Raw genomic sequence first — 57,098 nt, 5'->3', positions numbered from 1 at the left:
CCCGACGGCGGGGTCGGCTACCTTGGACCTGGGACGCCGGTCACCCGTCCTATCCTGATGCCCACAAGCCGTCGGCTGACGAGGGGGTCCGAGGTGGCGTCGATGCTCGATGCGGTCGTGGTGGGCGCGGGACCGAACGGACTGACGGCTGCCGTAGAGCTGGCCCGCCGCGGCTTCTCCGTCGCCCTCTTCGAGGCCCGCGGAACAGTCGGCGGGGGAGCCCGCACCGAGGAGCTCACCCTGCCGGGCTTCCGGCACGACCCCTGCTCCGCGGCCCACCCGCTGGGCATCAACTCACCGGCCTTCCGCGCCCTGCCCCTCGAGCGGTACGGCCTTCAGTGGCTGCACGCCGAACTGCCCATGGCGCACCCCTTCCCCGACGGCACGGCCGCCGTGCTGTCCCGGTCGGTCGCCGAGACGGCCGCCTCCTTCGGCCCGCGGGACGCGGGGGCCTACCGCAGGCTGGTCGAGCCGTTCCTGCCCCGCTGGGACACCCTGGTCCGCGACTTCATGTCGCTGCCGCTCACCGCGCTGCCCCGTGACCCGCTCACCCTCGCCCGCTTCGGCCTGGCCGGCCTGCCCCCGTCGACGTGGCTGACCCGCCGCTTCCGCGACGAGCGGGCCAAGACCCTGTTCGCCGGTCTCGTCGCCCACGTCATGGCGCCCCTCAGCGGCTTCGCCACCGGCGGCGTCGGTCTGGTCTTCGCGCTCGCCGCGCACGCCCGCGGCTGGCCCGTGGTCCGTGGTGGCTCCCAGTCCCTCTCCGACGCCCTCGCCGCCCACTTCGCGGACCTCGGCGGCAGCATCCACACCGACTACCAGGTCAAGCGCCTGGACGACCTGCCGCCCGCCCGCGCGTACGTCTTCGACACCTCGCCCACCGCCCTGGCCCGCATCGCCGGCCTCGGCGGCTACTACGACCGCTACCGCTACGGCCCCGGCGTCTTCAAGATCGACTACGCGCTGGACGGCCCGGTGCCGTGGACCGCGAAGGAGGCCCGCCTCGCGGGCACCGTGCAGATCGGCGCGGACAGCGCGGAGATCGGCGCCGCCCTGCACGCCGCCTCCCGGGAGGGGCGGGCACCCGACCGGCCGTTCCTGATCACGGTCCAGCCCAGCGTCGTCGACCCCACCCGCGCGCCCGAGGGCAAGCACGTCTTCTGGGTCTACGGCCACGTCCCCAGCGGCTGGACCGGAGACCTCACCGACGCCGTCGAGGACCAACTGGAGCGCTTCGCCCCCGGCTTCCGCGACCGCGTCCTCGCCCGCGCGACCGCCGGCCCGCCCGAGATGGCCGCCCGCAACGCCAACTACGTCGGCGGCGACATCGCCACCGGCGCGGTGACCGGACTGCAGACCCTGCTCCGGCCGAAACTCTCCCTGTCCCCCTACACCACCCCGCACCCGGCCGTCTTCATCTGCTCGTCGGCCACCCCGCCCGGCCCCGGCGTCCACGGCATGTCCGGCCACAACGCGGCCAAGGCCGTGTGGAAGCGACTGCGGCAGACATGACCCCCACCATCACCTTCGTCCAGGGCGACATCAGCCGCGTCAGCGCCGACGCGATCGTCAACGCGGCCAATTCCTCCCTGCTCGGCGGCGGAGGCGTGGACGGCGCCATCCACCGCCACGGCGGCCCCGCGATCCTCGAGGAGTGCCGCAAACTGCGCGCCTCCAGGTACGGCAGGGGCCTGGCCACGGGCCAGGCGGTCGCCACCACCGCGGGCAACCTGGACGCCCGCTGGGTCATCCACACCGTCGGCCCCGTCCACAGCGCCACCGAGGACCGCTCCGACCTGCTGGCCTCCTGCTACCGGGAGTCCCTGCGCGTCGCCGACGAACTCGGCGCCCGCACGGTCGCCTTCCCCGCGATCTCCACCGGCGTCTACCGCTGGCCACTGCCGGACGCCGCCCGCATCGCGCTGGACACCGTACGCACCACGCCGACGGCCGTCGAAGAGGTCCGGTTCGTCCTCTTCGACGACCGGGCGTACGAGGTGTTCACCCGGCACCTCGCCTGACGGCCCACCCGGGCCTCCAAGGCGGCGATCTCCGCCTCGATCCGCCCTTCCTCGTCGACCAGGCGGCCATAGCTCATCGCCTTGTGCTTGGAGGCGCTGGCCTCCGGCTTCGTGCCGTCCAGCGCCAGGACCCATCTTGACCATGCCCAAGGTCGTGGCAAGGCGTAGCGACTGGAGGAACAGGTCGGCCAGCGCGTCCAGGTGGCGGCGGCGGAACCGGGCGATCGAGCGGAAGTCCGGGGCCTGGTCGGCGGCCAGCAACCGGAACGCGACATCGTCGACGCACTTGCGCTCGATCGCCCGCGAAGAGCGGACCCCGGTGGTGTACCTGTAGATCAGCAGCCGCACCAACAGCCGAGGGTTGAAGGAAGGGTAACCTCCGCTTCTCGGTGTAGTCCGCGAGGATCGGCCCGAGGTCGACCAGGTCGGCGAGAAACCGGGCCAGGTGGTCGTCCGGCAGCCAGTCATCCAGCGACGGCGGCAGCAGCACTTGGTGCGGATCGAACGCCCGAAACGTCTTATCCACCGCCGCCGCACGACGTGGCCGCTGTTTGCCCTCGGCCAGCCTGGCCTCGAACAGCCCCTCCTGATCGCGCATACCGGGATGCTCCCGTACAAGTGCTCACCAGCCACACGCGGGCGCCGCGGGGACGGATTCCGCTTCGTTGCTGAGCTGAGGGCTCTGGTGTGTGGCTAAGTTTCCTCAAGCGCAGCGGTCAACCGGGAGACGGCCGTCAGGTCTGGCACGCTGCGCAAGGAGGCAACGACCTGGTTGCTCGCGAACTCGCGCTGCGCGGCGGTCACGGTTGGGTCGATGGCGCACTCGGCCTGGACGTAGATGAAGTTCAGGTCCGTCGCGAAAAGCATCGAGAAACACTGCGGTCCTGTGATGGTGGCGCGGCCTCCGGCGCTCTGATAGGCCCTCATCAATCGCCGGGCTGAATCGGTATTCGCCTGGTTGCGGCCCGACCATACGTAGACGGCACGTGCGAGTTCTCGTTCCGCTGAAATGGGTCCGGTGTTGTCCCAGTCGAGGAGGACGGGCCCGTTGGGGCCGACCAGAACGTTCTGGGGCTGCAGGTCGCGATGTGACGTCACCAGATCGCCGGGGTCGGACGCGGTTACCCATTGTGCCAGTTCTGCCGCGGACGTATTGATGAACCGACCCAGCACGTCTGACCACGGCAGGCCGGCTTGATGCACCTTTTTGTGCAGGTCTTTCCAGTCAGCCTCCTGTGGGCACTGCTCGTACCAGGAGCCAGGTGTCTCGCTCGCGCCCTTTCCCGCCGTGTGGAGGAGTGCCATGGTCCGGCCGAACCAGTTCAGGATGTCCGGGTCGGATGCATCCGCCTCGGTGCCGTCGACCCAGTCGTACAGTTTCACGTACGGCCTGCCTGAAGAGGGGGTGAGCTGTGAGACGTGTTCGCCGTGGCGATTGGGGATGAGCCGTGGTGACGCGATTCCCAGGTTCTCCGCGGCGTTCCGTAATGCGGCCTCCCGGCGGACCTCTTCTTCGTCGCAGCTGAAGAGGAGTTCCTTGATGGCCCATGAGGAGCCCTTGCCGGACAGCTTCCAGATCTGACCCAATGCGCCACGGGCGACGGGTGTCATCGTCCACGGTCCGGTGCCGAGCGCGTAGGTCTCCGCTATGAAGTCGACTGTGTCGTACATTCAAGTACCTCTCCGGATGCTGATGGCCAACGGATGACTATTGCATGCTGAGCCTCGGGGAGGCGCGCGGTCACAACCATGCTGAGGCCGTTGTCGACGCGATTGAGACGCCGTTTCCGCTGGTGCGGTTGAGGCTGTAGGAGCTATGCGTCGGACCATCCGGCAGCGTTCGAGTAGGACTCGTAGGAGTAGCGGGTGCTGCGATCCCACTCCTCACCGGTGATGCGTCTGTATGCCTCGTCCGGCACGTACAGCAGACTCTCTGCCCAGATGAGATCTGCGGCGTAGGGGACGAAAAGCTGCGGATCGCGGAGCACTGCTTCGTAGGTTGCACGGCCGGCGGCCACGACGGCTGCCCGCGTGTAGAGGAAGGCGTCGCTCGACAGGTCGTGCCCGTACTCCTTGCGATCCAGTCGATAGAGCGCCCACGACAGCTGTTCGGCAAACCCGATCACCGTCGCCAGTGCCCCTGAGGCCAGACGGTTCGTCAGCGCTGCCGCCAGTTGCTCGGCGTCGGGGTCGGGCATGGACGGTGTGCAGTCGCCCAGGAGTTGCCAGAAGGAGTTCTCGTTCATGTGCAGAGCATGGCGGACAGCTGTGACAGCGGCGGGACGGCGTCTGTCACCGCCTTCCCGGCGACCGGCGGGTCGCCGGTCAGTCGTGTGTTCTGCGCAGGGGACGGCACTCGGCCAGTCACGACACCGCGCCGAGCAGTGCTTCCTCCGCCAGGCCGACGCCGAGCAGCCGCGGCCGGCCGGCCAGAGCAGAGGCGTTCCCCATGAGAGCGCCGGTCGCGGTCGTGGCGCAGACGCCGAGGGCCTCGCCGAGCGTGGTCCAGCGCCACCACGACCGCCACAGGCCCGCGTCCGCCCCGGACGACGCCGTCCCGGCACCCTCGGCGGAGCCGGGCGCGGGACGTGGACCCGGGGCCGGACCGGACAGGGTGATCAGGACCAGGGGATCCTCCGTGCCGATCCGAGCCTGGGGGTGGCGTCGCAGGTACACCCGTTCGGCCGCCGCCCGCTCCGGGTGGCCCGCCTGCGCCACCTGGCCTCGGCCGGTCAGCCGGGTGCCGTCCAGGAGCACGTCGACCGGCGTGGGCGTCCGGAACGTGCGCCACCACGTCTTGCCCACGGCGCGGCCCACGCAGACGACCACGAGATCGCCGTCGCGCGCACACTGCACCGGCAGGACGATCTCGCGGCCCGTGCGGCGTCCGCGGAACGACAGCGCGCACAGGCCGGGCAGCAGCAGGTGCCCTCGCGAGCGCAGCACCGTGAGCACCAGACGATTCACCGTGAACCGGCGAGGCGAACAACGCACCCGGCCACTCCGGCCACTCCGGTCGCCCCGGTCGGTCGCGGGAATGCTCTCTGTCCCCATGTCCTGAGCATGACCGTCAGGTCCCGTGGCCGTGCGGGGCTGTTCGTCCCGCGAAGCGGGCCGAAGGGCACGCGGACCCGCCACACCATCAGGTTCACACAGAGTCCGACAAGATAATTGATTCGATTGTGTTCGGGTTCTAGGGTGAGGTCTGGCTCGGTAGTCACACCGTCACCACCCGTCGCCACCGACCCCGCCGCCAGCCGGCCGACAGCGCACGCGTCCCCGTTCGATACCCCCACCCCAGTGAACCCTGACGCACCCTCAAGCCCGTGTCGTACACGGTCGTCCCGAGGAAGGCCACGGTCATGCCGCACCCGCACGCGTACCCCCACCCGCACGCGCCCCAGCCCGACCGTCCCCGGCGCGCGGTGGTCAGCCGCCGCCGGCTGCTGGAGTCCTCCGCCGCCGTGCTCGGCGCGCTCGCCCTGTCCCGGCCGTCGGTCGCCGCCCACGCGGCCGGCGACCCGGCGGCAGAGGGCACGCCCGAGTGGAACGGGCACGTCGGCCTGTTCGAGGTCGGCACCGAGCCCCCGCACACCACGCTGATGCCCTACGCGGACCTGGAGCAGGCGCTGGCCGCCGACCGCACCCGTTCGCCGTACCGGCTCGATCTCGACGGGACCTGGCGGTTCGCCCACGCCGACCGCCCCGAGGACCGCGACCCCGACTTCCACCGCACCGACCTGGACGACAGCGGCTGGGACACCGTCCCCGTCCCCTCGCCGTGGCAGCTGCACGGCCACGACCACCCGATCTACGTCAACATCACCTACCCGTGGTGGGGCCCCAACGGCCTCGGCGAGGAGGCGCAGCCGCCGGCCGCGCCGACCCGCTTCAACCCCGTGGGCCAGTACCGGCGCACCTTCACGCTGCCCCGCCACTGGGCCGGACGCCGCACGTTCCTGCACTTCGAGGGCGTCAAGTCGGCCCACTACGTGTGGATCAACGGCCAGCTGGCTGGCTACCACGAGGACTCGTACACACCCGCCGAGTACGACATCACCGCGTACCTCAGGCCAGGCGCCAACCAGATCGCGGTGGAGGTCTACCGCTTCTCCGACGGCGACTGGATGGAGGACCAGGACATGATCCGGCTGAGCGGCATCTTCCGCTCGGTCTACCTCTACTCCACGCCCGCCGTGCACCTGCGCGACTTCAAGCTGGAGACCCCGCTCGGCGACGGCCACACCACCGCGCGGCTGTCGGTCACCGCGAGCGTGCGCGACTACGCGGGCGACGGCCAGGGCCGGTACACCGTGGAGACCCAGCTCTACGACGCGGGCGGGCACCCCGTCTGGTCCCGCCCGCTGCAGCAGACGGCGGACCTGGACGCGGGCGCCGAGACGACCGTACAGGCGGCGAGAGCCGTGCCCGAGCCGAGGCTGTGGTCGGCCGAGGACCCGTACCTCTACACCGCGGTGCTGCGCCTGCGCGACCCGTCCGGGAAGGTCACCGAGACCCTCTCGCACCGCGTCGGCATCCGGGAGTTCGCGCTCGTGGACGGCCTGATGCGGATCAACGGCAGGCCGGTCTCGCTGCGCGGCACCAACCGGCACGAGATGCACCCCGCCCGCGGCACCGCTCTCACCCGCGCGGACATGGTCCGCGACATCGAGATCGTCAAGCGGCTGAACATCAACTCCGTGCGCACCTCGCACTATCCGAACAACCCGCAGTGGCTCGAACTCGCCGACGAGTACGGCCTGTACCTCGTCGACGAGACCAACCTCGAGACCCACGGCATCCGCGGCGAGTACCCCGGTGACCACCCCGAGTGGACCGCCGCCTGCGTGGCCCGCGCGAGGAACATGGTCCACCGCGACAAGAACCACGCCTCGGTCGTCATCTGGTCCCTCGGCAACGAGGCCGGCGGCGGCAGCACCTTCGTCGCCATGCACGACTGGATCCGCTCCTACGACACCACCCGCGTCATCCAGTACGAGGGCGACGACCGCCCGGGGATCAGCGACATCCGCTCGAAGATGTACGAGAGCCCGGCCGGCGTCGAGGCGCGCGCCCGGGACACCGCCGACACCCGGCCCTACGTGATGATCGAGTACTCCCACGCCATGGGGAACTCCAACGGCAACTTCAAGGAGTACTGGGACGTCGTCCGCCGCCACGACGTGCTGCAGGGCGGCTGGATCTGGGACTTCGTCGACCAGTCCCTGAGCCGGCCGGCCCCGCGGCGCAGGTTCCTCACCGAGACCGGACCGGCCGGTCTGCGCGGCGAACTGATGAATCCCAGCGGCGACTTCGACCGCGACAAGGGCGTGCGCGGCGGCACCGTCTTCGCCCGCGACTCCGGCCTCGACCTCACCGGCTCCCTCACGCTGGAAGCGTGGATCACCCCGCACGTGACGGGCTATCACCAGCCCATCCTCGCCAAGGGCGACACCCACTACGCACTCAAGCAGACCAACGACAGACTCGAGTTCTTCATCTACGGCGGCGGCCAGTGGATCACCGCGAGCTGGACCCTGCCCGCGAGCGGCTGGACGGGCACCGAACACCACGTCGCGGGCGTCTTCGACGCGACGGCGGGCGCGCTGACCCTGTACGTCGACGGCGTGGTCAGGGCCACCCGCGCCACCACCCGGCGGCCCGACGGCAGCACCGCGCCCCTCGGGCTCGCCGTCGACGCCGACAACCCCACCCGCGAGTTCAGCGGCACCGTCCGCCGGGCCCGCGTCCACGCCCGCGCCCTCACCGCCGCCGAACTGGCCGACGACGACCGCGGCCCCGGCGACGACGGGGTGCGCTTCTGGTTCGACGCCGCCACGGTCGAGCTCACCGAGCAACGACCCACCGAGGACACGTACTTCTCCTACGGCGGCGACTGGGGCGACAACCCCACCGACGGCAACTTCTGCGCGAACGGCATCGTCACCGCCGACCGCGGCCACACCGGCAAGGCGGCGGAGATCAAGCGGGTCTACCAGGCCGTCCAGGTGACGCCGGCCGCCGGTGGCGCTCCCGGGGAGGTGACCCTCACCAACGAGTACCTGTTCACCAACCTCCGTGAGTTCGACTGCTGCTGGGAACTCGTCGCGGACGGCCGGACCGTCCGGAGCGGGAGGCTCAGCCGCGCCCAGCTCGACGTGGAGCCGCTGGCCGGCCGCGACGTCACGGTGCCGGTGCGGCTGCCGCGAGACCCGGTGCCGGGCACCGAGTACTTCCTGGAGCTGTCGTTCACCACCAAGGAGCCCACCAAGTGGGCGCGGGCCGGCTTCGAGGTGGCCCGGCAGCAGCTCGCCCTCGACGCGGGCAGCCCCGACGTGGTGCCGGTGCCCCTGGAGAGCGTCCCGGCGCTGCGGTACGACGACCGCGACGGCACCGTCACCGTCACCGGCGACGGCTTCTCCGTCACCGTGGACAAGCGCAGCGGGCTCATCACCTCCTACGAGACCCACGGCGCCCGGCTGATCGAGTCCGGGCCGGTGCCCAACTTCTGGCGGGCCCCCACCGACAACGACCGCGGCAACGGGCAGCACGTCCGCAACCAGACCTGGCGCGACGCCGGAGCCCGCCGCACCGTGACGGACGTGACCGTGCGCGCCCTGCGGGACCGGGCCGTCGAGATCAAGGTCACCGGCACGCTGCCGACCACGGTCGAGTCGGCGTACAGCACCGTCTACACCGTCTTCGGCAACGGCGAGATCAAGGTCGACAACACCCTGCACCCCGGAGCCGCGAGCCTGCCCTACGTTCCCGAGGTCGGCACCCTGCTGTTCCTGCCGGGCCGCCTTGAGCACCTGCACTACTACGGGCGCGGCCCCGAGGAGAACCACTGGGACCGCAACACCGGCACCGACGTCGGCCTGTACTCCGGGACCGTCTCAGGCCAGTGGACGCCCTACATCCGCCCCCAGGAGAACGGCAACAAGACCGACGTGCGCTGGGCCGCCCTCACCGACGGGCGCGGCCGGGGCCTGCTGGTCTCCGCGGAACCCCTCCTGGAGGTCAACGCCTCCCACTTCACCCCGGAGGACCTGTCGGCCGGGGCCCGCCACGCCTACCAGCTCAACCCCCGCGAGCAGGTCGTCCTGCGCCTGAACCACCGGCAGATGGGCGTCGGCGGCGACAACAGCTGGGGCGCCCACACGCACGACGCGTACAAGCTCTTCGCCGACCGGGACTACGCCTACACCTACCGGCTCCGCCCGCTGACGAGCGTCCGCGCGGCGACACCGGCCTCCCGGCGGCCGACGTCGACGCGGTTCTCGGACTAGCCGGAGTCACGTCTCCGACCAGCCGGGGTCACGCGATCCGGGCCGGCGCAGGACAGGCGAGGTCGATGTCGGATTCCCGCCAGCTCCTGCCCGGCCCGTCCCCGATGCTGGAGACATGCAGATGGGGATGCACATCGACACCGAGCGCTGCGTGCGCGCCGTCCGGTCCAAGGACGCGCGCTTCGACGGCTGGTTCTTCACGGCCGTGCTGACCACCCGCATCTACTGCCGTCCCAGCTGCCCGGTGGTGCCGCCCAAGCCGGAGAACATGACCTTCTACCCGAGCGCGGCGGCCTGCCAGCAGGCCGGGTTCCGCGCCTGCAAGCGCTGCCGCCCGGACACCAGCCCCGGCTCCCCGGAGTGGAACCAGCGCGCCGACCTCGTGGCCCGCGCGATGCGGCTGATCGCCGACGGCGTCGTCGACCGCGAGGGCGTGCCCGGACTGGCCGCCCGCCTCGGCTACAGCCCGCGGCAGATCGAGCGCCAGCTGCTGGCCGAGCTCGGCGCGGGCCCCCTCGCCCTGGCCCGCGCCCAGCGCGCCCGGACCGCCCGCCTGCTGATCGAGACGACGGCGCTGCCCATGGCGCGGATCGCCTTCGCCGCGGGCTTCTCCTCCATCCGCACCTTCAACGACACCGTGCGCGAGGTGCACGCCCTGACCCCGAGTGAACTGCGCGCCCGGACATCGAGGAACGACGCCCGGACATCGAGGAACGACGCCAGGGCAGCGCGGCAGGACGCCCTGGCCACCCCGGGCGCGCTCACCCTCCGGCTGCCGTTCCGCGCCCCCCTCAACCCCGACAACCTCTTCGGCCACCTCGCGGCGACCGCAGTGCCCGGCGTCGAGGAATGGCGGGACGGCGCCTACCGCCGCACCCTCCGCCTCCCCTACGGCCACGGCATAGTCGCCCTGACCCCGCAACCCGACCACATCGCCTGCCGCCTCACCCTCGGCGACCTGCGCGACCTGCCTGTCGCGATCAGCCGCTGCCGGCGCATGCTCGACCTGGACGCCGACCCGGTCGCCGTCGACGACCAGCTGCGCGCGGACCCGCTGCTCGCCCCGTTGGTGGACAAGGCGCCCGGCCGGCGCGTGCCGCGCACCGTCGACGAGGCGGAGTTCGCCGTGCGCGCCGTCCTCGGCCAGCAGGTCTCCACCGCCGCCGCCCGCACCCACGCGGCCCGCCTGGTCACCGCCCACGGCGACCGGATCGACGACCCCGAGGGGGGCCTCACCCACCTCTTCCCCACCCCCGAGGCGCTCGCCGCCCTCGACCCCGAGTCCCTGGCGATGCCCCGCACCCGCCGCGCCACGCTCACCAGCCTCGTCCGCGGCCTGGCCGACGGCACGCTCAACCTCGGGGTGGACAGCGACTGGCCCGAGGCCCGCGCCCGCCTCCTCGCCCTCCCCGGCTTCGGCCCCTGGACGGTCGACGTCATCGCGATGCGCGCCCTCGGCGACCCCGACGCGTTCCTCGCCACCGACCTCGGCATCCGCCGGGCCGCCCGGGAACTGGGCCTGCCCTCCACCCCCGCGGCCCTGACCGCCCGCGCCGCGGCGTGGCGGCCGTGGCGGGCGTACGCGGTCCAGTACCTGTGGGCGACCGACAGCCACCCGATCAACTTCCTTCCCGTGTGAGGACGTCCATGAAGCACCACACCGTCATCGACAGCCCCTGCGGCCCGCTCACCCTGGTCGCCGAGGACGGGGTCCTGTGCGGCCTCTACATGACCGAGCAGCGCCACCGCCCGCCGGAGGAGACCTTCGGCCCGCGCGACGACACCCTCTTCCACGCCGCCGAGGAACAACTGGAGGCGTACTTCGCGGGCGAACTGAAGGAGTTCACCCTCGAACTGCGCATGAACGGCACCCCGTTCCAGCGCCGGGTCTGGGACGGGCTGCGCCGGATCCCGTACGGCGAGACCCGCTCCTACGGCGAGCTCGCCCAGGTCCTAGGCGCCCCGGGCGCCGCCCGCGCGGTCGGCCTCGCCAACGGCCGCAACCCGGTCGGCATCATCGTCCCCTGCCACCGCGTCGTCGGCGCGAACGGCAGCCTGACCGGCTACGGAGGCGGCCTGGACCGCAAGCGCCGCCTGCTGGACTTCGAACGCGGAGCCGCCCTCTTCGTCCAGTGACCGGCCCTGGCCAGGGTCCTACCGGGTCCGCACGTGCGTAGGCCCGTACCGCTCACCGCCCCCGCGGAACCCGCCCCTCGGCGTCCTCGGTGTCCTCGGCGTCCTCGTCGGCCAGTCGCCGCAGCAGCCGGGGCAGGGCGGTGCCGATCGGCTCGCGCACCACCTCGTCGGCGAGGTCGTCGTACGGCGTCGGCTCGGCGTTGACGATGATCAGCCGGGCGCCGTGGTCGGCGGCGACGCCGGCGAGCCCAGCGGCGGGCTGCACCTGCAGGCTGGTGCCCACGGCTACGAACACCTGGCACGCCTTGGTGATCGCGACGGCCTCGCCCAGCACCTGCGGGTCGAGCCGCTCGCCGAACATCACGGTGGCCGACTTCAGGATGCCGCCGCAGTCCCGGCAGGGCGGATCGTCCTCGCCGGCCGCGACCCGGGCGAGGGCGTCCTCCATCGACCCGCGTGCCCCGCACCGCGTGCAGACCACGCCGCGGGCGCTGCCGTGCAGTTCGAGCACCTTGCGGGCGGGCATCCCGGCGAGCTGGTGCAGCCCGTCCACGTTCTGCGTGATCACCCGCACCGGCACCCCGGCCCGCTCCAGCTCCGCCACGGCGCGGTGCGCGGTGTTCGGCTCGGCCCGGAGGGCGCCGTTGTCGCGCCGCATCCGCCAGGAGCGCCGCCGGATCTCCGGGTCGGCCATGTAGTGCTCGTAGGTGACGAGCTTCTCCGCCTCCGGGTCGCGCCGCCACAGCCCGTTCGGGCCGCGGTAGTCGGGGATGCCGGAATCCGTGGAGACGCCGGCGCCGCTGAGGATGGCGACGAGGGGCTTGGTCATGAGGCCGAGGGTAGGCGGGGGCCCGGTCGTGGGGCGAACGCTTATCGGCCCGCGTCGGCAGCCCCACCGGCAAGGTCGTCGCGATGCCGCGGCGAGAACCCCGCCCCTACCCCGTCCACCCGGTGCCCGTTCTCCAGCTCCGCCGTGCCCGACCCGGTGGCCAGGACGTCCAGGGCCGCCCGGACCCGGCGGCCGAGGGCGCCCGGCAGGTGGTCGGCGAGCTCCTCGGGCCGGACCAGGCGCCAGGACAGCAACTCCTCCTCCTGCAGCCGGATCGCCGCGAACTCGTCCTCGGTCAGCACCCCGCCGTCGTACAGGTACGCGACCACCGGCGGACGGCGCGAGCCCTGCGCCCAGTCCACCGCGAGGAGCCGCCCCGGCTCGCGGTCGAGCCCGGTCTCCTCGGCCGTCTCACGGCGCGCCCCCTGGCGCGGGGTCTCGCCGTCGTCGGACTCGACGGTGCCGCCCGGCAGGACCCAGCCGTCACGGTAGTTGGGCTCGAGCAGCAGCACCCGGCCCTCGGCGTCGCGGAAGAGGACGGCGGTGGCGGCGAGGACGCGGGGGAGTCCGGCTATGTACGTGGCGTAGTCCTGGGTGGTGGTCATTCCGGAAGGGTAGCCAGCGCCAGCCGGACGGTGCGTTCCGCCAGCTCGCCGATCGCCACCCCGTCGAAGCCGAACACCGCGCTGCGGACCGTGTCCCGCAGCGGGTCCTTCCACACCGCGGGGATCGCCTCCGCCCCGGCCAGCACACCGGCCACCGAGCCGGCGGTCGCGCCGTTGGAGTCGGTGTCCAGGCCGCCGCGGACGGTGAGGGCGACGGTGCGGGTGAAGTCCCCGTCGCCGTACAGCAGCCCGGCGGTGAGCACCGCCGCGTTCGGGACGACGTGGATCCAGTGCAGCCCCGCCGTCTCCTGCGACACCGTGGAGAGCGTGTCCTCCCACGTCATCCGGGTGTCGTGGAGCGAGACGACGCGGCGTACGGCGCGGGCGAGGCGGCTGCTCGCCGGGATCACCGTCAGCGCGGTGTCCAGGGCGTGGCGGACCGTGGGCGCGGTGAACGCCGCGGAGACCAGCGCCGCCGCCCACATCGCGCCGTACACGCCGTTGCCGGTGTGCGACAGCACCGCGTCCCGGCGGGCCAGCGCGGCGGCCCGGCCCGGCTCGCCGGGGCAGGTCCAGCCGTAGACGTCGGCACGGATGAGGGCGCCGATCCACTCCTGGTACGGGTTGTCGTACGTCGCCGTCAGCGGCGGCTTGAGCCCGGCCGTGAGATTGCGGTACGCGGCCCGCTCCGCGGTGAACGTCTGCAGGTAGGGCAGCCGCAGCAGCCACAGCTCGCCGATCTGCTCGGTGGTGAAGGCGAAGCCGTGGGTCTCCAGCAGGTGCAGGCCGAGAACGGAGTAGTCGACGTCGTCGTCGCGGCAGCTGCCGTCGACGCGGCCGCGCACGCACTGGCGCCATTCGGGACGCAGCGCGAGCCGGTCGCTCTCGTCGGCCGGCTCCGGCAGGTAGTCGGTCAGCGGCAGGGCGTCGGCCCGCCGCAGGTAACGGTCGATCCGGTCCCGCGTCCACACCTCGCCCTGCTCGACCGGCTTGCCGAGCATGTTGCCGGCGATCCGGCCCAGCCAGCCTCCGAGGACGCGGTCGGCGAGCTCTGGCTCAGTGCCCACAGAGGTCATGGCACCGGTGTACCCACATCGGGGCGTGCCCGCGCGCTCCGCGGCCGCCGGCACAGGGCGCCTACAGGGTGTTCCCAGGCTCTGGACGGGGCATGACGGCGAGGGCGCCCGCCGGTTAAGGTCGCAGCGGCGCGACTGGCCTTGACGTGCGCGAGGCCCGGGGAACAAGGGGAATTCGAGTGACACAGCGCGTGCTCATCGCCGCGGACAAGTTCAAGGGGTCGCTGACGGCCGTTCAGGTCGCCGAGCGCGTGACGGCCGGACTGCGCCGGGTCGCGCCGGGGACGACGGTGGAGTCGCTGCCGGTCGCCGACGGCGGCGACGGAACCGTCGACGCGGCCGTCGCGGCCGGGTTCGAGCGGCGCGAGGTGCGGGTCGCCGGGCCGCTCGGCCACGAGGTGACGGCGGCGTTCGCGCTGCGCGGCGACACGGCGGTGGTGGAGATGGCGGAGGCGAGCGGGCTGCAGCGGCTGCCGGCCGGCGTCTTCGCGCCGCTGACGGCGTCCACCTACGGCTCCGGGGAGCTGCTGCGGGCCGCGCTGGACGCGGGGGCGCGGACGATCGTGTTCGGCGTCGGCGGAAGCGCGACCACCGACGGCGGCGCCGGGATGCTGACCGCGCTCGGGGCGCGGTTCCTGGACGTGGAGGGGGAGCCGGTGACGCCGGGCGGCGGCGGCCTGGGCGACCTCGCGTCCGCCGACCTGTCGGGGCTGGACCCGCGCCTGGCCTCCGTGGACCTGGTGCTCGCCAGCGACGTCGACAACCCGCTGACCGGGCCGAAGGGCGCACCGGCCGTCTACGGGCCGCAGAAGGGCGCCTCGCCGGACGACGTGGAGACGCTGGACGCGGCCCTCGCCCACTACGCCAAGGTGCTGGAGGAGGCAGTCGGCGCCCGGGCCGCCGAGTACGCCGCCGCGCCGGGCGCCGGCGCGGCCGGCGGCATCGGCTACGGCGCCCTGCTCCTCGGCGCCCGCTTCCGCCCCGGCATCGAGGTGATGCTCGACGTGCTGGGCTTCGCCCCCGCGCTGGACCGGGCGGACCTCGTGATCACCGGTGAGGGCTCCCTCGACGAGCAGACCCTGCACGGCAAGGCCCCCGCGGGGGTCGCCGCCGCGGCACGCGCCGCCGGCAAGGAGGTGGTCGCCGTGTGCGGACGCCTCGCGCTGCCCCCGGAGGCGCTGGGCCGGGCCGGCATCCGCCGCGCCTACCCCCTGACGCAGGCCGAGCCGGACGTGGCGAAGTGCATCGCGGACGCGGGCCCGATCCTGGAACGGGTCGCGGAAACCATCGCCCACGACTTCCTGACCTGACCCCGCCCCCCGAGGGCGGTGCCGGCCGCCCGCCGCCCGTCCGCCCGGCCGCTTCGTGTCGGCCACCCCAGTGCGCCTCTTCCCGCGAGGGCGGTGCCGGCTGCTTGTCGGCCGTCGCCTGCTCGGGACGCGTCTGCCGGGCCGGTCTGTGTCGGCGGCCCTGGCGCGGGGGCTGCCCGCCAGGGCTGTGCCAGCCGCCCGTCGGCCGTCGCCTGCTCGGCGTGCGGCTGTCCCGCCGGTCTGTGCCGGCTGTTCGGCACGCGGCCGTCCGGCCGGTCCTGCGGGGTGTCCGGGTGCGTGGGAGCCGTCCGGTGCGGAGCCCTCCAGGTGTGTCGGCCTCGGGTCGTGGCGGCCGGTCGGCAACCGCTCGCTCGGCGTGCGGCTGCCCCGCCGGTTCGTGCCCGCGGCGCTCGGCCGCTCGGCCGGTTCGTGCGGGCGGCCCGGTGCTTGGCTGCCGCGGGGGCGGTGTCGGCTGCCCGCCGGGGCCGTTCCGTCCGCTCGGCGTGTGTCTGCCCGGCTGGTCTGCGTCGGCGGGGCCGGGGCCTTGGCTGCCCGCGGGGGCGGTGTCGGCTGCCTGACGGCCGTGTCGCCCGCTCGGCGTGTGGCTGTCCCGTCGGCTTCTACCGGCTGTGCGGCACGCGGCCGTCCGGCCGGTTCATGCTGGTGGCCCCAGTGCTCGGCCGGCCGCCAGGCCGGGTTGCGTCCGGCCGGTCCTGCGGCGTGTCCGGGTGGTCCTGCGGCGTGTCCCGGTGGGCGGGAGCCGTCCGGCGCCGGGGGCTCCGGGCGTCGGCACCGGGTCGTGGCCGCCGGTCGGCCCGTCGCCCGTTCGGTGTGCGGCCGTCCGGCCGGTACGGGCCGGCGCCCCCGGTGCTCCGCTGCCCGCCAGGGTCGGGCCGGGGACGTGGAAGGGCCCCGAGCCGAAACCGGCTCGGGGCCCTTCCACGTCGTACGACAGTCGCGCAGCCGCTACGGAAGCTGCGCCGCCCGCGCCTCGCGGCGGTTGCCGCGGAAGTTGTTCACCCGGCGGGCCGTGGCGAACAGCGGGATCACCGCGCCCATGACCAGCTGCAGGGCGCAGCCGGTCTGCAGGAGCAGCTGGCCGCTCGGGGCGTCGAACGCCCAGGCCGCCAGCAGGCCCATCGACAGCACGATCCAGGAGAGCATCGCCCCGGCGAGGCGGCCCCGCGGCTTGGGGTACTCGACCCGGCTCACCATCAGCCAGGCCGTGCCCAGGATCGCCAGCAGCGTCGCCACGAACGGCAGCTCCAGCAGCACGATCGAGACGACCGTCAGCGCGCCGAACGGCGACGGCATGCCCTGGAACATGCCGTCCTTCATCGTCACGCACGAGAACCGCGCGAGTCTGAGCACCACCGCCAGGAGCACCACGACCGCCCCCAGCGCCGCCACCCGCTGGTGCGCGTCGTCGGCGACCATCCCGTAGACCAGGACGAAGTACGCCGGCGCCAGGCCGAAGCTGATGAGGTCGGAGAGGTTGTCCAGCTCCGCGCCCATCGGCGAGCTGCGCAGCTTGCGCGCCACCAGGCCGTCGAACAGGTCGAAGACCGCGGCGCACAGCATCAGGATCACCGCCGTGGCCGCGCTGTGGCGGGCCATGCCGGTCTCCTGGTCGCCCGTGAGGTGCGGGATCAGGATGCCGGTGGTGGTGAAGTACACGGCCATGAAGCCGCACGTGGCGTTGCCGAGGGTGAGCGTGTCCGCTATCGAGAGGCGGAGAGAGAGCGGCATCTCCTCCTCGTCGTCCGCCTCGTCCGCCTCGGGCACCCAGCCCGCCTGCGTATCCGGATCAATCACGGTCAATGCGAGTCACCCCAGCCACGGTCTTCTGTCCGACCTCGACCGCGACATCCACGCCTTCGGGCAGGTAGATGTCGACACGCGAGCCGAAGCGGATCAGACCGATGCGGTCACCCTGCTCGACCTTGGTGCCCTGCGGCACGTAGGGGACGATGCGACGGGCCACGGCGCCGGCGATCTGGATCATCTCGATGTCGCCGAGTTCGGTGTCGAAATGCCAGACTACGCGCTCGTTGTTCTCGCTCTCCTTGTTGAACGCCGGAACGAACCCACCCGGGATGTGCTCGACCGACGTCACCGTGCCGGCCAGCGGCGCCCGGTTGACGTGGACATTGAGCGGGCTCATGAAGATGGCGACGCGGGTGCGGCCGTCCTTCCACGGCATGATGCTCTGCACCACACCGTCGGCGGGCGAGATGACCCGGCCCTGGGCGATCTCGCGCTCGGGGTCGCGGAAGAACCACAGCATGCCCGCCGCGAGCGCGGTGGTGGGCACGGCCACGGCCTTGGCGACACCGGAGCGGCGTGCCCGGATCAGGCTGAGGGCTGCGGTGGCGACGGTCGGGAGAAGCCACGGCGATGCTCCGCGCGCGAGGCGTACGCCGACCAGGCTGTCGCGTGGTGCAGAGGTTTGGCTGTGGGGCATGGATGACCTTCGTAGCGGATGATGCCGCGCTGGAACGGGGGACGGCGGCTTTCCCGGGATCGTACCGGTCGAGGGCCACAACTGGGCAAGCCAGGCAGCCGAGTCGGCGTCCGAAGAGTGCCTACGGGGTGTGATCTTCTTCTCGAAGAAAACACCCCGTCTCCGGACAATCAGCCCTGGAATCGATACTCTTCGAGCAGCCTGCGCCCGATGATCATTTTCTGGATCTCGGCGGTACCTTCACCGATGAGCAGCATCGGAGCCTCCCGGTAGAGGCGCTCGATCTCGTACTCCTTGGAGAAGCCGTAGCCGCCGTGGATCCGGAAGGCATCCTCCACGACCTCCTTGCAGTACTCGGAGGCGAGGTACTTCGCCATCCCTGCTTCGAGGTCGTTTCGTTCCCCGGAGTCCTTTTTGCGGGCCGCGTTCACCATCATCGCATGCGCGGCCTCGACCTTGGTGCCCATCTCGGCGAGTTTGAACTGGATCGCCTGGTGCTGGGCGATCGGCTTGCCGAAAGTGTGACGCTGCTGGGCGTACTGGACGCCGAGCTCGAACGCGCGCTGGGCGACGCCGCAGCCGCGCGCCGCCACATTCACGCGGCCGACCTCGACTCCGTCCATCATTTGGTAAAAACCTCGGCCGGTGGCCCCGCCGAGCACCCGATCGGCCGGTACGCGCAGGCCGTCCATGATCAGCTCGGTGGTGTCGACGCCCTTGTAGCCCATCTTGTCGATCTTGCCCGGGATGGTGAGGCCCGGACGGACCTCGCCGAAGCCGGGCTCCTTCTCCACCAGGAAGGTGGTCATCGACTTGTGGGGCGCGGTGCCCTCAGGGTGTCCCTCGTCACTCCGGACGAGGACGGCCACCAGGGACGACGTGCCGCCGTTGGTCAGCCACATCTTCTGGCCGTTCAGGACGTACTCGTCGCCGTCCTTCACCGCCTTGGAAGTGATCGCGGACACGTCCGAGCCCAGGCCGGGCTCCGACATCGAGAAGGCGCCGCGGATGTCGCCGGCCGCCATCCTCGGCAGGAAGTGCTCCTTCTGCTCCTGCGTGCCGTGCTGCTTGAGCATGTACGCCACGATGAAGTGGGTGTTGATGATGCCGGACACCGACATCCAGCCGCGGGCGATCTCCTCGACGCACAGCGCGTAGGTGAGGAGCGACTCGCCCAGGCCCCCGTACTCCTCGGGGATCATCAGACCGAACAGGCCGAGTTCCTTCAGGCCGTCCACGATCGCTTGCGGGTACTCGTCTCGGTGCTCCAGCTCGGTGGCGACCGGGATGATCTCCTTGTCCACGAAGTCGCGGACGGTGGAGAGGATCTCCTGCTGGACGTCGGTCAGACCGGCGGTCTGGGCGAGGCGCGCCATCGATCAGCCTTCCTGAAGTTCCGGGCGGCCGGGCTGCTCGCCGCCGCGCTCCTTGATGTACGTCTCCGTCGGGACCATCACCTTGCGGCGGAACACGCACACCAGCGTGCCGTCCTGCTTGTAGCCCTTGGTCTCGACGTACACGATGCCGCGGTCGTTCTTCGACTTCGACGGCCACTTGTCGAGCACGGTCGTCTGGCCGTAGATCGTGTCGCCGTGGAAGGTCGGCGCCACGTGCTTCAGCGACTCGATCTCCAGGTTGGCGATCGCCTTGCCGGAGATGTCCGGGACGGACATGCCCAGCAGCAGGGAGTAGATGTAGTTGCCCACGACGACGTTCTTGCCGAAGTCCGTCGTCTTCTCCGCATAGTTCGTGTCCATGTGGAGCGGGTGGTGGTTCATGGTGAGGAGACAGAACAGGTGGTCGTCGTACTCCGTGACCGTCTTGCCCGGCCAGTGCTTGTACGTCGCCCCGACCTCGAACTCCTCGTAGGTGCGTCCGAACTGCATGGCGCCTACGCCTCCGGGATCTCGAACTTGCTGGTGCGCTGCATGCCGGCGGCGCGTCCCTTGCCCGCGATGACCAGCGCCATCTTGCGGCTGGCCTCGTCGATCATCTCGTCGCCGAGCATCGCGGAGCCCTTCTTGCCGCCCGCCTCGGACGTGCAGTACTCGTACGCGTCCAGGATCAGCTCGGCGTGGTCGTAGTCCTCCTGCGAGGGCGAGAAGATCTCGTTGGACGCCTCGACCTGACCGGGGTGCAGCACCCACTTGCCGTCGAAGCCGAGCGCGGCGGCGCGCCGGGCCACCTCGCGGTAGCCGTCGACGTTGCGGATCTGCAGGTAGGGGCCGTCGATCGCCTGGAGGTTGTTGGCGCGGGCGGCCATCAGGATCTTCATCAGGATGTAGTGGTAGGCGTCCGCCGGGTAGCCGGGCGGCTGCTCGCCCACGACCAGCGACTTCATGTTGATCGACGCCATGAAGTCGGCCGGGCCGAAGATGATGGTCTCGACGCGCTGGGAGGCCTGGGCGATCTCGTTGACGTTGTTCAGGCCCTGCGCGTTCTCGATCTGCGCCTCGATGCCGATCTTGCCGACCTCGAAGCCCATGGTCTTCTCGATCTGCGTCAGCAGCAGGTCCAGGGCGACGACCTGCTGGGCGTTCTGCACCTTCGGCAGCATGATGCAGTCGAGGTTCGGGCCGGCCCCCTCGACGACCGTCACCACGTCCCGGTACGTCCACTCGGTCGTCCAGTCGTTGACGCGCACGACCCTGGTCTTGCCCGTCCAGTCGCCCTCGTTGAGGAACTTGACGATGGTGTGCCGCGCCTCCGGCTTGGCGAGCGGCGCGCACGCGTCCTCCAGGTCGAGGAAGACCTGGTCGGCCGGGAGGCCCTGCGCCTTCTCCAGGAAGCGGGGGTTCGAGCCCGGGACGGCCAGGCAGGAGCGCCGCGGGCGCAGTCGGTTGACCTGGGGAGCAGGGCTGGTCATGCGGGGACCTCCAGGGGGTCGAGCTTGTTCGCTTTCCGGATCTCGTCGACGATGCGGCCGATGATGCCGGTGATGTCGAAGTCCTTCGGGGTGAAGACCGCGGCCACTCCGGCGGCCCTGAGCTGTTCGGCGTCGCCACTCGGGATGATGCCACCGGCGATCACCGGTATATCTGTGGCACCGGCCACACGGAGCCGCTCCAGCACGTCCGGCACCAGCTGGGAGTGCGAGCCGGAGAGGATGGACAGGCCGACCGCGTGCACGTCCTCGGCGAGGGCCGCGTCCACGATCTGCTCCGGGGTCAGCCGGATGCCCTGGTAGACCACCTCGAACCCGGCGTCGCGGGCCCGCACGGCGATCTGCTCGGCGCCGTTGGAGTGCCCGTCCAGGCCCGGCTTGCCGACCAGGAAGCGCAGCTTGCCGACGCCCAGGTCGCGGGCGGTGGCGTCCACCTTCCGGCGGACCTCGGCGAGGGCGGTGCCGGCCTCCGCGGTCACCGCGACCGGCGCCGACGACACGCCCGTGGGCGCCCGGAACTCGCCGAACACCTCGCGCAGCGCGCCGGCCCACTCGCCGGTCGTCACCCCGGCGCGGGCGCACTCCAGGGTGGGCTCCATCAGGTTCTCGGTGCCCTTGGCGGCCTCCTTCAGCCGCTCCAGCGCCTTGCAGGGCCGGGGGTGGTTGAAGGGCGGCTGGTAGCGGGTGTCGCGCCAGTGCTGGAGCGAGGCGATCACGCGGGCCTCGACGGCCGGGTCGACCGTCTGGATGGCCGTGTCCAGGTCGGCGGTCAGCGGGTTCGGCTCGGTCGTCTCGAAGATGTTGACGCCGACGATCTTCTCCTCGCCGGACTCGATACGGGCCCGGCGGGCCGCGTGCGAGGCGACGAGCTGCGACTTGAGGTAGCCGGACTCGACGGCCGCCATCGCGCCGCCCATCTCCTGGATGCGGTCGATCTCGGCGAGCGACTGCTCGACCAGCTCGGCGACCTTGCCCTCGATCACCTTCGAGCCCTCGAAGATGTCGGCGTACTCCAGCAGGTCGCTCTCGTACGCCAGCACCTGCTGCATGCGCAGCGACCACTGCTGGTCCCACGGCCGGGGCAGGCCGAGGGCCTCGTTCCACGCGGGGAGCTGCACGGCACGCGCGCGGGCGTCCTTGGAGAGGGTCACGGCCAGCATCTCCAGGACGATCCGCTGGACGTTGTTCTCCGGCTGCGCCTCGGTCAGGCCGAGGGAGTTGACCTGGACCCCGTAGCGGAAACGCCGCTGCTTGGGGTCCTGGATGCCGTACCGCTCGCGGGTGACCTGGTCCCAGATCCGGCCGAAGGCGCGCATCTTGCACATCTCCTCGACGAACCGCACGCCGGCGTTCACGAAGAAGGAGATGCGGGCGACGACGTCGCCGAACTTCTCGGCGGGCACCTGCCCGGAGTCGCGCACGGCGTCCAGCACCGCGATGGCGGTGGACATCGCGTACGCGATCTCCTGCACCGGCGTGGCGCCCGCCTCCTGCAGGTGGTAGCTGCAGATGTTGATCGGGTTCCACTTCGGGATGTGGGAGACCGTGTACGCGATCATGTCCGTCGTCAGGCGGAGCGACGGCCCCGGCGGGAACACGTGCGTGCCCCGGGACAGGTACTCCTTGACGATGTCGTTCTGGGTCGTGCCCTGGAGCCTGGTGATGTCCGCGCCCTGCTCCTCCGCGACGACCTGGTAGAGCGCCAGCAGCCACATGGCCGTGGCGTTGATCGTCATCGAGGTGTTCATCTGCTCCAGGGGGATGTCCTGGAACAGCCGGCGCATGTCACCGAGGTGCGAGACCGGCACCCCGACCCGGCCGACCTCGCCGCGGGCGAGGACGTGGTCGGGGTCGTAGCCGGTCTGCGTCGGCAGGTCGAACGCCACCGACAGGCCGGTCTGGCCCTTGGCGAGGTTGCGCCGGTACAGCTCGTTGGACGCTTCGGCCGTGGAGTGACCGGCGTACGTGCGCATGAGCCACGGCCGGTCCCTGTCCTTGCGCGCCTGCGGCGCCTGACGCTCAGTCATGTGCGATACCTCCGCTGTCCTCAGATGTTGCGGAAGCGGTTGATGGCGTCGACGTGCTTGGCGCGCATCTCCTCGTCGTGCACGCCCAGGCCCTCCTCGGGGGCCAGGCACAGCACGCCGACCTTGCCCTGGTGGAGGTTGCGGTGCACGTCGTAGGCCGCCTGCCCGGTGTCCTCCAGGGAGTAGACCTTGGAGAGCGTCGGGTGGATCTTGCCCTTGGCGATGAGGCGGTTGGCCTCCCACGCCTCGCGGTAGTTGGCGAAGTGCGAGCCGATGATCCGCTTCAGGGACATCCACAGGTAGCGGTTGTCGTACTCGTGCATGTACCCGGAGGTCGAGGCGCAGGTGGTGATGGTGCCGCCCTTGCGGGTGACGTACACGCTGGCGCCGAAGGTCTCCCGGCCGGGGTGCTCGAAGACGATGTCGATGTCCTCGCCGCCGGTGAGCTCGCGGATGCGCTTGCCGAAGCGCTTCCACTCCTTCGGGTCCTGGGTGTGCTCGTCCTTCCAGAACCTGTAGTCCTCGGCGTTGCGGTCGATGATCGCCTCGGCGCCCATCGAGCGGCAGATGTCCGCCTTCTGCGGCGAGGAGACGACGCAGATCGGGTTGGCGCCGCCGGCCAGGGCGAACTGGGTGGCGTAGGAGCCGAGGCCGCCGGAGGCGCCCCAGATCAGCACGTTGTCGCCCTGCTTCATGCCGGCGCCGTTGCGGGAGACGAGCTGGCGGTAGGCGGTGGAGTTGACCAGGCCGGGCGCGGCGGCCTCCTCCCAGCTCAGGTGGCCGGGCTTGGGCATCAGCTGGTTCGACTTGACCAGGGCGATCTCGGCGAGGCCGCCGAAGTTGGTCTCGAAGCCCCAGATGCGCTGCTCGGGGTCGAGCATGGTGTCGTTGTGGCCGTCGCTGGACTCCAGCTCCACGCTCAGGCAGTGCGCGACGACCTCGTCGCCCGGCTTCCAGGCGTTCACGCCCGGGCCGGTGCGCAGGACCACGCCCGCGAGGTCGGAGCCGATGATGTGGTAGGGCAGGTCGTGGCGCTTGGTGAGCTCGCTGAGCTTGCCGTACCGCTCCAGGAACCCGAAGGTCGACAGCGGCTCGAAGATCGAGGTCCAGACGCTGTTGTAGTTCACCGAGGAGGCCATGACGGCCACCAGGGCCTCGCCCGGGCCCAGCTCGGGCAGCGGCACCTCGTCGAGGTGCAGCGACTTGCGCGGGTCCTTCTCGCGGGTGGTCATGCCCGCGAACATCTCCGTCTCGTCCTTGTGCACGGTGATCGCGCGGTACGACTCGGGGAGCGGCAGGGCGGCGAAGTCCGCCGACGTGGAGTCGGGCGACTGGATCGCGTCCAGGATGTCCTTCACGGTCACGGTGTTGCCTCCGGCGAATGGCGTCTTGAGGGGAGACGCTGAGGGTTACGTCGGTGCTGCTGAGGGTGTGAGGTGGGCCGTCGGTTCGGCGGGTGGTGCTTGCTGGCAGCGCTTTGTGGCGCGGAAGGGTGCCTGTGACGCAGGCGTCCGGGCGCGCAGGCCAGGGGCTTGCGGGGACAGCCGGCGTACGCGAGGTCTCTGCACGCCGGCCGCCCGGACATCTTCAACGTATGGCACGCCGTGTCACGTGACAAGGCACTGGGTGCCAGAAATTGCCCTCAGATGAAATCTTTACGTAACAAATGAGCGATGATCGATCGAACGCGGGCCGAAAGCTATCCGAAAAGCGCCTCTGACATGGCAAAACGGCCACCCCGAGGGGTGGCCGTCATCACAGCGGCGACGTGTCCGAGGGCACCTAGGCACCCCGTCGCCGGGGGCGCTCAGCGGGCCTTGAGCGCCTCCTCGATCGTCCGCATCACCTCGTCCAGCGGGGCGTCGGTGCGGGCCACGGTGACCAGGACCTCGCCGTAGGCGGAGACCGCGGCCGGCGCCGCGGACTGCGCGGCCGGGCCGCGCCCGGCCCCGATGCCCGTCCCGAACGTCTTGCGCACGATCGCGAAGGCGTGGTCCAGCTGCGCCTCCACGTCACCCTGCCCGCCGGCCCGCAGCCAGCGCCGCAGGACATGGTTGTGGGCGGTGACCACGGCGGACGCGGCGACCTCCGCCAGCAGCGGATCGTCGTTGGCGTCGTCGTCGTGGGCGTGCTCGTCGAAGTGGCCGAGGAGGTAGCGGGTGAAGAGGCGCTCGTAGCGGGCCACCGACGCGATCTCCGCCTCGCGCAGGGTGGGCACCTCGCGCGTGAGCTTGTAGCGGGCCACGGAGATCTCCGGCCGGGCCGCGTACATCTTCATGACTTCCTTGATGCCGCGGCACACCGTGTCGAGCGGGTGCTCGTGCGCCGGGGCCGCGTTCAGCACGGCCTCCGCGCGGATCAGGGTGTCGTCGTGGTCCGGGAAGATCGCCTCTTCCTTGGAGCGGAAGTGACGGAAGAAGGTGCGGCGGGCGACTCCGGCCGCGGCCGCGATCTCGTCGACGGTGGTCGCCTCGTAGCCCTTGGTAGCGAACAACTCCATCGCCGCGGCCGCCAGTTCCCGGCGCATCTTGAGCCGCTGGGCCGCGGCGCGGCTGCCCGCGGCACTCTCCGGCGCGTCGGGCGTGGCTGGGGTACGTGAGGACTTGGCGGGCTGGGACATGACCCGAACGTACTGCATGCGTGCAGCGTGCCGCGCAGGTACCGGGGTTCCCCCGCCCTGGCCGGACGGGGGACCGCCCTGGCCGGACGGGGGAGGACCGGACGGCACGGGCGGGGGAGAGCCGCGCCGGGCGGCAGGGGGGCGGCTGCCCGGGCCGAGCAGCCCGCCCCAGTCCGTCTCGCCCGCAGGCCGGTCGCCCGGGCGCTTACCGCCGGGCATATTCGCGGAAGCCGCGGCCGGTCTTGCGGCCGAGGCAGCCCGCGGCCACCAGGTGCTCCAGGAGCGGGGCCGGCGCCAGGCCCGGGTCGCGGAACTCGCGGTGCAGCACCTTCTCGATCGCCAGGGAGACGTCGAGCCCGACGACGTCCAGCAGCTCGAACGGGCCCATCGGGTAGCCGCCGCCCAGTCTCATCGCCGTGTCGATGTCGTCGAGGGAGGCGTAGTGCTCCTGGACCATCTTGACCGCGTTGTTGAGGTACGGGAACAGCAGGGCGTTCACGATGAAGCCCGCGCGGTCGCCGCAGTCCACGGCGTGCTTCCTGATCTTGGCGCAGACCTCGCGGACCGTCGCGTGGACGTCGTCCGCGGTCAGCACCGTACGGACCACCTCGACCAGCTTCATCGCCGGCGCCGGGTTGAAGAAGTGCATGCCGATCACGTCCTGCGGGCGCGAGGTGGCGCGGGCGCAGGCGACGACGGGCAGCGAGGAGGTGGTGGTGGCCAGTACCGCGCCCGGCTTGCAGACCTTGTCCAGCGCCGCGAACAGCTGCCGCTTGACCTCCAGGTCCTCGGCGACGGCCTCGACGGCCAGGTCGACGTCGGCGAAGGCGTCGTAGGAGCCGGCCGCGGTGATCCGCTCCAGCGTCTGCGCGGCCCCCTCGGCCGTCATCCGCCCCCGGTCCACGGAGCGCGCCAGCGACTTGCCGATACGGGCCTTCGCGGCCTGCGCCTTCTCCTCGCTGCGAGCGGCCAGCACGACCTCGTAGCCGCCCTTGGCGAACACCTCGGCGATGCCGGACGCCATGGTGCCGGAGCCAGCCACGCCGACGGAGCGGACCGGACGGCCCGGGGTGAGGTCCGCGCCCTCCAGCGGCGTCAGCGCGTCCCGCACGACGGTGGCGCTGCCGGGAGCCTCGTAGGTGTAGAAGCCGCGGCCCGACTTGCGGCCGGACAGGCCCGCCTCGCTGAGCTGCTTGAGGATCGGGGCGGGGGCGTGCAGCCGGTCGCGGGACTCGGCGTACATGGCGTCCAGGACCGTGCGGGCGGTGTCTATGCCGATCAGGTCGAGCAGGGCGAGGGGGCCCATGGGCAGACCGCAGCCCAGCCGCATCGCGGCGTCGATGTCCTCGCGGGAGGCGTACTTGGCCTCGTACATCGCGGCGGCCTGGTTGAGGTAGCCGAACAGCAGCCCGTCCGCGACGAAACCGGGCCGGTCGCCGACCGCGACCGGCTCCTTGCCCAGTTCCAGGGCGAGGTCGGTGACCGCGGCGACGGCCTGGGGCGCGGTCAGCACCGAGGAGACGACCTCGACCAGCTTCATCGCCGGGGCCGGGTTGAAGAAGTGCAGGCCCAGCACGCGCTCCGGGCGGGCCGAGTCGGCGGCCAGCCGGGTCACCGACAGCGCGTTGGTGCCGGTCGCCAGCACCGTCTCCGGGCGCACGATCGCGTCCAGCTCACGGAAGACCTGGTGCTTGATCTCGTACGACTCCGGGACCACCTCGATGACCAGGTCGGCGTCGGCGGCGGCGCTCAGGTCGGTGGAGGTGCGGAAGCGGGCGAGGACGTCGGCGCGCTCCTGCTCGGTCAGCCGGCCCCGCTCCACGGCGCGGGCGGTGGCGGCCTCCAGCGCGGCGACGGACTGGGCGGCCGCGGCCTCGCTGACGTCGATGCCGACGACCTCGCGGCCGGCCTTGGCGAGGACCTCGGTGATGCCGGTGCCCATGGTGCCGAGGCCGACGACGGCGACGGTCTTGATGGGGGACAGAGGGGTGTCGGACAGGGGAGTGGCCATCGCGGGACTCCAGAAGATGAGGGTGACGACTGGGAGCGCGCCCGGCGCGCCGCGGAAGGGCGCACCGGGTGCGGGAGATATGCGGGTGTGGCCGGGCTGCGAGCGCACACGCCCGGTGCCGTCGATGCGGGGCGCGCACACGCCCGTGGAGCGACGGCCGATCCGACCGGCCCTGTCCCGGAGCCGCGTCGTACTGAGGTACGCGATGTACCGAACCGACTTCCCCCACTGCCCCGAGGGCGTGGGAGGTGCCTGTCCCGACGGCTGCGTCACCAGGCCGTCGCGAGCAGGTGTGCGAGTGGGTAACTCGCTCGTCTGAGCCTAACCGGTGGGTAACGAGCGCGCCAGCCCCCGGAATGTGGCGTACGCCTCGCCCCCGACCGCGCCCCCCGGCGACCGGCCGACCCGGTCAGCCGCCGCGCAGCAGCGTGCCGATCTCCCGCTTGAGGAAGGCGTCCTGGCAGAACTCGAAGTGGTCCACCCGGCGCATGTCGAAGACCTGCCGGATGCCGCGCTGCCGGGCGCGGGCCACGACGTCGTTGAAACGCTGTTCGAAGTGCAGGGAGAAGAACACCCGGGTCCTGTCGCTGATCGCCCTGATCCGTTCGAGACGCCTGAAGAACAGCTCGTACTGGCCGTCCGGCTGCCAGTAGTCCCACAGGTCGGCCGCGTAGCGCTGGACCTGGGCGAGATCCTTGCCGCTGATCTTGTGCAGGTACTCGCAGAAGTTCTGGAACTCCACGAGCGCCTCCGGGACCTGCGCGATGCGCTTCAGCTCCGCGAGGGGCCGCTCGGGATCGAGGTGGGCGACCTTCCCCGAGATGACCATGGTGGAGTGGTTGATGTTCGGGTCGAGCAGCAGCACGGCACGTATCTTCGGCTGCCGCTCCGGATGGTCCCGCCACAGTTCGGCCAGCCGGAACAGCATGTCGCAGCCGACGGAGAACCCGACGAGCGTCAACCGCTTGTACGGGTACTGCCGTTGCAGGTTGTTGATGGCTCCGCTGATGAGGTCGGCGTGCACCGCCATGCCGATGGGGCGGTAGCGGCCGTCCCGCGCCTCCTCGGCGTTGTGCCCGAACAGGGTGATGGCGGCGGTGTGCTGCCGGGCGACGTTCATGAACGGCCGGAAGTCGTCCGCGTCCAGTCCCAGGCCGTGCAGCAGGACGACGAGATCGGGCGACTCGGTGGCGCGTTCCAGGTACCACAGCTGCCGTCCGATGACGGCGTTGTCCGACGGCAGATCCTCCTCGAAGTCGTCGGCGTGGATGTCGAAGAAGTTCCGGACCACCTCGCGCCGCAGCTCACGGCGTTGCTCTGCGAGGCCGCGCGCCCACCAGGCCAGCGAGAAGACCGCCGTGACGGCGAGGATCACCAGCGTGCCGCCGGCGACGACGTGGCTCCAGCTCCAGGCGATCACCGCCCGGGCCTCGTCGCTGTAGATGCCGATGGCGGCGCCCGTCACGCCTCCCACCACCGCCACGGCCGGCCTGTGCCGGCCGACGAACGCGGCCGCTCGCTCGATGAGCAACGACAAGCGGATCATCGAATTCCCCCGAGGATTTCCATCATGGCTCTGTCAGGACGGCCAGCTCCGGGCGCACGGTGACTTCCCCGATGAAGTGCGCGTCGGACACGTCGGCGATGTGCAGTGGCTCGGTGCTGCCGTCCCGGTAGGCGTGCACGGTGCACCCCTTGCGGGTGAGCGCGTGGCTGAGCTCCATGACCAGCAGCAGACTCGGGGCGCCCAGCGCGCTCGTCACCCTCCGGACGAGCGTCCGCCTCACGTCCTCGCCGTACTGGTAGAGCACGAAGTTGCAGGTGACCACGTTGAAGGAGAAGGACTTCAGGAAGCCTTCCAGCCGCGGCGAGTCCAGCAGGTCGAGCGGCCGCAGCAGCACTTCGTGCTTCGTCCGCGCGGCCTGTTCCAGCGACCACAGCACTTCCTCGAACCGCTGCTCGTAGTAGTCGGACGGCCCGTGGCAGGTGCGCACCCACTCGACGGTGGGCAGCGGGGCGCGATCCACTCCGCAGGCCAACTCCAGGGGGATGGGCCGGAAGGCGGGCGCCGCCGGGTTCCAGCGCAGGTCCCCCGCGAAACGCCGGAAGATCACCTCGTTGTTCAGCTGCCTCGGGAGCAGTCCGATGCTGGTGCCCAGGTCGAGCAGGCGGACGCGGTGGATGCCGCGTGCCTCCGCGAAGGCGCCGATGACGAGCTGCGGGAGCAGGAAACGCCGCGCGCCCGTGTACGAGTTGGAGTGGCTCTCCATGAGACGGGCGATGGTGTCTCCCCGCTCCTGGAACAGCCGGGCGAGCGAGGTGACCCGGCGGGCGAGCGGAAGCTCGGGGTCGAACACCTCCGCCGGCCCGTCGTCGCGCAGCAGCAGGTGCCGCACCGCGATGCCGAGCAGGGTGATGGCGTGGGTGTCGCTGATGTACGGCCGGCCGCGCCACAACGCCGCCAGCACATCGTCGAGCGACGCGGAGTCGCGGGACGCGGCCACCTCCGCGAGACACTCGTGGAACGCGGACCATCCGTGATTGCCCTGCTGGTGGTGGCTCATGTCGGCCAGGGCCTCACGCAACGACGCCTTGCGGGTGAGGAACACGGACCGGTCACTCCTTCACGGACAGGGGGTCACGCGACCGCCGTGCGGTGCGGCCACCGCAGGTGCGCGGGCGCGAGGCCCCGAAACGTGTGGTTCTCTGCGAAACGCTCGACCGCGCCGGTCACGGCGGCGGACGTGCCCAGTCGGCGCAGGCCGGACAGCGCCAGCTCCATCACCGTCCTGGCGAGGCCGGCCACGGCCGGATCCGTCATGCCGTGCAGCGCCGCGTCGAGCCAGTCCTGGCGGGTGGGGGCCAGGGAAGCGGACGCGATGAGGGACGCGGCGGCGTCGGAGGTGGCCGCGTCGTCCATGAGGGCCGCGACCACGGCCACGGGTACCACCCAGTCGTCGGCGCCCTGCGCGTCGATCATGCGCAGCTCCAGGTGCCCGCACGCGCGGACCGGGGCGACCAGGGACTTCAGATGGTGGAAGACGTCGTCCCGGTGCACCGGTCGCGGGCCGCTGCCCCGCAGCCACCGCCTCAGGGACAGCCCGGCGGGCGCCGGTCCCCACACCGCCGCCTGGTCCACGCCGCTGCCCGCCTGACCTGGACAGCAGAACGGCGAGGCCGGGGCGGGCCGGGAGCCGGCGTCCGGCGCCGACCGGATGGCCGTGACCGACGTGTTCAGCGCGTACCGGGTCCATGTCCCGCGCGGATCACCGCCGCAGGGCAGCGGGCCGCTGCGGAACGGGTCCACCTGGAGGCGCAGCATCTGCCGCCCCGAGAGCACGGGCCCCTCGGGTCGGCCCGGAACCCGGGCCACCGGCGAATTGGCGAACATCGCCATCAGCACCGGCCCCAGGCAGTTGGCGATCGACCACCTCCGGGACCTGCCGCGCCATCCGTCGGAGTCGTCCCCCGCTTCCACGTTCACCTGCACGGAGGCGGTGTTGCACAGGAGGGTGTCGCCGTTGCTGAAGTGCGCGTAGTAGCGGCGCAGCGCCCGGTAGCGGGGCAGGGCGACGGTGAAGAGCGGCGGCCGGGTGTCGAGCCCCGCGCCGAGCAGCCGCATCCCCGCCGCGGACGCCCGTTTCCGCAGGACGGCGAGGTCGCCGGTGACGGCCTCGACGCAGTCCCGCAGCGAGTCGTGCGGCGCACTGCTCAGCTCCACCTGCCCGCCGGGTTCCCAGGACACCAGGCTGCCCCCGGGGAGGGGACCCTCGAAGAACCGGGCGAGGAAGGCCAGCTCCTCGTGTGTCGCCCGGCGCGTCGGGTCGTCCACGGGGAGCACCAACCACTCGAGCTCCACTCCTGTCCGCCCCACCCGGCTCCGGGACAGCGAGTGATCGAAGATGAGCCGCGCCGCCTCCGACTCGCTCAAGGCACCTTCCAATGAAGCACGCCCCCCTGCCCCGTTGGATCAACCTGACGTAAATGGATTGACATGTTCCATCTGTGCTCGCTCATTGACGTCGCCGAGCGGGCCGTACAGGAATCTCTCAGGTCGGGTCCTTCTTACCCCTGCGCCGAGAACCTGAAGCGCGGGACGTCATAAAGGGCCGGAAAGCGCGATTCCTGCCCATGCTGACCGGGTACTGGACTATGGTCTGGGGTTACTGACAGTGAATTCATCATCACCCGACCAAGAGAGTGGCCGATTCCATGGCAACTTTTCTCCCTGCTGACTCCTTGACCCCTAAGCGTTTCAAACAGTTGACCTATCTGGAACGTCTGGCTGATACGCGCACCGTGGTCGTGTTCTTCCACGGGCTGGGGCTGGACGCCACGGATTACCAGGGGTATCTGCAGTCACAGGACATCCATGGCATCGCGGTGAACCTGGCGGGCTACGCCCCGGGGGGCAGGGATCACCTCCCGCCCGTGCCCGTGCAGCGCCATGTGGAGATGGTGGCCGCTCTGGTGGAGCGGATCGGCGACGAGTACCCGGACAAGCGGATCGTCCTGGTCGGCTTCTCGCTGGGGGCCGACCTCGTGCTCCAGTTGGCGGAGCACTGGACGGCCGGTCCCCGCCGCCGCCCGTGCGTCTCCGGAGCGCTGCTGCTGGATCCCAACGTGAACCGGTCCACCATGACGATCTCCCGGCTGTTCGCGGCCGCCGACCGCAGCGACCCGCTGCCCGCCCTGAAGAAACTGATCGGCCTCGCTCCCGATCTGGACGGATTCCGAGCGCTGTGCGCCTATGCGAACAGAATCGCCGCGAAGGATTTCGGACAGGTTCATCAGCTTGCTGACGATATGATTCATTACTGGGACGCTGCCGGATATGATCAGTTTGGTATGCGTGTTTCCCGTGTTGCGGAAATCGCGGACACGGTCAACATCGTGCTCTCCGCCGACTACGAGGAACACCTGGCCGAAATGAAGGCCGCCGTGCGACGCCGCACCTCAGCGGCGGCCGGGGTGTCCTTCTCCATCACGGAAATGGATCATTTCGACCTGATCGAGCAGGGTGTTCTCTCGAGAGAGCTGAAATCCATCGGCTGCGAATGACGGCGTCGGCGGTGTTCGCCGGCGGGACTTTCGCGACAGGCCCTGGGGAGGAAGCGGTGCGAGCACACCTGGAGCGCCTGAGACGGGAGTCGGGCGGCTCGCAGCTCTACGAGCGCGTGGCGGGGACCGAGGACCTCGACGAGCTGGCGGACGTGCTCACCGAGCCGGGGCAGCCGCTGTGGGCCAGGGAACTGGCCGCGCTGCGGCTGGGCCTCGCGGGGGACCGGCGGGCCTTCGAGTCGCTCGTGCTGCTGCTGAACCACCGCGACCCCGAGCGCTGCGCGTCCGCCGCCTACGCCCTCGTCCGGCTCCGCGACCCGCGCACCGCCCGCGCGGCGGCCGCCCTCGCCACCAACGAACTGCGCGTCGCCTACGCCCTGCACCCGGTCCGGCTCCTGGTGGAACTGCGCGCCCCCGAGTCCGTGCCGGCGCTCATCACCACCCTGCGGCGCAGGCTCAGCCCGCACGACCCCTACCGCCGGGTGGCCCTCGCCTGCGTGGAGGGACTCGGCGCCCTGGCCGACGCCCGGGCCAGACCCGTCCTCAACGACGCCCTGGCCCACCCGACGCTCGCCGAGGCGGCCGTGCACGCACTGGCGCGGATTCCCCGGCAGCGGTGACTGCCGAACCGTCAGGCCGACACGCCCGGGACGGTACCCTCCACGACCGCCAGCGCCTCGATCTCCAGCAGGAACTCGGGGCGGACCAGCGCGGCGACCTGGACGGCGGAGGCGGCCGGGAGACGGTCGTCCGGTATGTGCTGGGCGCGGGCCTCGCGGATCGCCGGCATGTGGGCCATGTCCGTGACGAAGTAGGTGAGTTTGACGACGTCGCCGAAGGCCGCCCCGGCGGCGGCCAGGCAGCGGCCGAGGTTGGTGAAGACCTGGCGGGCCTGGGCGGCCGGGTCGTCCTGGCCGACGAGCCTGCCGTCCTCGTCGAGGGCGAGTTGCCCGGAGACCGCGACGACACGGCCGGCGGCCGTGACGACGTGGCTGTACTGGGCGGCGGGGAAGACCCCGTCGGGGGCGGTGATCCTGGTCGGCTCGCTCATGCGTCCATCCTGGACCACGGGTCTGACAACGCCCCCGACGGGACCCCGCGGCGGGGCCGTGCTCAGCCGCGGGTGCCGAGCAGGCCGTGCAGCGCCGAGCCGTGGGCGGACGGCGCCGCCGCCCTGCTGCTCAGCGGCTTCGGGTCGGGCAGTTTCTGGCACACCGCGTCGGCCTCGCCGCCGCCGCGCGGCACCGTGCCGTCGGCCAGGTACGCCGCGAGGTACTTGTCCAGGCAGCTGTTGCCGCTGAGCGTGATGCCGTGGTTGCCGCCGCCCTGCTCCACCACGAGGCTGGACCCGGCCAGCATGTGGTGGACGGTGACGCCGCCCTCGTACGGGGTGGCCGCGTCGTCGGTCGCCTGGAACAGCAGCACCGGCGGCAGCTTGCCGTTGGCGATGTTCACCGGCTGCCGCGAGCTCGTCGGCCAGAACGCGCACGGCGCGTTGTACCAGGCGTTGTTCCATGCCATGAAGGGTGCCTTCTCGTACACCGCCCAGTTGTCCCGGCGCCACTGGTTCCAGTCCCGCGGCCAGGAGGCGTCACGGCACTGCACCGAGGTGTAGACGCTGTAGCCGTTGTCGCCCGAGGCGTCGACGGCGGCGAAGTTCTGGTACGCGTCCACCAGCGGGCCGGCGTTCTTGTCGTTCACGTACGCCGCGAACGCCTCCGCCAGATAGGGCCAGTAGCCGTTGTAGTAGCCGCCGGGGATGAAGGTGTCCTCCAGTTCGGCGACGCCCACCTTGCCGCCGGCCGGCTTCTTGGCGAGGGCCGCCCGCATCGCGTACCACTTGGCCTCGATCTGCTCGGGATCGGTGCCGAGCTTGTACGTCGCGTCGTACTTGGCGATCCAGGCCATCAGCGCCCGGTGGCGGTCGTTGAAGGCGTAGTCCTGCGCGAGGTTGTCGTCGTACCAGACGCCCGTGGGGTCGACGATCGAGTCCAGGACCAGCCGGCGTACGTGCTCCGGGAAGAGCTTGGCGTAGACCGCGCCCAGGTAGGTGCCGTAGGAGTAGCCGAAGTAGCTGATCCGCTTGGCGCCCAGCGCCCGGCGGATCGAGTCCATGTCCCGCACCGCGCTGATCGTGTCGATGTACGGCAGCAGGCTCGGGTACTTCTTGCCGCAGGCCGCGGCGAAGGACTTGGCGCGGGCCAGGTTGGCCTTCTCGACGGCCGGTGTACGCGGTACCGAGTCCGGGCGCACCGGGTTGAAGTAGCCGGGGGCGCAGTCGAGGGCGGGCTTGCTCTTGCCCACCCCGCGCGGGTCGAAGCCGATGACGTCGTACTGGGCCGCGACCGCCTTGGGCAGCGAGGAGGCGACGAAACCGGCGAGGGTGAGGCCGCTGCCACCCGGGCCGCCCGGGTTGACCAGCAGCGGCCCCTGGGACTTCTTCGCGGTGTGCGGCACGCGGGACAGCGCGAGCGTGATCTGCCGCCCGTTCGGTTTCCGGTGGTCGAGCGGCACCTTGAGCGAGGCGCACTGCAGTGTCGGGTAGTCGGTGGTGGCGCACTTCTTCCAGGTGAGGGGCGCGGCGGTCGCGGACTGCGCGGTCCTCGGGGCGCTCGCGTCGGCGGGCACGGCCGAGACGGTCCCGGCCACGACGACGGCGGCACCGCACAGCACGGCTGCGCGTTTTCTCATGCGGTCCTCCCAGGACGGAGGTGTTGCGGAAACCGCGTGGGTCACGGTCCACGCCGCATAGTCCCGGAAAGAGGCCCCGGAAGAACTCGTTCTGGCGATACTTGACCCGATCGGGTCGTCGTATGCGCTCGAATGACATCAGATAAGCGTAAGTTGGGTCGGACCGGACTCCGGTGGCTCCAATGCCTCCGGCTGCCGTTCCGGTTGCCGCTGCCGGCCACGCCGGGCCTCGCCCGGGCCGGAGGGGCCGATCCCGTACTCGCGTGCCAGGTCGTGGACCTGACGGGTGATCCGGCGCTGGTACCACTTCGGGGCGTAGGCGCCGTCCGCGTACAGGCGCTCGTAGCGGCGCACCAGGTGCGGGTGACGCCGGGTCAGCCAGGCCGTGAACCACTCCCGGGCGCCCGGCCGCAGGTGCAGCACCAGCGGGGTGACGGAGGTGGCGCCGGAGGCCGCGATCGCGCGCACGGTGGCGCGCAGTTGTGCCGGATGGTCGCTCAGGAACGGCAGCACCGGCGCCATCAGCACCCCGCACCCGATGCCGTGCCCGGCCAGTGTGCGCACGACGTCCAGGCGCCGCTCCGGCGCGGGCGTGCCCGGCTCGACGGTGCGCCACAGCTCGGGGTCGGTGAAGCCGACCGACACGCAGACGCCGACGTCCGTCACCCGCGAGGCCTGCACCAGCAGGTCGAGGTCGCGCAGGATCAGCGTGCCCTTGGTCAGGATCGAGAAGGGGTTCGCGTGGTCGCGCAGGGCGGACAGGATGCCCGGCATCAGGCGGTAGCGGCCCTCGGCGCGCTGGTAGCAGTCCACGTTGGTGCCCATCGCGATGTGCTCGCCCTGCCAGCGGGGCGAGGCCAACTGGCGGCGCAGCAGTTCGGGGGCGTTGACCTTGACCACGATCTGCGAGTCGAAGTCGAGGCCGGCGTCGAGGTCCAGGTAGGTGTGCGTCCTACGGGCGAAGCAGTACACGCACGCGTGCGAGCACCCGCGATAGGGGTTCACCGTCCATTCGAACGGCATGCGGGAGGCCCCCGGCACCCGGTTGACGATCGAGCGGGCCCGCACCTCGTGGAAGGTGATCCCGCGGAACTCGGGCATGTCGAAGGTGCGGCTGACCACCGCGTCCGCGCCGAACAGCGCGGCGTCGGCCGCCCGCTCGTGGCCGCCGGACTCCGCTGTGAGGTTCTCCCAGCGCATGACGCCTCCTCGGTAGCACTGCGCACAGAATAGAACATGCGTTCGCATGATCGTGCGAGGTCTTTTCCGACCGCTTCCGGCGCCCGCGGGCACCCCGATTTGGCGGCCGTGGGCGGGGGTGGTTGGCTTGCCCCAACCCCAAGAACGCAAGTCCTGGAGGAACCCAATGGCGCAGGTCGAGGCCACTACGGAGCGGGTCGTCGCGGCGGACGCGGAGAAGGTGTTCGACGCTATCGCCGACTACAGCGGCACGCGCGCGAAGCTGCTGCCCGAGCAGTTCAGCGAGTACGAGGTGCGCGAGGGCGGCGACGGTGAGGGCACCCTCGTGCACTGGAAGCTCCAGGCCACCAGCAAGCGGGTGCGCGACTGCCTCCTGGAGGTCACCGAGCCCACCGACGGTGAGCTGGTCGAGAAGGACCGCAACTCCTCGATGGTCACCACCTGGCGGGTCACCCCGGCCGGCGAGGGCAGCTCCCGCGTCGTCGTGACCACCACCTGGAACGGTGCGGGCGGCATCGGAGGCTTCTTCGAGAGGACCTTCGCGCCCAAGGGACTCGGCCGGATCTACGACGCCGTGCTGGCCAGGCTCGCCACCGAGGTCCAGCAGTAAGTCCCGCCTGCCCGGCGGGCGTTGACGCCGCTCACCGGATCGGGTGGATCTCCGTGCCGGGCACCGCCGTGCCGTAACTCGTCGCCCTTGCCCGTAGTTGTCGCCGTACGCGGGAAATGCGGGCAAGCGCGACGAGGGGAGCGGCACGTGGGCGGGATCACTCTGGTGCACGAGGAAGCGGCACCGGCACCGGCACCCCCGCGGACCCCCGCCGCGCCGGCCCCGGCGGCCGGACTCGGCCCGCGCCGGCTGCGGCTGGTGTTCTTCGGGCTGATGCTCGCGCTGCTGCTGGCCGCGCTGGAGCAGATGATCGTCGCCACCGCGCTGCCGAAGATCGTCGGCGAGCTGCACGGCCTGGACCGGATGTCCTGGGCGATCACCGCCTACCTGCTCACCGCCACCGTCGGACTGCCCGTCTACGGCAAGCTCGGCGACCTGCTCGGCCGCAAGGGCGTCTTCCAGTTCGCCATCGCCGTCTTCGTCGTCGGCTCCGCGCTCGCGGGGCGGGCGCGGACCATGGACCAGCTGATCGCCTTCCGCGCCGTGCAGGGCGTCGGCGCGGGCGGACTCATGATCGGCGTGCAGGCGATCATCGCGGACATCGTGCCGCCCCGGCGGCGCGGGCGGTTCATGGGGATGATCGGCGCCGCCTTCGGGCTCGCGTCCGTCGCCGGGCCGCTGCTGGGCGGCTACTTCACCGACCACCTCTCCTGGCGCTGGTGCTTCTATTTCAACGTCCCCCTCGGCCTGCTCACCCTGGCCGTCGTCACCGTCGTGCTGAAGCTGCCGAAACCCTCGGCCCGGCCGCGCCTGGACCTCCCCGGGACGCTGCTGCTCGCCGCCGCCTCCACCTGCCTGGTGCTGCTGACCAGTTGGGGCGGCACCGAGTACGCCTGGGACTCCCGCGTCGTCCTCGGTCTCGGCGCCGCGGCCGCGCTGGCCGCCGTCCTGTTCGTCGTCGCCGAGCGCTTCGCCGCCGAACCCCTCGTCCCGCTGCGGCTGTTCCGGGACTCCGTCTTCAACGTCACCGGTCTGGTCGGCCTGGTCATCGGCGTCGCGCTGTTCGGCGCGGCCAGCTACCTGCCGACCTTCCTGCAGATGGTCGACGGGGCCTCCGCCACCGAGTCCGGTCTGCTGATGCTGCCCATGATGGGCGGCATCGTCGGCGCCTCGATCGTCTCCGGGCAGCTCGTCAGCCGCACCGGGCGCTACAAGGTCTTCCCCGTGCTCGGCGGCGCCCTGTCCGCCGTCGGCATGTGGCTGCTGTCCCGCCTCCAGGCCGACACGCCCCGGCTGCACTACAGCGTCTGGATGGCCGTCCTCGGCGCCGGCATCGGCATGGTGATGCCGGTCCTCGTCCTCGCCGTGCAGAACTCCGTGCGCCCCGCCGACCTCGGCACCGCCACCAGCGCCAACAACTACTTCCGGCAGATCGGCGGCAGCGTCGGCGCCGCGGTCTTCGGCACCCTGTTCGCCGGCCGGCTCGCCGACGCGCTCCACGAGCGGCTCCCGCCGCGCGCGGGCGCCGCCCTGCCCGACCCGGAGTCCCTCACCCCGCAGCTCGTCCACGCGATGCCCCCGGCGCTGCGCGACGACTACATCGCGGCGTACGCCGACGCCATGCCTCGGATCTTCCTCTACCTCGTGCCGGTGCTCGCCCTCGGCACCCTGATCGCCTTCTTCCTCAAGGAGAAACCCCTGGTGTCCCACAACGCCGCCGAAACGGAGCCCGCGACCGTGACCGTCCCCCTCCAGCAGGCCCGTCCGTACCCGGCCGGGGTCCCCGTCTGCGGCACGGTGCAGCACCCCGACGGGACCGCCGTGGCCCGCGCGGCGCTCACGCTCATCGACGTGGCCGGGCAGCAGATCGGACGGGGCGCGAGCGGCGACGACGGACGGTACGCGCTGTCCACGCCGGGCGCGGGCTCGTACGTGCTCATCGCCGCCGCGGGCGGACACCAGCCGCAGGCCGTCTCCGTCACCGTCGGCGAGCGCCCGGTCGAACTCGACGTCGTCCTCGGCGGCGCCGGACGCCTCGCCGGGAGCGTGGTCACCGCCGACGGCAGCCCGGTGCGGGACGCCACCGTCACCCTCACCAACGTGCACGGCGAGGTCGTCGCCACCACCCGCAGCGGACGGGAGGGCGGCTACGTCATCACCGAGCTGGTCGCCGGCGAGTACACGCTCGCCGCCAGCGCGCCCGCCTTCCGCCCGGCCGCGCTGCCCGTCACCGTGCAGGCGTCCCGGGAGACCCGGCAGGACGTCGAACTCGCGGGCGGCGCCGTGCTGCGGGGCACCGTACGGGCGAGCGGCGGGAGGCCCGTCGAGGACGCCCGCGTGACGCTGCTCGACGCGGCGGGCAACGTCACCGACACCCTCACCACCGGCCCCGACGGCACCTTCCGGTTCGTCGACCTGTCCTCCGGCGAGTACACGGTCATCGCGGCCGGCTACCCGCCCGTGGCCACCGTGCTCCAGGTGGCGGGCGGCGGCCGCACCGAGCGGGACCTGCAGCTCGGGCACGAGGACTGAGCACCCCCGGCGCGCCCGTCCGGCCCCGCGCGCCGGAGCGAATGGTTGAACGCAATTCCCACATTGGTGCCCGTCACCACCGGACCGAGCCGTACGGTGGTGACGGCGGCACAGATCTTGCGGAGCCGTGGGGAGAGAGGGCCTGGGCCATGGACCGTGGCACCGAGACCGAGAGGGACGCGCCCCTCAGCCGCGGAGCCGGGCAGGACGCGGCACCGCGGACCGCCGCGGCCGGACGCGTCCCGCTGGCGGTGGTCGTCGCGGACCGCGACGGTCTCGTCTCCCACTGGAGCAGCGGCGCACGCCGCCTGTTCGGCGTCGTCGGCCCGGACGCGATCGGCCGCCCCGCCGCCGACCTGTTGCCCGTCGCCGGAGCGCTGCCCGAGGAGGACGGCGCCCCGTACGAGGCGTATCCGGACGGGGGCTACCCGGACGGCGACGGTCTCGGTCCCGGCCTGGAGGCGTCCCTCGATCGTCTGCTCTGCTGCCCGGCCGCGGGCCGCGCCCGGCTCACCGTGCCCGACCGCGCCGGTGACCGCGTGGACGTCCTGTGGTGGGCCTACCCCCTGGTCGGCCCCGGAAGCGGACGGCTGCTCGTGCTGGCCGCCGACGCGGCGCGGCTGAACCCCGCAGACGCCTCCGGCGAGGACGCGGGTTTTGAACGCATCGCCCCCGGCTTCGCCCTGCACACCGACTTCCCCGGCGCCGACGAACTGGCCCGCAGGCTCCCCGAGATCCTGCCCAGCATGAGCGTCGACGAAAGCGCACGTGTCGTCTCCCAGGTCCTCGAACTGGGCTACCCGGTGCTGGAGTTCAGCCAGAACGAGCGGGTGCCCGTCACCCCCGACTGGGGTGTGCCCCGGCGCGCCGAACGCAAGGCCCGCCGGGAACGGGCCGCGCGGGCCGTCGCCGAGGGCCGGTCCGTGCCCCCGGAACTCGCCGACGAGGGCGAGGACCTCGAGTACGCCGCCGTGCGCGAGCGCCTGGAGTTCCTCAACGAGGTCAGCGGCCGCATCGGCACCTCCCTGGACCTCGCGCGGACGATCACCGAGGTCAGCCGAGCCGTCGTGCCGCGCTTCACCGACGTCGCCTGCACCTATCTGCGCGAGCAGGTCGTGGCCGGCGAGGGCTTCTCCGAGGGCGTGCCGGACACCACCACCATGTGGCACCGCGTCGCCCTCGAACACACCGACGAACCGGGTCGCTGGGACGACGTGGTGCCGGTCGGGGAGGCCATGCCGTTCCCGGCGCACACCCCGTTCTTCCAGTGCATGACCACCGGCGAGCCCGTCCTGGTGCCGCGGATCAGCGAGGAGACGGGACACGCCATCGCCTCACAGCTCGAGAAACGGGACATCCGGCCGCTGATCACCGGCCGCTCCATGCTGGTCGTGCCCCTGAAGGCGCGCGACGTGGTGCTCGGCTTCATGGTCCTGCTGCGCCACCCCGAGCGGCCCGTCTTCAACGACATGGACCGCGTCACCGGCGCCGAACTCGCCGCCCGCGCGGGCCTGGTGCTCGACAACGCGCGCATGTACACCTACCAGGAGAGCGTCGCCGAGACCCTCCAGGACAGCATGCTGCCGCACATCCCGCCGCGCACCGCGGGCTGCGACATCGCCACCCGCTACCTGCCCGGCACCCTGCTCGGACGGGTGGGCGGCGACTGGTTCGACGCGGTCAGGCTGCCCGGCGCCCGCACCGCGCTGGTCGTCGGCGACGTCATGGGCCACGGCCTCAACTCGGCGGCCATGATGGGCCAGTTACGGACGGCCGTGCAGACCATGGCGGCCCTCGACCTGGAACCCGCGCGACTGCTGCGCACTCTCGACGACCTCGCCCGGCGCCTCGGCGAGACCTACCTCGCCACCTGCCTGTACGCCGTCTACGACCCGATCGCGGGCGAACTGCACCTCGCCAACGCCGGCCACGTCCCGCCCGTCCTGGTCCGCGCCGAGGACGGCCGCAGCGAACTGCTCGACCTGCCCACCGGCGCCCCCATCGGCGTCGGCGGCGTGCCCTTCGAGGCGGTACGCGTGCGGGTGGCGCCCGGCGACCGGCTGATCATGTGCACCGACGGCCTGGTCGAGGTGCGCGGCGAGGACATCGGTGTCGGGCTCGCGACCCTGTGCGAGTCCGCCGCCCACCCGGCCGCCTCCATGGACGACGCCTGCGACACCGTCATCCGCGCCCTGAGCACCCGCGGCGGACGCAAGGACGACGTGGCCCTGCTGATGGCCCGGCTGGGCGGCATCGCGCCGGACGACGTCGCCGAATGGCGGCTCGCCCGCGACCCGGCCGAGGCCGGCCGCGCCCGTGCCGTGGTCCGCGAGCAGCTCCACACCTGGGGGCTGGCGCCACTCGCCGACACCGCCGAGCTGTTGGTCGGTGAACTCGTCACCAACGCCCTCCGGCACGCGCACGGCCGTCCCGTCGAGCTGCGGCTCGTGCGGGGCGACACCCTGCTGTGCGAGGTGGACGACGACGACCACGACCTGCCCGCGCTGATCGGCGCCGGGCCCCTCGACGAGTCCGGGCGCGGGCTGCGCGTGGTCAGCACGCTCGCCCGCGCCTGGGGCGCCGGCCGTACGAAGGCCGGGAAGAGCGTCTGGTGCGAACTGGCCCTGCCCCGGCGCTGACGGCACGACGCCGACGGCGCCACCGGGGCGCGGGACACTGACGGCACCACCGGGGCGCGACGGCGCGCAGGGGCGCACGCGTGCCGGACGCGGCGTGAAGGAACGCGCCGGGCGCTTGTAGCCGCCGCCGGGGCGCGGTGGACCGTACGCGTCGGTCGCCGGCGGCGGGCCCGCATCGCACCCTGGGTAGTGGACATGAGCGTGACGAGTCGGTACCGGGAGGCGTGGTAGGGCTTGTGGCGGGAGGCGCCCGACGAGCGGGGGGCCGTCTTCTGGGACGCGGAGCCCGCCCTGACGACCGGCCCGCACCTGGCCCTCTTCGAGCCGCATCTCACCGACCCCGGCCTGCCGATGCTGGACCTCGGCTGCGGCAACGGCACCCGGACCCGGTTCCTCGCCGACCGCTTCCCGCACGTCGTGGGCGCCGACCTGTCCGCGGCGGCCGTCGAGCACGCCCGTCGCGCGGACCCCGCCGGGCAGGCCGCCCACCGCGTGCTCGACCTCGCGGCGAAGAACGAGACGGAGACGCTGCACGCGGAACTCGGCGACGCCAACGTCTACCTGCGCGGCGTGCTGCACCAGGCCGAGCCCGACGACCGGCAGCGGATGGTGGACTCGGTCACCGCGCTCCTCGGCGAGCGCGGCCGGGCCTTCCTCGTCGAGCTCTCCGAGGCAGCCAAGCCCCTCCTGCTGGGCCTGGCGCGGGGCCCCGCCGGCCCGCCGCCCAAGCTCGCGTCCGTCTTCCGGCACGGCACAGCCCCCGGCGAGGTGGCCGACGACGCGGTGCCCCGGTACCTGCGCGGCGCCGGCCTCACCGTCCTGGGATGCGGGGAACTCGCTCTGAATACGACCGAGTTCGGCCCCGACGGCACCCGGATCGAACTGCCGTCGAAATGGCTGGTGGCCGGCCGGGCCGGCTGACGGACGCCCCCCGTAGCGGGACGTCCCCGCGCCGCGTAACGTGGCGGACCATGAAGATCCTCATCAGCGCCGACATGGAGGGCGCCACCGGCGTCACCTGGCCGGCCGACGTGCTGCCGGGGACGCCGCAGTGGGAGCGGTGCCGGTCGATGTTCACCTCGGACGTCAACGCCGCCGCGCTGGGCTTCTTCGACGGGGGCGCCGACGAGGTCCTCGTCAACGAGGCCCACTGGAGCATGCGCAACCTGCTCCTGGAACACCTGGACGAGCGGGTGCGGATGCTCACCGGGCGGCACAAGGACCTGTCCATGGTGGAGGGCGTGCAGCACGGCGACGTCGACGGCATCGCGTTCGTCGGCTACCACGCGGGCGCCGGCAAGGAGGGCGTCCTCGCCCACACCTACCTCGCCAACTCCGTCACCGGCGTGTGGCTGAACGGCGTGCCCGCGAGCGAAGGACTGCTGAACGCGCGCGTCGTCGCCGAATTCGGGGTACCCGTCGTCCTCGTGACCGGTGACGACGTGGCGTGCGAGGACGCGCTCGGGTACGCGCCCGAGGCGCTGAAGGTCGCCGTGAAGGACCACGTCTCGCGGTACGCGGCCGTGTGCCGCACGCCCGCCAGGACCGCCGCCGACATCCGCGCGGCGGCCAAGGCGGCGGCCGCGCTGGCGGTCCGCCAGGAACCGGTCGACGCGGGCCCGTTCACCGTCGCGCTCGAGTTCGACGCCGAGCACCTCGCCATGGCCGCCACCGTGGTGCCGGGCGTCGAGCGGACCGGGGAGCGCAAGGTGGCGTACACCAGCGCGACCATGTACGAGGGCATCCGCACCTTCAAGGCGGTCACCACCGTAGTCTCGGCCGCCGTGGAGGAGCAGTATGGCTGACGCGCAGGCGCTCGACGAGGTCGTCCGGTTCACGTCCGACCTCATACGCATCGACACCACCAACCGCGGCGGCGGGGACTGCCGGGAACGGCCGGCCGCCGAGTACGTCGCCGAGCGGCTGGCGGAGGCCGGGCTCGAGCCCACCATGCTGGAGCGCACCGCGGGGCGCACCAACGTCGTCGCCCGCATCGAGGGCACCGACCCGTCCGCCGACGCGCTGCTCGTGCACGGGCACCTGGACGTCGTGCCCGCCGAGGCCCGCGACTGGAGCGTGCACCCCTTCTCCGGGGAGGTCCGCGACGGGGTCGTCTGGGGGCGCGGCGCGGTCGACATGAAGAACATGGACGCGATGATCCTCGCCGTCGTGCGGGCCTGGGCGCGCCTCGGCGTACGGCCCCGCCGCGACATGGTGATCGCGTTCACCGCCGACGAGGAGGACAGCGCCGCGGACGGCTCCGGGTTCCTGGCCGGCCGGCACCCGCACCTGTTCGAGGGCTGCACCGAGGGCATCAGCGAGTCCGGGGCGTTCACCTTCCACGACGGCAGCGGCCGGCAGCTCTACCCGGTCGCCGCCGGGGAGCGCGGCACCGGCTGGATGAAGCTCACCGCCCGCGGTCGGGCCGGGCACGGCTCCAAGGTCAACCGGGAGAACGCCATCACCCGGCTCGCCGAGGCGATCACCCGGATCGGCGAGCACGAGTGGCCGGTGCGGCTGACCCCGACCGTCAGCGCCGCGCTCACCGAACTCGCCGCGCTGTACGGCATCGACACCGACCTGCACGACGTGGACGAGCTGCTCGGCAAGCTCGGCCCGGCCGCCGAGCTGGTCGAGGCGACCGTCCGCAACAGTGCCAACCCGACCATGCTGGAAGCCGGTTACAAGGTCAACGTGATCCCCGGGGAGGCGGTGGCCTACGTCGACGGCCGGTTCCTGCCCGGCTGCGAGGACGAGTTCCGCGCCACCCTCGACGAGCTCACCGGACCGGACGTGGACTGGGAGTTCCACCACCGCGAGGTGGCCCTGCAGGCACCGCTCGACTCGCCGACGTACGCCAGGATGCGCGCCGCGATCCAGGAGTTCGCGCCGGACGGACACGTCGTGCCGTACTGCATGTCCGGCGGCACGGACGCCAAGCAGTTCTCGCGCCTGGGCATCACCGGCTACGGCTTCGCGCCGCTGAAGCTCCCCGAGGGCTTCGACTACCAGGCGCTCTTCCACGGCGTCGACGAGCGCGTCCCGGTCGAGGCGCTCCACTTCGGCGTCCGCGTCCTCGACCGCTTCCTGCGGACGGCCTAGCAGAGATGGGGGAGACGGTGCAGACCCTGCCGTACGGTTCGTGGCCTTCGCCGATCAGCGCGGCGCTCGCCGCCGCGCACGACGGACACCCCGAGTACGTGGGATTCGTCGGCGGCGAGACCTGGTGGACGGAGCCCCGGCCCGCCGAGGGTGGCCGGCGCACGCTGGTGCGCCGGCGCGCCGACGGCGGGCAGGAGACGGTGCTGCCCGCCCCGTGGAACGTGCGCAGCCGGGTCATCGAGTACGGCGGGCAGCCCTGGGCCGGCACCGTGGTGGACGGCGAACCGCTCGTGGTGTTCGTGAACTTCGCCGACCAGCGGCTGTACCGGTACGGGCCGGGCGGCGGCGAACCGCGACCGCTCACCCCCGTCTCCCCGGTGGGCGGCGGACTGCGCTGGGCCGAACCGCAGGTGCTGCCCGGGCGCGGCGAAGTGTGGTGCGTGCTGGAGGAGTTCACCGGCGACGGGCCCACCGACGTGCGCCGCGTCCTGGCCGCCGTACCGCTGGACGGCTCGGCTGCCCAGGACCGGGACGCCGTACGCGAACTCAGCGACGGCCGGCACCGGTTCGTCACCGGGCCGCGCCTCTCACCGGACGGGCGGGAGGCGGCCTGGCTCGCCTGGGACCATCCGCGCATGCCGTGGGACGGCACGGAGGTGGTCCGCGCCGCGGTCGCCGAGGACGGCGCCTTCCACCGGGCGCGGACGGTGGCCGGCGGGCCCGAGGAGTCGGTCGCTCAGGTCGACTGGTCGGCCGACGGCCGGCTGCTGTACGCGAGCGACCGCACCGGCTGGTGGAACCTGTACCGGGACGGCGAGCCGGTGTGCCCGCGCGAGGAGGAGTTCGGCGGCCCGCTGTGGAAGCTCGGCCACCGCTGGTTCGCCCCGCTGGACAACGGCCTGATCGCCGTCGTGCACGGCCGTGGCGCCGCCGCGCTCGGCGTGCTCGACCCGGAGACCGGCGAGGTCGTCGACGCGGCCGGCCCCTGGACGGAGTTCTCGCCCACCCTCGCGGCGCACGGCGACCGGGTCGTGGCCGTCGGCGCCGGCCCGCGCAGCGCCCACGAGGTCGTCGAACTGGACACGAGCACCGGCCGGGCCCACGTCATCGGCGCCGAGCACGACGACGCCGTCGAGCCCGCGTACTACCCCGAGCCGCAGATCCGCACCTTCACCGGCCCCGACGGACGCGACGTCCACGCCCACGTCTACCCGCCCCACCACCCCGAGTGCGTCGCCCCCGACGACGAGCTGCCGCCGTACGTCGTCTGGGCGCACGGCGGCCCCACCGGCCGGTCGCCCCTGGTGCTGGACCTGGAGATCGCCTACTTCACCTCCCGGGGCATCGGCGTGGCGGAGGTCAACTACGGCGGCTCGACCGGGTACGGGCGGGAGTACCGCGACCGGCTGCGCGAGCAGTGGGGCGTGGTGGACGTCGAGGACTGCGCGGCCGTCGCGCTCGCCCTCGCCGAGGAGGGCACCGCCGACCGCGGCCGGCTCGCCGTCCGCGGCGGCAGCGCGGGCGGCTGGACCGCGGCCGCGTCGCTCGCCTCGACCGACGTCTACGCCTGCGGCACGATCATCTACCCGATCCTGGACCTGGCCGGCTGGGCCTCGGGGGAGACCCACGACTTCGAGTCGCAGTACCTGGAGGGCCTGGTCGGTCCGCTCGCCGAGGTGCCCGACCGGTACGCGGAACGCTCGCCCACCGAGCACGCCGACCGCGTCACCGCGCCCTTCCTGCTGCTCCAGGGGCTGGACGACGTGATCTGCCCGCCCGTCCAGTGCGAACGGTTCCTCGCCCGCATGAAGGGCAGAGGGGTGCCGCACGCCTACATCGCCTTCGAGGGGGAGGGGCACGGATTCCGCCGCGCGGAGACCACCATCAGTGCCCTGCAGGCCGAACTCTCGCTGTACGCGCAGGTCTTCGGCCTGAACCCGCGGGGCATCCCGACCCTGGAGCTGTCGAAGTGAGAGAGCTGACCCGACCTCCCCGGCTCGCCCCCGGCGCCCGGGTCGCCGTCGTCGCGCCGAGCGGGCCGGTGCCGGAGGAGCGGCTGCAGGCCGGGCTGGACCTGCTGCGGGGCTGGGACCTCGACCCGGTGGTGGGCCCGCACGTCCTGGACCGGCACGGGCGGCTGGGCTACCTGGCGGGCACCGACGCGGACCGGGCGGCCGACCTGCAGACCGCCTGGTGCGACCCGGCGGTGGACGCGGTGCTGTGCGCTCGGGGCGGGTACGGCGCCCAGCGGATGGCCGACCTGCTCGACTGGACGGCGATGCGGGCGGCCGGGCCGAAGGTGTTCGTCGGCTTCAGCGACATCACGGTGCTGCACCAGGCGTTCGCCACCCGCCTCGGCCTGGTCACCCTGCACGGCCCGGCGGCCGCGGGCGTCGACTTCCTCAAGAACGCGCGTGCCCAGGACCACCTCAGGGCCACCCTGTTCGACCCGGAGTCGGTCCGCTCCATCGCCTCCGGGGGCACCGCCCTGGTCCCGGGCCGGGCCCGGGGCGTGACCCTCGGCGGATGCCTGAGCATGCTCGCCGCCGACCTCGGCACCCCGCACGCCCGCGACGGGGCCCGGGGCGGCCTGCTGCTGATCGAGGACGTCGGCGAGCAGCCGTACCGCGTCGACCGCATGCTCACCCAGCTCCTGCGCTCCGGCTGGCTCGACGGCGTCACCGGCGTCGCGCTCGGCTCCTGGGACGGCTGCGGCCCCTACGACGCACTGCGCGCCGTCCTCGCCGACCGGCTCGGCGGCCTCGGCGTCCCCGTCGCGGAGGAGTTCGGGTTCGGGCACTGCGCGGGCGCCCTGACCGTCCCGTTCGGCGTGCGCGCCGAACTCGACGCCGACGCCGGCACGCTCACCCTGGACGAACCCGCGCTGCGCTGAGCCGCCCCCGCCCCGGTACGACGGCCACCGGGGCGGCGGCGTCGTAGGCTGGCGGAATGCCGCATCCCGCGACCCGCTACCTCGCCGAGGGCCCCCGTGTGGGGCTGCGCCACTTCACCTACGAGGACGGTGCCGAGTTCACCGCCCGCGCCCGGGAGAGCAAGGACCTGCACCACCCGTGGCTGTTCCCGCCGGACACCCCGCAGGTCTACGCCGCCTACGCGGGCCGGCTGATCGAGGACCCGACCAAGGCCGGGTTCCTGGTCTGCGAGAAGGAGAGCGAGCACGGCGACGGCGCCATCGCCGGCTTCATCAACATCAACAACATCGTCGAGGGCGGCTTCCAGTGCGGCGCGCTCGGCTACGGCGCCTTCGCGCACGCGGCCGGACGCGGGCTGATGCGGGAGGGCCTGGAACTGGTGGTGCGCCACGCCTTCGGGCCGATGCGGCTGCACCGGCTGGAGATCAACGTGCAGCCCGGCAACGCCGCCTCGATCGCCCTGGCCCGGTCCTGCGGTTTCCGCCTGGAGGGCTTCTCGCCGAACATGCTCTACGTCGACGGGGCCTGGCGGGACCACGAGCGCTGGGCGCTCACCGTCGAGATGCGGGCTTCACGTTGATCTTCATGGTGTCGAGGTCGGTGACGGTCGACTTCATCCGGGTGAAGCCGTAGCCCAGCGCGCGCAGCGTCGCCTCGGCGCGGTCCTCCGCGATCGCGCCCGCCATCTCCTCGCCGTCCGCGGCGTCCGACACCACCACGAACCGCATCGAGAAGTGCTTCAGCGGCGACGGCTGGTAGGTCAGCGAGCCCTCCTCGGTGAACCGCATGCTGCCCAGCCCGTGGTCCGCCGCCTCGTCGAGCAACCGCCGCCGGGCCGCGTCGCTCAGCCCGTCCCACGTCCCCCGGACGATCACCCGGTACGTGTGCTGCTCACTCATCGTCGCTCTGCTCCCCGTGTCGCTCCCCGTCGGCCGAGGGCCGACTCTACGGGGACGAGACGACGGCGCACACCGAATTTCCGGCCCGCACGCCCCCCAGCGGGTCAGGCGCCGCGGTCCACGTACTCGTAGACCGTGCCGTCCGGGTGCATCGCGATCAGGTTGCGGCCCGCCGGGGTCGCGACCGGGCCCGCGACGATGTGCGCGCCGAGGTCGGTGAGCACCCGGTGCGCCTCCTCGATGTCCTTGACGGCGATGGTCGCGGCGACCTTGCGCAGTACCTCCAGTTCGGCCGCGGGCCCGCTCATCAGCAGGAAGCAGCCGACCGCGGCCACCTGGACCCCACCGCGTTCGAAGCGGAGGGCACGGCCGCCCGCGAGCCGTTCGTAGAAGGGGACCGCGGTCTCCAGGTCGTCGACGCAGACGCGCAGCGTGGCTCCCAGAATGTCCATGCCGCAGAGCCTAGTTGGGGCGGCCGGAGAAGGTGATCCATTCCCGCGATCGCCGCACCGCCGACCGCCCCTGCGGCTTGTCTCATGACTGGCTTGACGCACGATAACGGTCCACCGACTCCACCGACTCCGTCGGCGGACCGTCACGAAACCTCGAGTTCAGGGGCCGAGCAGTTGACGCGGCGTCACGGCTCCGCCCTGACGCCGGCCCGCGCGTCAGCCGGCACCGCGCCGATCGACGCCACGTCGGTCGACGGGAGGGATTCTGCCGCAGGCACGTTGTTGCGGGGCTCGAAAGTGGCCTTGACCTCATGGCGCTCATGCCACAGGTGCCACACCGCGAGGCTGAAGATGATCGACCCCACGACGTTGGCGATGAAGTGCCACCAGATCCGGTACGTCCACAGCCCCGGTCCCGGATCCAGCAGCCCGAACCAGGTGGACAGACCGATGGCCTGCTTGGCGCCCAGGGCGACCGACAGGGTGAGGGACAGGTGTTCCACGCCGTGTATCCCCTGCATCCACACGCCCATCTTGCCCCACTTGTGGGCCTTGGTGCGCAGGGCCCGACGGGTGATGACCATGACCCCGGCCAGGCCGGCCAGGAAGACGAGGTTGCCCGTCAGGTGAAGGATCTCCATGCCGAGCGAGGGCTTGGAGGCGTCCACCTGACCCATGCCGCGCGCCAGGCCGTCACCCCACGGTGTCATCCAGGGCGGTGACTGCGAGTTGGCGACCCAGTACCCGACCTGGGCGATGTGCTCCTGCAGGTGCCCGAGTTGACCGAGGACGCCCAGGATGATCACGCCCGCGGAGGCCCGGTATAGCCAGGGATGCACCGATCTACGGTTGGCGACGGCCAACACCGCGACGGCCAGCCACATGGCCACGGTCCATAAGATCAGTACCACAGCTCCCGCGGTGTCCCAGAACGATACGTGACCCTCCATATGCATGGTCCGTTCTCCTTCGCATCCGACGACATGACGGAATGAGCAGCGACAGCCAGAGGGGGGAGCCATCGCGAGGATCCGCCTCGGGCCGCGGTGTCCCACCACTTGAGCGGACAACGCCGCGCGTGCGCGTCTTCCAGATTGCTGTTTTCGCTCGGGGACGCCGGTGGAGGGAATAACCGCGACGGTCAGGGAGTGCCGACTGCGGGCCTGAGGGGAGTGGGCAATCCGGAAGTAGCTCCGACAGGGTCCGTGGCCCACACTCGGCACTTGTCATTCCCGACGCCAGGCCACAGGAGGACTTTCGCGTGAGTGAGACCGCCGCGGTACAGGCGCCCGCCAACTCGGGCAGAACATCCTTGTTCGTCTCCGGCAGCTTTCCGCGGATGCGGGGACTGATCGTGTTGCTCAGCCTGGTGGGCGGCCTCCTGGCCGCCTACGCCTGGTCCGCCGAGTTCGTCGACCAGGAGATCGGAGTCAGGACCGCCGACGCGCTGCTGGGGCGGAACCCGGAGACCACACCGATCGGCGGAATCGCCGCCGGAGTGGTCTTCGCCTTCGTGACCGGCCTGGCGGGTTCCTTCACGGCGTGCAACATCGCGGTCTTCGGAGCCGTGGGACCGCTCGTCGGGCAGAAGGGGATGCGGCGGAAGGGGTTCCTGCACACCCTTGAGCCGCTGGGCTGGATGGCCGTCGGCATGATTCCGGTGTCCGCCGTGTACGGCGTGATCGTGGGACTGGCGGGCACCCACATGCCGCAGTTCTCGGCTACCAGGGGTCTCAGCGGAGGAATTTCCCCCCGGATCGCCCAGGCGATGATCACGTTCGGCACCATCGGCCTCGTCATGATCGTCCTTGGCCTGGCGGCCTTGGGTCTGATCAGGGACCCGCTGGCCGCCGTCTCCCGGCGGTTCCCGAACGCGCCGCTGGTGCTGATGGGTGTCCTGGTCGGCGCTTTCCTGATCGGGCGGCCGTATCCGCTGTTCCGTGATCTCTTCCGGCACGCGGCGACCAAGCACGATCCGCTGTACGGCGCGGCCGCGTTCACCCTGCAGTCCCTCGGCAACGTGCTGATCATGGCACTGCTGTTCGTCCTGCTGTCGTACGGGCTGGGCGGGCGGCTGCAACCCTGGCTCGCCGCAAAGCCGGGCAGGGCGGCGACCCTCACCGCCTCGGCGTTGATGGTGACGGGCTTCTTCACGCTCATCTACTGGACCCTGCGCATTCTCGGCAGGCTCGACTACATCTGGTTCCCGACCGCGCCCTGGAACAGTTGACGGGGGCGCGGCCCCAGCGCGAGTCTCCGGAGCTCGGCCAGCAGCCTGTCGCCCAGGACGGCGCCGACGACCACTCGCTCCAGTCTGGTCACGTCGCTGCCGGGCCGGCGGAGAAACCTCAGATCCGCGGAGGCGGCCAGGTCCGCCGCCTCCGCGTAGTCGTCCAGCCGGTCGGCGTATTCGCCGTGACCCAGTGCGCGCAGCGTGTCCAGGATGCCGACGGCGGCGGCGAACTCCGCGCTGCGCGGGGACACCTGCCAGCCCTGGCGCTCGGCCACCGCCAGGAGTTCGTCCGCGGTCCGGGAAGCGGGCGGCTCCCCGCAGCCGTGGGGCGTCGGATCCTGGATCGAGCGGGGGAGCCGCGCGGACGCGGAGCCGTCGCCGTCGAGTGCGGCGAGTATGTCGCGGATCGTGGCGAGGGGCAGTCCGCCGATGTGCAGCAGAGCACGGATCAGAAGCAGACGGTGGACATGGGTGTCGTCGTAGTGCGCCCGGGTACGGCTGGTGAGCTGTCCGGACTTCAGCAGGCCATCGCGCAGGTAGTACTTGATCGTCGGTATGGGGACGCCGGTCACCCGTGTGAGCTCCGCGATCAGCATTGCGTTCTCCATCGGGTCGTTGACGGCACTGGCCCGGTGTTCGTGCCGACGTCAGGCTCGACGGCCCGACCGGGTCGCCATGACGGCATCGAGTGTCTCTCCTGGACGTGGGCGCGATCATCTTCCAGCGTGCGCTGTGCGCGTACGCCTCCGCCGACGGGAACGCGGGCCGTGTGCAGGCGGCCTGGCGGGGCGTCGGAAACGCGGTTCCGTCATGCCTGGGGGTGCTTGTCGGGGGTGGCCGCGGTCGGTTCCGGGGGCGGGGCGAGGAGGGTGCCCACGCGGCGCGCGGCGGTGAACGCCGACCAGGCGACCAGCGCCACGAGGTCACGGTCGTCCCCTCCGTGCTGCCGCACCGCGGCGACGGCGGAGTCGTCCACCCGGTACGAGGCGCACGCGGTGAGCAGGGCGAGCCGGCCGGCGGCGCGGTCACCTGGTGGCAGTGCCGTCACCGCGGTGTCGAGCCAGCCGAGACCGATCCCCTTGTGGCTGCCGTCCCAGTCGGCCAGCTCCGCCGCGACGAGCGAGCGGACCGAGGCCGGGACCACGCGATCGGCCGCGTCCGAGACAGTCGCCGCGGCGCGGGCGAACGCGCCGGCGACCGTGGGGGTGCCGCGGGCCCACTCCAGGTCGGCCGGGAGCGCGGCGGCGGGCAGCAGGTCGAGCGAGCGGCCCGGTTCCCGGTGGGCCCGGGCGCTCTCGCGCAGCGCCAGGGCGAACAGCCGGGAGGCGGTGCGCCGGGCCACGGAAGGCATCCGGGCCGGGAGCGGCGACGGGCCGAGGAACACGTTGACCATGCGGTTGAGGTAGTGGAAGGCCACGGCCACACCGAGGGCCTCGGGCAGTTCCCGCGGGGCGGGCGGCTCGGGCCGCCCCTCCGGTGCGCCCTCCGCCCAGGCGGCGAGCCCGCGCAGCTCGCCTCCCGGGTCGGCGACTCCGGCCTCCGGCACCGGGCCGTTCGAAGGCGCCCCGGGCACCAGGCCGTTCAGCGTGGTCTCGTGCACATGGACGCAGTACGGGCAGGCGTTGGCCTGTGAGACCGCGGTCGCGACGGCCTCCTTGCGGACGCGCGCCAGCTCGCCGGTCGCGATGAGCGTCTCGCGGAGCACCGTCCACGCGGCGGCCAGCAGCGGTGGTTCGGGGGCGTGCAGCGCGATGGGAGGTGCGAGCATGCCGAAATCTCGCTCGACCTCCTCGTAGACGGCCGCGGTCAGACCGGTGGCTTCGGCCGGCGGTACGTGCCGGACGTGCCGGACGTACGCGAGCGACCGCCGCGCGGCCGGACGGACGAGCGAGTACGGCATCGCTTCTCCCCTCTTCCCTTGCCTTCGGGTCACCGTCGTCGTGGGCGCCAGGGCCTTCTTGCGGAGCGGGCCGGCGTCGCGGGTGCCGGCCTGATCCGAACGAAACGGCCTAGTCGCGTGTGAGGTACGGGATCTGTGTCCGGACGCCGCGCCGGCCGGCGGTGCCGCCGTCGGGGGCGGGCGCGCCGTAGGTGACGGCGACGCCCCGGTCGCGGGCCGCTCGGACGATCCCGGGGATGGCGCGTTCGGCCAGCGCGGAGATGGTGAGCGCCGGATTGACCGTCAGCGCGCCGGGCACCGCCGAGCCGTCCGTCACGAAGATGCCGGGGTGGCCGCGCAGCTCGTGCCGGTCGTCGAGGGCGGAGGTGTGGGGGTCGTCGCCGATGCGGCACGAGGCGAGCGGGTGGACCGTGTAGGCACCCACCACGTCGTTGGTCCAGGGCATCACCCGGGACAGTCCGTCGCGCTCCAGGATGTCCTTGACGACGGCGTCCGACTCGTCCCAGGCGCGCAGGGTGTTGGCGGTCGGCCGGTACTGGATCGGGCCGCGGCCGAGCATCTGCTGCGAGATGCGGACGGCGTTGCCGGCGGGCGGCGGCGGACCGAAGACGCCCTCGTTGTCGTCCTCCACCATCGTGAAGATCGTCAGCCAGGAGCGCCACTTGCGGACCAGCTCGGTCTTCTCCACGCCGAACCAGGACGGCCCCTTGGCGTCGGGCACCTGGGCGAGGATGGTGCCGAAGCCGGGCGGGAAGTAGAGCTGCTCCAGGGAGAACCGGGAGTACTCGGGCAGCCGGCCGTCGAGGTTGTCCCAGCTCGCCACGACCGGGCCCTTGCCGATCTGGTTGGCGAGGTAGGCGGTGCCGTCGCCGCGGTCCAGGCCGAGGAGATCGCGGGCGCGGTCGTCGTCGATGACGGCGGTGTTGAGGCGCTCGCCGTTGCCGGAGAAGTAGCGGCCGACGGCGTGCGGCATGGCACCGAGATCGGCGGCGGAGCGCTGCAGGATGACGGGGGTGGCGCCGGCGCCCGCGGCCAGGACCACGATCTTGGCGTCGATGACGCCGCTGCCGGCGTGCACCCGGTAGTCGGTGTCGTCGATGACGTTGTAGTGCACGCGGTAGCCGCCGTCGTCGGTGCGGGTGAGTTTCTGCACCTCGTGCAGTGGCCGGATCTCGGCGCCATGGGCCAGCGCGGCGGGCAGGTAGTTCAGCAGCAGCGATCGCTTCGCGTCGAACCGGCAACCGGCCATCATCCAGTTGCAGTTGGTGCACCGGGTGGTGTCGACGGCGGTGGGCACGGGATTCGCGGTGCGCCCGGCGTGGTCGCAGGCGGCGGCGAACAGGCCGCCCGCGTAGGTGACGTCCTTCCAGCTCTGGGTGCTGATCGGGAGCGCCTCGGTCACCACGTCGTACCAGGGGTCGAGGGTGTCGCGGTCGACCGAGGCCGGCCACATACGGCGGCCGATGCTGCCGGTGCGCTCGAAGACGAACCGCGGCGCGCGGGGCATCGCGGCGAAGTAGACGACGCTGCCGCCGCCGACGCAGTTGCCGCCGAGCAGGCTCATGCCGTCGCCGACGACGAAGTCGAAGATGCGGGTGTAGGAGGAGCCCAGGAGGAAGTCGTGTTCGAAATCTTTGGATTCGAGCCAGGGCCCCCGCTCGAGCACGGTGACCTTCGCTCCGCCCGCCGCGAGGTGGTAGGCGGCGATGGCGCCGCCGAAGCCGCTGCCGACGATGAGTACGTCGGTCCGTTCCGTGCTGCTCATGCCAGGCTCCCGGAGGGCGCGGTGTCGGGGTGGAGACGGGCCAGCGGGCGACCGTAGGAGAAGTCGGGGAAGCGCCACAGCCCGTCGGCGTCCGGGGCGGCGAAGCCCATGGCGGCCAGTCCCGGGTGCCCGGCGGCCATCGCCTCGGCGGTGTGCAGATGGGCGCCGGTGTCGAAGGCCATGTTGCTGAACAGGGCGAGGGCGACCCAGAGGTCGCGCTCCGGGTGGCCGGGAGCCGTCAGCACGGCCACCAGGCTGGTGCGGTCGGCGAAGGGCAGGGCCACGAAGGGGGGCACCTCGGGGTCGAGGGAGAGCTCGTGCTGGGCGGCGTGGGCCAGGGCGTGTGCGTTCAGGGCGCGGACGAACTCGTCCAGGGAATCCGTCAGCCCGGTCGCGGGGTTGTGGAGCAGTTCGAGCGCGCCGGCCGCCACGGCGCCGGGTCCGGATGCGGCGCCGGCGACCGCACGATCGTCCGGATTTCGCTTCTCGCCCGGGACTATGGTGTCGGCGAAGGCTTCCAGTGTACTGATTTTGTCCTGTTTCGCTGCTGGTTGATCCAGTCTCATCGCTGCACCTTTTCGGCCTGCGGGACGTAAAAGCATTGTCGAGTTGCTTGAATCCGTCTGCATGGAATGTTCCGCTGTGGTCGATCGTCCACCCCTGGCGCGGTTGCGGCATCTCCGTCATTGCTGTTGGTGACTGCCGAACAGAGTGGCGGTATATTCCCCGCACATGTGTCGGTCAAACATTGGAGCGTCCTTGTTTGAACCGTAAGCGGACGCTAATAATAATATTCGGCAGAGCCGCTTCCGTTTGGCGGAGATCGTCGCTGTGAGCACCAACAGCCCAAGTTCTGTCCATCGGCTATTCATCTCGGATTCGGAGGAAGAATGGGTAGTTCAGGGCATGTGGTCACGGGGATCGAGAAGGCGGTGGAGCGATCGATCAAGGACATGAAGAAAAGGCTTTCTGAGCCGCTGAGCATCGATGACCTGGCGCGTTTTGCCATGTATAGCAAGTTCCATTTTTCTCGGGAGTTTCAGCGGATCACGGGAATCTCACCCAGGCGCTTTCTCTCTGCCCTGCGGATACAGGAGGCCAAGCGGCTTCTCCTCGCCACCGAAATGACCGTGACGGAGATCAGCTCCGCCGTCGGTTACAGCAGTGTCGGTACATTCAGTTCACGTTTTGCGAGCAGCGTCGGCCTGCCGCCGTCGGCGTACCGAAAAGTCGGCGGATTCGTCCACAGGGTGGCATCCGCGAAAGGTGTTGCGGTCGGAGGTTCGGTGTACGGCTCGGTGACCGCTCCGGTGGGTGCCGATTTAGGGCTCATATATCTGGGCCTGTTCCCCACCAGGGTCCCCGAGGGAAAGCCCGTCAGTTGTACCGTGCTGAACCGCACGGGTCCCTTTGAGTTGCAGGGCGTGCCCATGGGGTCGTGGTATTTGCTCGGGCACTCGGTGCCGGCCGCGGCGCGTGAGGCGCTGACCGACGGCCAGGCCGTCCACGTCGGTTACGTCGGCCCCCTGGAGATCCCGCCCCGGGTGACCCGTGACGTCGATTTCCGGCTGCGGGAGGCGAGTGTTCTCGACCCGCCGGTGCTGATGGCGCTCCAGCGGGTGCGCGCGGGCGGTTACACGGCCGATCTGATGAAGGCGGCGGGGTGACCGGCCGGGGGGGGGGGGGGGGGGGGGGGGGCCGCCCCCCCCCCCCCCCCCCCCCCAACCACCCCCCCCCCCCCCCCCCCCCCCCCACCCCCCCCCCCCCCCTCCCCCCCCCCCCCCCCCCCCCCCCCCCCCCCCCCCCCCC

At 71.8% G+C, this 57,098-nt stretch carries 47 protein-coding genes and 1 pseudogene; 19 read left to right on the top strand and 29 right to left on the bottom strand.

What is annotated here, in order from left to right; all coding sequences use genetic code 11:
• Positions 1-102 precede the first annotated feature (102 nt).
• The gene (locus ACZ5GT_RS30835) at positions 103-1,512 is read left to right on the top strand and encodes a phytoene desaturase family protein (protein WP_469032708.1); all 1,410 of its coding nucleotides are present in this window, start codon (positions 103-105) and stop codon (positions 1,510-1,512) included.
• Complete coding sequence (locus ACZ5GT_RS30830) at positions 1,509-2,021, top strand: O-acetyl-ADP-ribose deacetylase (protein ID WP_469032705.1); 513 nt, start codon at positions 1,509-1,511, stop codon at positions 2,019-2,021. Before ACZ5GT_RS30835 ends, ACZ5GT_RS30830 begins: the two co-directional genes overlap by 4 nt.
• Before the next feature lie 11 nt (positions 2,022-2,032).
• Here the strand turns inward: ACZ5GT_RS30830 and ACZ5GT_RS30825 are convergent.
• From ACZ5GT_RS30825 to ACZ5GT_RS30810, 4 genes and pseudogenes are all read right to left on the bottom strand, one after another.
• Positions 2,033-2,547, bottom strand: a pseudogene (locus tag ACZ5GT_RS30825) (transposase); the annotation flags it as partial.
• A gap of 167 nt (positions 2,548-2,714) precedes the next feature.
• Positions 2,715-3,692, bottom strand: coding sequence for a phosphotransferase enzyme family protein (locus ACZ5GT_RS30820; protein WP_469032702.1), 978 nt, complete (start codon positions 3,690-3,692; stop codon positions 2,715-2,717).
• Positions 3,693-3,835: 143 nt separating this feature from the next.
• Complete coding sequence (locus ACZ5GT_RS30815) at positions 3,836-4,267, bottom strand: DUF4240 domain-containing protein (RefSeq protein WP_469032700.1); 432 nt, start codon at positions 4,265-4,267, stop codon at positions 3,836-3,838.
• A 118-nt stretch (positions 4,268-4,385) separates the two neighbouring features.
• On the bottom strand, positions 4,386-4,967 hold the full coding sequence (locus tag ACZ5GT_RS30810) for a hypothetical protein (protein WP_469032698.1): 582 nt from the start codon (positions 4,965-4,967) through the stop codon (positions 4,386-4,388).
• A gap of 416 nt (positions 4,968-5,383) precedes the next feature.
• On the opposite strand from ACZ5GT_RS30810, the gene ACZ5GT_RS30805 reads away from it, so the two are divergent.
• From ACZ5GT_RS30805 to ACZ5GT_RS30795, 3 genes are all read left to right on the top strand, one after another.
• Positions 5,384-9,310, top strand: coding sequence for a glycoside hydrolase family 2 TIM barrel-domain containing protein (locus ACZ5GT_RS30805; RefSeq protein ID WP_469032743.1), 3,927 nt, complete (start codon positions 5,384-5,386; stop codon positions 9,308-9,310).
• A 115-nt stretch (positions 9,311-9,425) separates the two neighbouring features.
• The gene (locus tag ACZ5GT_RS30800) at positions 9,426-10,949 is read left to right on the top strand and encodes an AlkA N-terminal domain-containing protein (RefSeq protein ID WP_469032696.1); all 1,524 of its coding nucleotides are present in this window, start codon (positions 9,426-9,428) and stop codon (positions 10,947-10,949) included.
• An 8-nt stretch (positions 10,950-10,957) separates the two neighbouring features.
• Positions 10,958-11,446, top strand: a complete 489-nt coding sequence (locus tag ACZ5GT_RS30795) for a methylated-DNA--[protein]-cysteine S-methyltransferase (RefSeq protein ID WP_469032693.1) — start codon at positions 10,958-10,960, stop codon at positions 11,444-11,446.
• Positions 11,447-11,498: 52 nt separating this feature from the next.
• On the opposite strand, the gene ACZ5GT_RS30790 is transcribed toward ACZ5GT_RS30795, so the two are convergent.
• The 3 genes from ACZ5GT_RS30790 to ACZ5GT_RS30780 are packed head-to-tail and all read right to left on the bottom strand — an operon-like array spanning position 11,499 to position 13,956.
• The gene (locus ACZ5GT_RS30790; protein ID WP_469032690.1) at positions 11,499-12,275 is read right to left on the bottom strand and encodes an SIR2 family NAD-dependent protein deacylase; all 777 of its coding nucleotides are present in this window, start codon (positions 12,273-12,275) and stop codon (positions 11,499-11,501) included.
• A 41-nt stretch (positions 12,276-12,316) separates the two neighbouring features.
• Positions 12,317-12,880, bottom strand: a complete 564-nt coding sequence (locus ACZ5GT_RS30785) for an NUDIX domain-containing protein (RefSeq protein WP_469032687.1) — start codon at positions 12,878-12,880, stop codon at positions 12,317-12,319.
• Positions 12,877-13,956 carry an ADP-ribosylglycohydrolase family protein gene (locus tag ACZ5GT_RS30780; RefSeq protein WP_469032685.1) on the bottom strand — a complete coding sequence of 360 codons (1,080 nt, stop codon included), beginning with the start codon at positions 13,954-13,956 and terminating at the stop codon, positions 12,877-12,879. Before ACZ5GT_RS30780 ends, ACZ5GT_RS30785 begins: the two co-directional genes overlap by 4 nt.
• A gap of 191 nt (positions 13,957-14,147) precedes the next feature.
• On the opposite strand from ACZ5GT_RS30780, the gene ACZ5GT_RS30775 reads away from it, so the two are divergent.
• The gene (locus ACZ5GT_RS30775) at positions 14,148-15,266 is read left to right on the top strand and encodes a glycerate kinase (RefSeq protein WP_469032741.1); all 1,119 of its coding nucleotides are present in this window, start codon (positions 14,148-14,150) and stop codon (positions 15,264-15,266) included.
• A 966-nt stretch (positions 15,267-16,232) separates the two neighbouring features.
• Here the strand turns inward: ACZ5GT_RS30775 and pssA are convergent.
• From pssA to ACZ5GT_RS30715, 12 genes are all read right to left on the bottom strand, one after another.
• A complete protein-coding gene (pssA, locus tag ACZ5GT_RS30770) occupies positions 16,233-17,051 on the bottom strand; it encodes a CDP-diacylglycerol--serine O-phosphatidyltransferase (protein ID WP_469032739.1) in 819 nt (272 codons plus the stop codon).
• Positions 17,052-17,073: 22 nt separating this feature from the next.
• The gene (locus ACZ5GT_RS30765) at positions 17,074-17,730 is read right to left on the bottom strand and encodes a phosphatidylserine decarboxylase (protein ID WP_351894008.1); all 657 of its coding nucleotides are present in this window, start codon (positions 17,728-17,730) and stop codon (positions 17,074-17,076) included.
• A 170-nt stretch (positions 17,731-17,900) separates the two neighbouring features.
• Positions 17,901-19,106 carry an acyl-CoA dehydrogenase family protein gene (locus ACZ5GT_RS30760; protein WP_469032681.1) on the bottom strand — a complete coding sequence of 402 codons (1,206 nt, stop codon included), beginning with the start codon at positions 19,104-19,106 and terminating at the stop codon, positions 17,901-17,903.
• Positions 19,107-19,109: 3 nt separating this feature from the next.
• Entirely contained in the window at positions 19,110-19,616 is a 507-nt protein-coding gene (locus ACZ5GT_RS30755; protein WP_059195327.1) for a MaoC family dehydratase, read from the bottom strand.
• A gap of 5 nt (positions 19,617-19,621) precedes the next feature.
• Positions 19,622-20,596: an HpcH/HpaI aldolase/citrate lyase family protein gene (locus ACZ5GT_RS30750; RefSeq protein WP_469032679.1), complete on the bottom strand. Its 975-nt coding sequence runs from the start codon at positions 20,594-20,596 to the stop codon at positions 19,622-19,624.
• Positions 20,593-22,641, bottom strand: coding sequence for a protein meaA (locus ACZ5GT_RS30745; RefSeq protein ID WP_469032677.1), 2,049 nt, complete (start codon positions 22,639-22,641; stop codon positions 20,593-20,595). Before ACZ5GT_RS30745 ends, ACZ5GT_RS30750 begins: the two co-directional genes overlap by 4 nt.
• 20 nt (positions 22,642-22,661) lie before the next feature.
• A complete protein-coding gene (gene ccrA / locus ACZ5GT_RS30740; RefSeq protein WP_469032736.1) occupies positions 22,662-23,999 on the bottom strand; it encodes a crotonyl-CoA carboxylase/reductase in 1,338 nt (445 codons plus the stop codon).
• A 449-nt stretch (positions 24,000-24,448) separates the two neighbouring features.
• Positions 24,449-25,261: a TetR family transcriptional regulator gene (locus ACZ5GT_RS30735; protein ID WP_469032675.1), complete on the bottom strand. Its 813-nt coding sequence runs from the start codon at positions 25,259-25,261 to the stop codon at positions 24,449-24,451.
• A 205-nt stretch (positions 25,262-25,466) separates the two neighbouring features.
• Entirely contained in the window at positions 25,467-27,272 is a 1,806-nt protein-coding gene (locus tag ACZ5GT_RS30730; RefSeq protein ID WP_469032673.1) for a 3-hydroxyacyl-CoA dehydrogenase family protein, read from the bottom strand.
• A gap of 409 nt (positions 27,273-27,681) precedes the next feature.
• Positions 27,682-28,818: an alpha/beta hydrolase family protein gene (locus ACZ5GT_RS30725; RefSeq protein WP_469032671.1), complete on the bottom strand. Its 1,137-nt coding sequence runs from the start codon at positions 28,816-28,818 to the stop codon at positions 27,682-27,684.
• Between the two features lie 22 nt (positions 28,819-28,840).
• Entirely contained in the window at positions 28,841-29,881 is a 1,041-nt protein-coding gene (locus ACZ5GT_RS30720; protein WP_469032669.1) for a hypothetical protein, read from the bottom strand.
• Between the two features lie 29 nt (positions 29,882-29,910).
• Positions 29,911-31,203 carry a glutamate-cysteine ligase family protein gene (locus ACZ5GT_RS30715; protein ID WP_469032667.1) on the bottom strand — a complete coding sequence of 431 codons (1,293 nt, stop codon included), beginning with the start codon at positions 31,201-31,203 and terminating at the stop codon, positions 29,911-29,913.
• A 281-nt stretch (positions 31,204-31,484) separates the two neighbouring features.
• Here ACZ5GT_RS30715 and ACZ5GT_RS30710 point away from each other — a divergent pair, with 281 nt between their 5' ends.
• Both ACZ5GT_RS30710 and ACZ5GT_RS30705 read left to right on the top strand, forming a co-directional pair.
• Positions 31,485-32,333 (top strand): alpha/beta fold hydrolase, encoded by an 849-nt coding sequence (locus ACZ5GT_RS30710; RefSeq protein WP_469032664.1) that lies wholly within the window; start codon positions 31,485-31,487, stop codon positions 32,331-32,333.
• 56 nt (positions 32,334-32,389) lie between these two features.
• Positions 32,390-32,953 carry an adenylosuccinate lyase gene (locus ACZ5GT_RS30705; protein ID WP_469032662.1) on the top strand — a complete coding sequence of 188 codons (564 nt, stop codon included), beginning with the start codon at positions 32,390-32,392 and terminating at the stop codon, positions 32,951-32,953.
• A gap of 11 nt (positions 32,954-32,964) precedes the next feature.
• On the opposite strand, the gene ACZ5GT_RS30700 is transcribed toward ACZ5GT_RS30705, so the two are convergent.
• From ACZ5GT_RS30700 to ACZ5GT_RS30690, 3 genes are all read right to left on the bottom strand, one after another.
• Positions 32,965-33,384, bottom strand: a complete 420-nt coding sequence (locus tag ACZ5GT_RS30700; protein ID WP_469032660.1) for a RidA family protein — start codon at positions 33,382-33,384, stop codon at positions 32,965-32,967.
• Positions 33,385-33,446: 62 nt separating this feature from the next.
• Positions 33,447-35,024, bottom strand: a complete 1,578-nt coding sequence (locus ACZ5GT_RS30695; RefSeq protein ID WP_469032658.1) for an alpha/beta hydrolase — start codon at positions 35,022-35,024, stop codon at positions 33,447-33,449.
• A 138-nt stretch (positions 35,025-35,162) separates the two neighbouring features.
• Positions 35,163-36,224 (bottom strand): Rv2578c family radical SAM protein, encoded by a 1,062-nt coding sequence (locus ACZ5GT_RS30690; RefSeq protein ID WP_469032654.1) that lies wholly within the window; start codon positions 36,222-36,224, stop codon positions 35,163-35,165.
• A gap of 166 nt (positions 36,225-36,390) precedes the next feature.
• Here ACZ5GT_RS30690 and ACZ5GT_RS30685 point away from each other — a divergent pair, with 166 nt between their 5' ends.
• The 9 genes from ACZ5GT_RS30685 to ACZ5GT_RS30645 all read left to right on the top strand — a co-directional run bounded on the left by ACZ5GT_RS30685 (position 36,391) and on the right by ACZ5GT_RS30645 (position 48,620).
• The gene (locus ACZ5GT_RS30685; protein ID WP_469032652.1) at positions 36,391-36,834 is read left to right on the top strand and encodes an SRPBCC family protein; all 444 of its coding nucleotides are present in this window, start codon (positions 36,391-36,393) and stop codon (positions 36,832-36,834) included.
• 147 nt (positions 36,835-36,981) lie between these two features.
• Entirely contained in the window at positions 36,982-39,366 is a 2,385-nt protein-coding gene (locus ACZ5GT_RS30680) for an MFS transporter (RefSeq protein WP_469032650.1), read from the top strand.
• Between the two features lie 149 nt (positions 39,367-39,515).
• Positions 39,516-42,005, top strand: coding sequence for a SpoIIE family protein phosphatase (locus ACZ5GT_RS30675; RefSeq protein ID WP_469032647.1), 2,490 nt, complete (start codon positions 39,516-39,518; stop codon positions 42,003-42,005).
• A 234-nt stretch (positions 42,006-42,239) separates the two neighbouring features.
• On the top strand, positions 42,240-42,926 hold the full coding sequence (locus ACZ5GT_RS30670) for a class I SAM-dependent methyltransferase (RefSeq protein WP_469032645.1): 687 nt from the start codon (positions 42,240-42,242) through the stop codon (positions 42,924-42,926).
• Between the two features lie 50 nt (positions 42,927-42,976).
• Entirely contained in the window at positions 42,977-43,810 is an 834-nt protein-coding gene (locus ACZ5GT_RS30665; protein ID WP_469032642.1) for a M55 family metallopeptidase, read from the top strand.
• Positions 43,803-45,107, top strand: a complete 1,305-nt coding sequence (locus ACZ5GT_RS30660) for a M20/M25/M40 family metallo-hydrolase (protein WP_469032639.1) — start codon at positions 43,803-43,805, stop codon at positions 45,105-45,107. Before ACZ5GT_RS30665 ends, ACZ5GT_RS30660 begins: the two co-directional genes overlap by 8 nt.
• 5 nt (positions 45,108-45,112) lie before the next feature.
• Positions 45,113-47,080: a S9 family peptidase gene (locus ACZ5GT_RS30655; RefSeq protein ID WP_469032635.1), complete on the top strand. Its 1,968-nt coding sequence runs from the start codon at positions 45,113-45,115 to the stop codon at positions 47,078-47,080.
• Positions 47,077-48,000 carry a S66 peptidase family protein gene (locus tag ACZ5GT_RS30650; RefSeq protein ID WP_469032632.1) on the top strand — a complete coding sequence of 308 codons (924 nt, stop codon included), beginning with the start codon at positions 47,077-47,079 and terminating at the stop codon, positions 47,998-48,000. The genes ACZ5GT_RS30655 and ACZ5GT_RS30650 overlap by 4 nt, the downstream gene beginning before the upstream one ends.
• A 56-nt stretch (positions 48,001-48,056) precedes the next feature.
• Positions 48,057-48,620 (top strand): GNAT family N-acetyltransferase, encoded by a 564-nt coding sequence (locus ACZ5GT_RS30645; RefSeq protein WP_469032630.1) that lies wholly within the window; start codon positions 48,057-48,059, stop codon positions 48,618-48,620.
• On the opposite strand, the gene ACZ5GT_RS30640 is transcribed toward ACZ5GT_RS30645, so the two are convergent.
• The 3 genes from ACZ5GT_RS30640 to ACZ5GT_RS30630 form a co-directional block, all read right to left on the bottom strand.
• Positions 48,592-48,939, bottom strand: coding sequence for a DUF6204 family protein (locus ACZ5GT_RS30640; RefSeq protein ID WP_469032628.1), 348 nt, complete (start codon positions 48,937-48,939; stop codon positions 48,592-48,594). The genes ACZ5GT_RS30645 and ACZ5GT_RS30640 overlap by 29 nt on opposite strands.
• Before the next feature lie 104 nt (positions 48,940-49,043).
• Entirely contained in the window at positions 49,044-49,391 is a 348-nt protein-coding gene (locus ACZ5GT_RS30635; protein WP_469032626.1) for a VOC family protein, read from the bottom strand.
• A gap of 185 nt (positions 49,392-49,576) precedes the next feature.
• A complete protein-coding gene (locus ACZ5GT_RS30630; protein ID WP_469032624.1) occupies positions 49,577-50,347 on the bottom strand; it encodes a DUF6008 family protein in 771 nt (256 codons plus the stop codon).
• Between the two features lie 305 nt (positions 50,348-50,652).
• Here ACZ5GT_RS30630 and ACZ5GT_RS30625 point away from each other — a divergent pair, with 305 nt between their 5' ends.
• The gene (locus ACZ5GT_RS30625) at positions 50,653-51,621 is read left to right on the top strand and encodes a hypothetical protein (protein WP_469032621.1); all 969 of its coding nucleotides are present in this window, start codon (positions 50,653-50,655) and stop codon (positions 51,619-51,621) included.
• Here the strand turns inward: ACZ5GT_RS30625 and ACZ5GT_RS30620 are convergent.
• The 4 genes from ACZ5GT_RS30620 to ACZ5GT_RS30605 all read right to left on the bottom strand — a co-directional run bounded on the left by ACZ5GT_RS30620 (position 51,585) and on the right by ACZ5GT_RS30605 (position 55,855).
• Entirely contained in the window at positions 51,585-52,220 is a 636-nt protein-coding gene (locus ACZ5GT_RS30620; protein WP_469032619.1) for a MerR family transcriptional regulator, read from the bottom strand. The genes ACZ5GT_RS30625 and ACZ5GT_RS30620 overlap by 37 nt on opposite strands.
• Positions 52,221-52,432: 212 nt before the next feature.
• Positions 52,433-53,524 carry a carboxymuconolactone decarboxylase family protein gene (locus ACZ5GT_RS30615; protein WP_469032616.1) on the bottom strand — a complete coding sequence of 364 codons (1,092 nt, stop codon included), beginning with the start codon at positions 53,522-53,524 and terminating at the stop codon, positions 52,433-52,435.
• 109 nt (positions 53,525-53,633) lie between these two features.
• Positions 53,634-55,289 (bottom strand): FAD-dependent oxidoreductase, encoded by a 1,656-nt coding sequence (locus ACZ5GT_RS30610; protein WP_469032614.1) that lies wholly within the window; start codon positions 55,287-55,289, stop codon positions 53,634-53,636.
• Positions 55,286-55,855, bottom strand: coding sequence for a DUF5987 family protein (locus ACZ5GT_RS30605; protein WP_469032612.1), 570 nt, complete (start codon positions 55,853-55,855; stop codon positions 55,286-55,288). The genes ACZ5GT_RS30610 and ACZ5GT_RS30605 overlap by 4 nt, the downstream gene beginning before the upstream one ends.
• Before the next feature lie 324 nt (positions 55,856-56,179).
• On the opposite strand from ACZ5GT_RS30605, the gene ACZ5GT_RS30600 reads away from it, so the two are divergent.
• Entirely contained in the window at positions 56,180-56,956 is a 777-nt protein-coding gene (locus ACZ5GT_RS30600) for a helix-turn-helix transcriptional regulator (RefSeq protein ID WP_469032609.1), read from the top strand.
• Positions 56,957-57,098: the final 142 nt, after the last annotated feature.

The sequence above is a fragment of the Streptomyces sp. NPDC031340 genome, from assembly GCF_055569945.1.
Note: the sequence above shows the minus strand (reverse complement) of the source record. Positions and strands in the feature narration are given on the sequence as shown.

What these genes read in the sequence shown, in the direction of transcription:
- ACZ5GT_RS30820 (WP_469032702.1), bottom strand. Translation starts at nt 3,692, where the DNA reads ATGTACGACACAGTCGACTTCATAGCGGAGACCTACGCGCTCGGCACC.
- ACZ5GT_RS30685 (WP_469032652.1), top strand. Translation starts at nt 36,391, where the DNA reads ATGGCGCAGGTCGAGGCCACTACGGAGCGGGTCGTCGCGGCGGACGCG.
- ACZ5GT_RS30640 (WP_469032628.1), bottom strand. Translation starts at nt 48,939, where the DNA reads ATGAGTGAGCAGCACACGTACCGGGTGATCGTCCGGGGGACGTGGGAC.
- ACZ5GT_RS30645 (WP_469032630.1), top strand. Translation starts at nt 48,057, where the DNA reads ATGCCGCATCCCGCGACCCGCTACCTCGCCGAGGGCCCCCGTGTGGGG.
- ACZ5GT_RS30700 (WP_469032660.1), bottom strand. Translation starts at nt 33,384, where the DNA reads ATGAGCGAGCCGACCAGGATCACCGCCCCCGACGGGGTCTTCCCCGCC.
- ACZ5GT_RS30605 (WP_469032612.1), bottom strand. Translation starts at nt 55,855, where the DNA reads ATGAGACTGGATCAACCAGCAGCGAAACAGGACAAAATCAGTACACTG.
- ACZ5GT_RS30655 (WP_469032635.1), top strand. Translation starts at nt 45,113, where the DNA reads ATGGGGGAGACGGTGCAGACCCTGCCGTACGGTTCGTGGCCTTCGCCG.
- ACZ5GT_RS30615 (WP_469032616.1), bottom strand. Translation starts at nt 53,524, where the DNA reads ATGCCGTACTCGCTCGTCCGTCCGGCCGCGCGGCGGTCGCTCGCGTAC.
- ACZ5GT_RS30790 (WP_469032690.1), bottom strand. Translation starts at nt 12,275, where the DNA reads ATGACCAAGCCCCTCGTCGCCATCCTCAGCGGCGCCGGCGTCTCCACG.
- ACZ5GT_RS30665 (WP_469032642.1), top strand. Translation starts at nt 42,977, where the DNA reads ATGAAGATCCTCATCAGCGCCGACATGGAGGGCGCCACCGGCGTCACC.
- ACZ5GT_RS30600 (WP_469032609.1), top strand. Translation starts at nt 56,180, where the DNA reads ATGGGTAGTTCAGGGCATGTGGTCACGGGGATCGAGAAGGCGGTGGAG.
- ACZ5GT_RS30725 (WP_469032671.1), bottom strand. Translation starts at nt 28,818, where the DNA reads ATGATCCGCTTGTCGTTGCTCATCGAGCGAGCGGCCGCGTTCGTCGGC.
- ACZ5GT_RS30830 (WP_469032705.1), top strand. Translation starts at nt 1,509, where the DNA reads ATGACCCCCACCATCACCTTCGTCCAGGGCGACATCAGCCGCGTCAGC.
- ACZ5GT_RS30690 (WP_469032654.1), bottom strand. Translation starts at nt 36,224, where the DNA reads ATGCGCTGGGAGAACCTCACAGCGGAGTCCGGCGGCCACGAGCGGGCG.
- ACZ5GT_RS30635 (WP_469032626.1), bottom strand. Translation starts at nt 49,391, where the DNA reads ATGGACATTCTGGGAGCCACGCTGCGCGTCTGCGTCGACGACCTGGAG.
- ACZ5GT_RS30675 (WP_469032647.1), top strand. Translation starts at nt 39,516, where the DNA reads ATGGACCGTGGCACCGAGACCGAGAGGGACGCGCCCCTCAGCCGCGGA.
- ACZ5GT_RS30760 (WP_469032681.1), bottom strand. Translation starts at nt 19,106, where the DNA reads ATGGCGCGCCTCGCCCAGACCGCCGGTCTGACCGACGTCCAGCAGGAG.
- ACZ5GT_RS30800 (WP_469032696.1), top strand. Translation starts at nt 9,426, where the DNA reads ATGCAGATGGGGATGCACATCGACACCGAGCGCTGCGTGCGCGCCGTC.
- ACZ5GT_RS30835 (WP_469032708.1), top strand. Translation starts at nt 103, where the DNA reads ATGCTCGATGCGGTCGTGGTGGGCGCGGGACCGAACGGACTGACGGCT.
- ACZ5GT_RS30735 (WP_469032675.1), bottom strand. Translation starts at nt 25,261, where the DNA reads ATGTCCCAGCCCGCCAAGTCCTCACGTACCCCAGCCACGCCCGACGCG.
- ACZ5GT_RS30660 (WP_469032639.1), top strand. Translation starts at nt 43,803, where the DNA reads ATGGCTGACGCGCAGGCGCTCGACGAGGTCGTCCGGTTCACGTCCGAC.
- ACZ5GT_RS30610 (WP_469032614.1), bottom strand. Translation starts at nt 55,289, where the DNA reads ATGAGCAGCACGGAACGGACCGACGTACTCATCGTCGGCAGCGGCTTC.
- ACZ5GT_RS30755 (WP_059195327.1), bottom strand. Translation starts at nt 19,616, where the DNA reads ATGCAGTTCGGACGCACCTACGAGGAGTTCGAGGTCGGGGCGACGTAC.
- ACZ5GT_RS30730 (WP_469032673.1), bottom strand. Translation starts at nt 27,272, where the DNA reads ATGGCCACTCCCCTGTCCGACACCCCTCTGTCCCCCATCAAGACCGTC.
- ACZ5GT_RS30750 (WP_469032679.1), bottom strand. Translation starts at nt 20,596, where the DNA reads ATGACCAGCCCTGCTCCCCAGGTCAACCGACTGCGCCCGCGGCGCTCC.
- ACZ5GT_RS30815 (WP_469032700.1), bottom strand. Translation starts at nt 4,267, where the DNA reads ATGAACGAGAACTCCTTCTGGCAACTCCTGGGCGACTGCACACCGTCC.
- ACZ5GT_RS30710 (WP_469032664.1), top strand. Translation starts at nt 31,485, where the DNA reads ATGGCAACTTTTCTCCCTGCTGACTCCTTGACCCCTAAGCGTTTCAAA.
- ACZ5GT_RS30805 (WP_469032743.1), top strand. Translation starts at nt 5,384, where the DNA reads ATGCCGCACCCGCACGCGTACCCCCACCCGCACGCGCCCCAGCCCGAC.
- ACZ5GT_RS30765 (WP_351894008.1), bottom strand. Translation starts at nt 17,730, where the DNA reads ATGCCCCACAGCCAAACCTCTGCACCACGCGACAGCCTGGTCGGCGTA.
- ACZ5GT_RS30785 (WP_469032687.1), bottom strand. Translation starts at nt 12,880, where the DNA reads ATGACCACCACCCAGGACTACGCCACGTACATAGCCGGACTCCCCCGC.
- ACZ5GT_RS30630 (WP_469032624.1), bottom strand. Translation starts at nt 50,347, where the DNA reads ATGCATATGGAGGGTCACGTATCGTTCTGGGACACCGCGGGAGCTGTG.
- ACZ5GT_RS30745 (WP_469032677.1), bottom strand. Translation starts at nt 22,641, where the DNA reads ATGACTGAGCGTCAGGCGCCGCAGGCGCGCAAGGACAGGGACCGGCCG.
- ACZ5GT_RS30620 (WP_469032619.1), bottom strand. Translation starts at nt 52,220, where the DNA reads ATGCTGATCGCGGAGCTCACACGGGTGACCGGCGTCCCCATACCGACG.
- ACZ5GT_RS30695 (WP_469032658.1), bottom strand. Translation starts at nt 35,024, where the DNA reads ATGAGAAAACGCGCAGCCGTGCTGTGCGGTGCCGCCGTCGTCGTGGCC.
- ACZ5GT_RS30780 (WP_469032685.1), bottom strand. Translation starts at nt 13,956, where the DNA reads ATGACCTCTGTGGGCACTGAGCCAGAGCTCGCCGACCGCGTCCTCGGA.
- ACZ5GT_RS30795 (WP_469032693.1), top strand. Translation starts at nt 10,958, where the DNA reads ATGAAGCACCACACCGTCATCGACAGCCCCTGCGGCCCGCTCACCCTG.